The sequence below is a fragment of the Peribacillus simplex NBRC 15720 = DSM 1321 genome, assembly GCF_002243645.1.
GTDB classification, from domain to species: Bacteria; Bacillota; Bacilli; order Bacillales; family DSM-1321; genus Peribacillus; species Peribacillus simplex.
In genome coordinates this window covers 3,771,103-3,828,773 of the sequence record NZ_CP017704.1, presented here as the reverse complement: position 1 = coordinate 3,828,773, position 57,671 = coordinate 3,771,103, and the positions used below count along the sequence as shown (strand labels likewise).

Below are 57,671 nucleotides of genomic sequence, written 5' to 3'. Positions count from 1 at the left end.
ATCCCACCAGTATGTATATGTTCGATCTCCTTCTCCTTCTGCAATCGCAAACTCTTCACTCACTTCATTCATGGGCAATACTTCGACTTTCACTGTTTGTATGATGGCTAATGGCTCATCCTCACTGCTTAAAATAATGCTGTAATCACCCAGGGATGGTAATGGTTCATTTTCTTCTTCATAAAAAACATACCCAGAGCACGTAGCCGTTTTTTCCCCATCCATCACTAATTGAGCCAAATGATCGGGATCGGCCCCGAATTGCCATGCACTGACTGCCTGGGGTTTTTCTTCGTCTTTCCCCTGCCAAAATTCATTCCAATATAATTCCGCTTTGACATTCATTCTATGATTCTCCCATTCTTATTCTTAAAATTTTCGCCCATTTGTCATTCGTATTTTTCACTTCTATATTCATGTTCCCATTCACTTAAATACATACGATTCGTGATTTTTTTTGGATTCTCCAGTTTACTAATAAACTCCAAACTGTTTCCGTCTGGATCATTAAAGTGAATTTTAGCGTGGGCATATTCCCCGTGCGGCATCACGAAAGGTTCAACTGGTAGAAATCCGAAAGCTTCTCTTGGCGCATAGCCTCTATCTTCAAGCCATGCGACTGAGCTCTTTAGATCTACCAATGATACTTGAAAAGCGATATGCCGTAGGGAGGGATGATACTCAACCTCCACTTTTTCCGTTTCCCAAAGCCCCAACCAACTTTTATCCTTCTCAATCCATAGAAAAGCCAGGCTGTCTTCAACCTTATGATCCAACTGCAAACCAAGCCCTTCATAGAATTCAATGGAACGATTCAAATTACTAACCGGTAAATGTGCTTCATATAAACCTCTTATCATTGAATAATCCCCTTTTAGTCAGATCTATCTCCCCAGAAGCTTCATAACCATCCTGATTCAATCCCTTTATCTTATTGAGCTACGGGGTAATTCTATTTCCCCAATTAACAACAAAGTGATGACGATAACCCAAAATATAAAGAAAGACGAGGAAAAAACCAAAGAAATGATAGAAATCACTTTTTTCTCCGTTTTCTTCAAAATTCCTATGACAGATAGGACGATGCCGGCAATCGTAAGGAAAAATGTTATATAATCACCATTCATGTTCCCGATATTTTCCATTCTAATAGGTGTAATAAAAACAGTAAAAAAGCAAATGATTCCAATGATGAATGAAGTAAAACTAATTACACCGTACCTCTTCTGAATACATGCTTCGGTTTCCATCGAGCTCACCCTTTCATCAGTTTTTAAATCCTATATACATCTATTAATATCTCACAAATAATTTTAACATATAATACCAGACAAGTTGTTGTGCACAAAAAAAAGGGACAAAAGACCGTGAATTAAAGCTTCATTTTCATGCCTTCATGAGTGGCTTTGAATCCTAAACGTTCATAAAAACGCAGTGTTTCTTCCCGCTTTTTATCGGTCGTCAGCTGAATGATATGGCAGCCCCGCTTCCTTGCACGGTCAATCGCATATTGAATCAACTTGCTTCCAATACCTTTCCCTCGTTCTGAAGATGCCGTCCGAACTCCTTCGATCGTAGCTCTCCAACCGCCTTGATGGGTAATATAAGGAGTGAACGTAATTTGCTGCACCCCAACGATTTCCTCACCAAGACATGCTACGATCAATTCATTATTTCCATCTGCATCAATGGATTCAAATGCTTTTAAATAGCTTTCGGGAAGGGGATTTTCATATCGCTCTCTTTCCCTCCCCAATACATCATCCGCAAGCATATGTACTATTTCACTTAAGTCTTTTACTGTCGCATTCCTGAATGTGACCATGCTATCCCTCCTGATATGTACTTAGTATCACCCTTTTTTCGTCATGATGAAAACCAATCGTTCATTAATAACTTCTGCTAATAGTCCGGCGCTCCTCTTTTCTGGAGGAAAAAAAAGGACCCCTATTAAAAGGAAGTCCGTCCAGTAAATCATTATTAGGTAATTGGCGCAGGATTGAACAATGCCAAATCATTATGTAGGCCCCAATGCTCTGCCCAGGTTTTCTTTTTACCGCTGGCCACTTCCAAAATAAGGTGAAATATTTCCCACCCAATATCCTCTATGGTTGCTTCACCAGTAGCGATAGTTCCAGCATTTATATCAATCAGATCTTTCCATTGCTCTGTCAATGTATTTCGTGTAGATACTTTGATGACGGAAGCCATTGCGAGATTATAAGGTGTGCCTCTTCCAGTTGTAAAAACTTGAAGGTGCATACCGGAAGCGAGCTGTAATGTTCCGCAAACAAAGTCACTAGCTGGTGTAGCTGCAAAAATCAGCCCTTTTTCCGTAGCTTTTTCACCTGGAGCCAGTACGCCTGAAATGGGGCTGCCTCCGGATTTTGCAATGGAGCCTAATGATTTTTCCACTACATTGGCCAATCCGCCTTTTTTGTTTCCTGGCGACGGATTGGCACTTCGATCAGCATCACCTAAAGCAAGGTAGTTATCATACCAATCCATTTCCTTTATCAAAGCTCTCCCTACTTCTTCATTCACCGCTCGAGGAGTTAATAGATGAATCGCATCCCGTACTTCTGTGACTTCAGAAAATAGAACGGTTGCCCCTGCTCTAACTAACAGATCTGTAGCATATCCTACTGCAGGGTTAGCTGTCACACCAGAAAATGCATCACTTCCTCCACACTGCGTACCGATGACTAATTCGGAAACCGGAAATGTCTCCCGCTGCCTGCGGTTCAACTTGATTAAACGTTCCTCGGCCATTTCCATAATCGATTGGACCATTCCCGCAAATCCCTGCTGATCCTGAAGTGAAATGATATCTGAATCGTTCCCGCTCGGATTTATTCTCATTGGAGACAGTTTTTCACAACCCAAACCAACTACCAAGGCTTCCCCGCCGAAATTTGGGTGTTTCGCAAGGTTCTGTATTGTGCGAATGGGAATAATTGCTTCCGGTGCATTGATTGCGACTCCGCACCCATAGTTGTGATTTATAGCGACAACATCATCAACATTGGGATACTTCGGGAGAAGCTCTTTTTTTATCCGGTTCACAACGAAATCCAGCACGCCTACTACACATTGAACGCTTGTTGTAATGCCTAATATATTCTTGGTTCCAACACTGCCATCTTCATTGCGGAATCCTTGAAATGTATATCCTTCAAGTGGGGGAAAAGTTTCGGGTATATCATTTGCCACCGGTAATTCCTTTAAATTTGGAGATGCCGGCAGCATCACCAATGACTCGTCAATCCAACTGCCCTTACCGATTGATTCAGCCGCAAAACCGATAACTTCTCCATAGCGTATGATAGCTTCATTCTCGACTATATCCATTAAAGCTACTTTGTGACCTTGTGGTACCCTTTCTTTCAATTCAAGCCCACAAGGGAAAACGGTTCCTTGATCCAAGCCCCCCGTATTAACAACGATGGCGACATTGTCCATCCCATTTACCTTTATATAAAGCGGTACCTCTGTCAGCTGCGTTTTCGTATCCACTTTACCAACCCTTTCAATATAATAAAGCTAGCATATTGCTGATATAGATATATTTTAAAATGGCTTCAATTATATTCCTCATGCTTTTAGGGAACTTTTTTCAAACTTACGTATTTTATTTTTCAAAAGTTTGTTTTATTTTCTTCTCTTAATTTTTATCTATTAATATGATTCTTTCAGGTTTATTTACTATGAAAATGTAAGATAGAGCTCCTACGAACAATACACTAGCAACAAAGATCAGGGCACCGCTAAAGGAATTTGTTTTGGCTAAAATAAAGCCAATGACAAGTGGTGTTACAATACCTGCTATATTCCCAATGGTATTAAAAATACCGCCAGTTAAACCAATAAGTTCTTTTGGTGCCATATCACCGACAAGAGACCATGTAAGACCTGCCAAACCTTTTGCGAAAAAGGCAATGGACATGATTAGGATAAGAAGAAAAATATTTGAAGTGAAGTTAGCTAATACGATCGTGCTGGATAAAAGAAACCCAGTGATGATCGGTGTTTTACGTGCAACAGCGAGCGATTTTCCTTTTTTCAATAATCTGTCGGAAATGATCCCGCCAACGATACCTCCAAAAAATGCTCCTATATAAGGTACCGATGCTGCAAAACCTGTTTGAATTAGAGATAAACCCTTCTCCGTTACGAGATATGTAGGGAACCACGTTAAGAAAAACCAAACAATTGTATTCAACGCATACTGACCAATATAAATTCCGACCATTTGTCTGTTTGACAACAAAAGACGGATATCAGACCAGTTCACTTTTCTTTTTTCTTCTTTATTTGCTAACCCTCCACCTGAATTAATATAATCGATTTCTGCTTGATTTACACGTGGATGGTTGTATGGTTCACGTACAAATGCAAACCATAAAATGGCTACAAAGATACCTAATCCTCCTGCAACAAAGAAAACATCGTGCCAGCCAAACTCTTGTAATATCCATGCCATAACTGGCGTGAAAAGTGCTAATCCAAAATATTGTGCAGAGTTATAAATCGATACCGCCCGTCCGCGTTCATGTTGTGGAAACCACATCGTCGTCAATCTGCTATTCCCTGGAAAAGATGGGGCTTCAGTAATACCAACCAAGAATCTTAAAATGAATAATCCAAGTAAGGTGCTGATAAATCCTTGAAAAAAGGTAAATGTGGACCATAATAATAAAGCAACACCATAAACTTTACGTGCTCCATATCTATCTAATAACCAACCTCCTGGAATGTTAAATGCAGTATATGCCCAGTTAAAGGCTGAAAAAGCAACACCTAATTTCACTGCATCGAAAGCAAGGTCTTCTTTCATTACTGGAGCAGCTATACCCAAAGCAGAACGGTCAATATAATTAATGACGGTCACGATAAATAACATTGCAAGTATGGTAAAACGCACATTGGTTTTTTTAGGATGTTCAGTCTCATTGCTGATGCGTTGAGCACCGCTACTGTTCATAAGCTTCCTCCTTTTTCTCTTGATTTTCAGAAAAATGGTTTCAGTTTAATAGCTTTTATTTTTTCTCAATGAATTGTAATAAAGTAAGGGCTTACAATTCATGTATTTTTAGCAACTACCATGAGTAGAATGTTAATATTTTCATCATTAATAGATTGAGATATTCATTCTTTTACTCATGGTAATTACCCAGTCATTTAAATCGAAAAGTTTATCTCACCATACATGGTTTTTTAGAGTTATATTTCCACTCTTTAATTAGATACTGCATAGAAGTTGAATCATCACGGTCATGATATGGCAGACTGCGATATAATTCATTTGCTTTCATCACTTTATCCATATTTATTTCTACACCTAAACCTGGTTTATCAGGCAGTTTAATCATTCCATCTATAATTTGTAATGGATCATCACATAATTCTTGACCATCTTGCCAAATATAGTGTGTATCGATTGGTGAAATATTTCCTGGCGCAGCAGCTGCTACTTGTGTAAATGCTGCTAATGTAATATCAAAGTGGTTATTGGAATGCGACCCCCATGTTAAGCCCCAATCGTTTAATACATGTGCCATACGAATACTGCCATTCAATGTCCAGAAATGAGGGTCAGCTAACACGATATCCACTGCTCTAAGTGCTGCTGCATGATGGAATTGACGCCAATTTGTTGCAATCATATTTGTAGCAACAGGTAGTCCAGTTGCAATCTTAAATTCAGCCATTATTTCACGGCTAGAGAATCCCGCTTCAGGACCACAAGGATCTTCAATATAAGCAAGTATATCTCCTTTATCTTTGCAAAGCTTAATGGCTTCTTCTAATGACCATGCTCCATTTGGATCAAGATTAATTCTTGAATCAGGGAATACTTCATGTAAAGCTTGAATCGCTTCCATTTCTTCTTCTCCACGAAGTACTCCACCTTTTAATTTGAAGCTCTTAAATCCATAACGATCTTCAGCTGCTTTTGCTTGAGCAACAATTCCTTCAGCTGTTAATGTTTCAATTCGTCTAACACGATCCCAATCATCCTTAAATTGTGTTTCACGTAAATAATGAAGATCGCATTTTTCCATATCTGCGATATAGAATAAATATCCTAAGAAAGGAACTTCTGTACGTTGAATACCTCCATCGCCAAGTAATGCTGCAATTGGTTTATTAACAAATTTACCAAGCAAGTCCATCATGGCGCATTCAACAGCTGCTTCTGCTTGAACAACAAATTTTAAATTGGCTAAGTTTAATCCTTGTAACCCTTCACCAGAGTCACCTTTTATACTCAAACCACCTTTACGTATTGAAGTAATACAACCTCTATAATTGGCAATCTCTTGTCCTACCACAAATGGACGATAACTTTCTATCATTCTAGTAATATCATCGCCGCCATGAATCTCACCGATACCTGTATTCCCCGTTTCATCTTCTAAAATAACAATATTGCGAGTAAAATAAGGAGCATGACAGCCACTTAGTGTGAGTAGGGCACTATCATAGCCTGCTACTGGAATAACCTTCATATCTGTAATAATTGGCGATCCCTGCGATTTCATTATTTAACTTCCTTCCAGATTTATTAACTTTATAAGCTCTTTAATCATTAATTCGAAAGCGTTATCTATTGATCGCATTCACATTATATTATTTTACAAACACCGTTTTAATGGATGTAAAAAACTCTTTTGCTGCTTCTCCTTGTTCCCTGGAGTGGGAGCTGGAATTTTTCATGCCGCCAAATGGCGCCTGTAATTCAACGCCTGCGCTCTCGGCGTTAACCCTAATCAATCCCGCTTCCATATCGTTAACAAATGAAAGCAAATGTTTGATATTGGCGGTGAAAATCGAAGCACTAAGGCCGTATTCCACGCTGTTCGCAAGTTGCAGGGCTTCTTCAACTGAATCAGCTTTCAATAAAGCGATCACCGGACCAAAAATTTCTTCCTGTACAATTGTCATATCTGACGTGCAGTTATCAAAGATCGTAGGCTCTACATAAAAACCATTTGCCTGAGGGCCTTCTTCAGCACGCTTTCCGCCAATTAGAAGTGTAGCGCCTTCCTCCACTCCTTTTTCGATATAGGAAAGAACCGTATTTAATTGATTTTCGCTAGCACATGGTCCCATCCATGTCCCGCTGTCCAATCCATCCCCGATGGAAATGCCTTTCGTTTCTTTCACCAGCAACCCCTTGAACTCTTCATAAACTTCAGCCGCAACGATGACACGGCTTGTCGCGGTACATTTTTGCCCCGTTGAACGAAACGCACCTGTAATGACTGCTTCTACAGCCAGATTAAGATCCGCATCCGCTGCAACGATTACCGGGTTTTTCCCGCCCATTTCAAGCTGGTATTTCGCTCCACGTGCTAACGCCGCTTGTCCAATCCTTTTTCCAACGCCGTTTGAGCCAGTGAAGGTAATGCCGTTTACATCTTCGTGATCGGCGATTCCCTGCCCTATGACACTGCCCGGCCCTGTGACCATATTGATTACCCCCGCCGGTAAACCAGCTTCTTCAAAACACTCCATGATCTTCGCACAGGTGATGGCCGTCTCGGTGGCTGGCTTGACCACAATCGTATTCCCATATACGAGAGCAGGAGCCATCTTCCAGATTGGGATGGCGATTGGGAAATTCCAAGGTGTTATGACGCCCACTACACCAAGCGGGACGCGCGTAGTAAACATAAGCGCTGAACTGTCGGTGGATGGAATGACATCCCCCACTTTACGCATTCCTTCTCCTGCATAGTATTTCAGGATCGCAATGCCGCGTGCCGTTTCCCCTTTTGTTTCAGCAAATGTCTTTCCCATTTCCCGTGTTGCACATTCTGCGATTTCATCAATCCGCTTTTCAAGAATATGCGCTACTTTATAAAGATACTCCCCACGCTCTGAACCAGCTAGTTTGCGCCATTTTTCTTTTGCCTTTTTCGCAGCTTCCACAGCCAGGTTCAAGTCATCCTTTGTAGATTTCTGTACATATCCGACAATTGCCTGTTTATCTGCCGGGTTTAAACTTTTTTCGACTTCATTTGAAATAGAAGCAACCCATTCACCGTTAATATAGTTAAGATACGTTTTTGTTTGAACTGTAGTTATCATATATAATCCCACCCTTATTAGATTGATTGAATTGATGTTTCTTTTGGAAAACGATCTAAAGCATGCTCTAATATCGTTTGCATTTCTGCATAATGTTCTTTTTCAACCGGAAGTATTGGTAATCTGACTGTTTGCCCAACCGGCATTCCCATAATCTCCATACCTGCTTTAATGAGAGAGACGGCATATCCTTTTCTCTGACGGCGAATGTTGTTGATTGGCATAATGACCTGTTGGTAAATTTCATTGACCGTTTCTTGATCCCCACTCAAAATGCCATTATAGAATTTCCGTGAGATGTGCGGGATGTAATTTGATATCGCAGATGAATATGAGTCAAAGCCAAGTGGAACGTAGGCCGACATGGTAACTTCAGCAAGCGGCATTCCGTTCAGCCAGCCGAAACGTTTTCCGAAGGTTTGTGTTAGGAGTCCATTCAACTCCATATTGCCTAGACCGTCTTTGACGCCGACCACCTGTGGGACCTCTGCGAGCGCTTCCAAAGTTGAAATTGAAAGTGACACATTATCACGCTGATATACTATTGAGTTTAAGTCTGTACTTTCTGCGATGGCTTTGAAATAAGCCGCCAGACCTGCCTGTTCTCCAGTAACGAGATATGGAGGTAATATTAAATAACCATCTGCCCCTCTATCCGCTGATATTCTTGCAAGTTCCAGGGAAGTTTGAATATTGCCTCCTACCCCTGTGTATACAGGGACTTTTCCAGCCGTAACGGATACGGCTACCTCTACCATCGCTTCATATTCCTCTTTACTTAATGATGGATATTCTGCTGCTGCACATGCAACGAAAATGGCCTCGAGTCCCTCATCTATTAAAAATTGGATATTTTGGGCGAGTGCTTGTTCATCAAGCTTATTACTCGTTGTGAATGGTGCCACGGGAAATCCGAGAATCCCTTTAGGTGCCTTGCGAATTTTATTCATTTTTTATTCCCCCTTGTGTATTATTGTTTTATTGTAAGACAAATACACCGAATGGTCAATTGTATTTTTTTTATTTTCTGAAAAATAAAGCATCACTTGATCCCTCAATAATTTAGCTTCTAATATATACAAAAAAACAAGATAATTAAGGAGCTAAAATGAAAAACGATTTATAAAAAAAAGCCATTGACAAACAATTTCATTTGTCTTACCATTGGACAAAACTAAATATTATGAATTTTCACGAAGGGGGAAGCAGCTAACATTGTAAGCGGTATCAAATGAAAAATATAATTAAATACGTTTAAGGAAGTGAGTATATGAACGCTGAAGAAAAGGTTTTTCAAGCAACTCCTAAACTGCCAAATGCCCAGAAAAAAACACGCACACGATGGTTCATTGTCTTCATGCTCTTTATGGTTACCGCCCTGAATTATGCGGATCGTGCGACACTATCAATTGCGGGGACGGATATGTCTGGTCAGCTTGGTCTCGATTCAGTCATGATGGGCTATGTTTTCTCCGCCTTCGCTTGGTCTTACGTAGCTGGACAAATTCCAGGTGGATGGCTTTTAGACCGTTTTGGCTCAAAAAGAGTTTACTTTTGGAGTATCACGTTATGGTCTACCTTTACGCTTTTACAAGGATTTCTCGGTCTTTTCGGTTCTGCCGGAACAGCTGTCATGGTATTGTTCGGACTGCGTTTTTTAGTTGGATTGGCAGAAGCCCCTTCCTTCCCGGCCAACAGCCGAATCGTTGCTACCTGGTTCCCGAGCCATGAACGCGGAACTGCGGCTGCCACTTTCAATTCAGCCCAGTATTTTGCAACTGTTCTCTTTGCACCGATCATGGGTTATATTACGTATAAATTGGGTTGGGAATACGTCTTCTTCTTTATGGGCGCTTTGGGAATCATCGTTGCTTTCATCTGGATGAAAACGATTTATGGACCAAAGGAACATCCACGTATCAACAAAGCTGAGCTTGAATATATCGAAGCAGGCGGCGCTTTGATTAATATGGATCAAACCACTACAAATAAGAAGGAAAAGAAAGGCGTTAACTGGAATCATATTAAGCAGCTATTATCAAATCGTATGCTGCTGGGTGTTTATCTCGGACAATATTGCATTACAACATTAACTTACTTTTTCCTTACATGGTTTCCTGTGTACCTTGTACAAGAAAGAGGCATGACCATTCTTGAAGTTGGATTAGTCGCTTCCCTTCCAGCCATTTGTGGATTCTTTGGCGGCATTCTCGGAGGGACATTCTCGGACTTCCTGTTACGGAAGGGATTCTCATTGACTGTCTCCCGAAAAGTGCCAATTGTTGTTGGGATGCTTCTATCAATGAGCTTGGTAGCTGCAAACTATGTAGATACGGAATGGATTGTTATATTCGTTATGGCCCTTGCGTTTTTCGGTAAAGGGTTTGGGGCACTCGGCTGGGCGGTAGTGGCCGATACCTCACCAAAAGAAATGTCCGGTGTCAGTGGCGGGCTTTTCAACACATTCGGTAACATTGCCGGCATTACAACACCGATTATCATCGGATACATCATTGCCACGACAGGGTCATTCAATGGGGCGCTAGTCTTCGTATGTGCTAATGCTCTTGTCGCGGTTTGCAGCTATTTATTCCTTGTTGGTGAAATTAAACGTGTAGAGTTAAAATCATAGTCAACTAAATATTCTAGTAGGGGGAAAATTATGAACAATCAATTGCTTAAGGATAATGTAAAGATCGGCACACCGGTAATATCAGAAATGAGCGTTATTCCAGTTGCGGGCCATGACGGCATGCTTTTGAACTTGAGCGGTGCCCATGCTCCTTATTTCACCCGGAACATTGTCATTCTAAAAGACAATGCGGGCAATACGGGTGTAGGTGAAGTTCCTGGAGGCGAAAAAATTCGCCAGACACTCGAAGATGCCAAACAATTGGTTGTCGGCCAGTCCATTGGAACTTACAACAACATTCTAAATACCATCCGTAAGCAGTTTGCGGACCGGGATGCAGGAGGGCGCGGCCTTCAAACGTTCGATCTCCGTATTGCCATACATGCCGTAACAGCATTGGAAGCGGCCCTTCTAGATTTAGTTGGCCAATATTTAGGTGTTCCAGTCGCAGCCCTTCTCGGCGAAGGACAACAGCGAAATAAGGTGGAAATGCTGGGCTACTTATTTTATGTAGGTGACCGCAATAAAACAGATCTTGGTTATATAAGCGAACCTGAAGCGGAAGATGACTGGATTCGCCTCCGTCATGAGGAAGCGCTCACACCCGAATCGATTGTCCGCTTGGCAGAAGCCGCCCACTCTCGCTATGGATTCAATGATTTTAAATTAAAAGGCGGGGTTTTGCGCGGGGAAGAAGAAATCGAAGCGGTGACGGCACTTGCGGAACGCTTCCCTGAAGCCAGGATCACCCTTGACCCAAATGGCGGCTGGCTCCTTGAGGATGCGATTAAACTTTGCCGGGATCAACATCATGTTTTAGCCTATGCGGAAGATCCATGCGGAGCGGAAAATGGTTTTTCCGCCCGGGAAATCATGACGGAATTCAGGCGCGCAACTGGCCTTCCTACCGCTACGAATATGATTGCAACGGACTGGAGGCAAATGGGGCACTCCATTCAACTTCAATCCGTGGACATTCCTCTTGCCGATCCGCATTTTTGGACGATGCAAGGCTCCGTCCGTGTTGCTCAAATGTGCAACGAATGGGGATTGACATGGGGATCACACTCCAATAATCACTTTGACATTTCACTTGCCATGTTTACACACGTTGCAGCAGCAGCACCAGGAAAAATCACCGCGATCGATACCCACTGGATTTGGCAGGATGGGCAGCGTTTGACAAAAGAACCTTTTAAAATTGTCGGCGGAATGGTCGATGTCCCTTCCAAACCCGGACTTGGAATTGAATTGGATATGGAACAAATCGAGAAGGCACATCAGCTTTATAAACGAAAAGGACTTGGTGCCCGTGATGATTCAATGGCTATGCAATACCTGATTTCCGGATGGAATTTCAATCCAAAATCACCTTGCCTTGTCAGATGATTTTTTTCCAACAATGCGTGCGCCTCTCTCTTTAGAGCGGCGCATTTTACTTTTTTTGGACATTGACCTTCTCATCCTCACATGCAAATAAGTGTATTATATTATATAATTAGTCTTACAGTAGGAATACATATAGGATTTCACAGAAAAGGGGTTACACAATGGAAGAATCGTCAAAGAAATTAGGCGTACAATCGGTACATCGCAACACTCTTTCACAACAAGTCGTGGATCAAATTGTCCATCTGCTCGTCAGTGGACAAATGAAAGCGGGCGACAAACTGCCTCCTGAAATGGAACTTATGAAAGAACTTGAAGTAAGCCGACCTGTTTTACGGGAGGCGCTAAGTGCACTTGATACACTAGGGGTCATTACACGGAAAACGCGTGAAGGAACCTTTTTTAATGATAAAATCGGTACCCATCCATTCTCTGTCATGCTGGCGCTGGCCACTGATAATTTACCAGCGATCATCGAAGCGCGAATGGCATTGGAGTTGGGATTAGTAACGATGGCTGCAGAGAAGATCACAGACGAACAACTGGAGAAACTGCAAGTTACGATTGACACGATTGCCAATAGTGAAGACAACGATTATGGAGAGGCCGATAAAGAATTCCACAAGATCATTGCTTTAAGTGCGAACAATCCGATTATTGAAGGCATGATCGATTCCTTATTGATTACCCATAATAAAATAAATAGCCTGATTCAATTCAGAGAACGGGAACTGACTGTAAAGTATCATAAAGCCATCTATGCGGCACTTGCAGCACATGATCCACATGAAGCATTTAGCCAAATGTACAAGCACCTTGATTACGTCCGTCAGAAAGTCCTTCAATATTCTCACGCAAATTAATATATCGTTTGAGAGGTATATCAGCAAACTAATGGATCACTCAATGATCCAATTTCATAGGGAAAGTGGATTTTTTCAGGGAACCAATTTTGCTTCCAAGATTTTAGAGTTAAACTCATCTTTTAAATCCAATTGATAGCATAATTCTTTTTGAGAAAAACTGGATAGTAGTTGAACTATCCAGCCCCCACTTATCCAGCTTGATTGAAATGAAAATGTCAGGACTCCCGAATGAGTCGACACCCTCCTCTTGCAAATTGTCTAGCTAACCAAAAGCCCCATCCAATGAACCTGCCAAGGATCCACTCAAAAAAAATGCATCCCTGCTTACTAGCAGGAATGCATATTGAAGTCACCAAGTTTTTGACCATCCTCTTTTTAATCTACGACTTAATATGCACTCCAACCTGCATCTGCCGTGATGACAGTACCATTAACAAAACTGGAATCGTCTGAAGCAAGGAACAATGCCACTTTAGCGATTTCTTCAGGTTTGCCATTGCGTGGATTGATAGCCATACCCAATTGTTGGCGAGAGATGCCGAACTCATTGATATTCGTCATGCTGGAACCAATATTGGTTTCAACTCCGCCTGGTGCTATTGCATTGCAGCGAATCCCTTTATTGGCATACATGAAGCCCGTGTTTTTTGTGAAACCAACCACTGCGTGTTTTGAGGCAGTATAAGCTGCGCCTGCTCGAGCACCATATAAACCGCCAGCAGAAGCAATATTGATGATGACTCCTTTTTGTTTTTCTAAAAAGATTGGCAATACCTTTCTAGTCGAACGCATGACGCTTGTCGTGTTAATTGCAAAAATCCGATCCCATCTAGAATCCTCAACGTCTCCAGCAGGTTCCATGCCATCCATGATGCCCGCGTTATTCACCAAAATATCAACCGTACCATACGTACTGACCGTGGTATCGATCAAATGTTGAATATCTTCTTCCACCGCTACGTTGGTTTTAATGGCAAATGCCATTCCGCCATTCGCTTTTATTTCTTCTACCGTCTCGTTCGCACCATCAAGATTTAAATCCGATACGACGACTTTAGCCCCTTCTCTAGCATAATCTATAGCAATTTGTTTCCCCATGCCTGATGCTGCGCCTGTAACTACTGCAACTTTGTCTTGTAATTTCATTTGAACTCCCCCATTCAATCTAGTGAAGTGATATTTATTGTACAGATGTTCATTAACTTACTTCCTTTATAGTATAATTAGTTTCAGTAGGCTTATACAATCAGCAAATGATGACCTCAATGTTGAACAATGAACACGAACGGTTAATTATGTTTATTAAAAGTACAATAACGAACAAAGGGTGAAAAAAATGTCCAATAATAACACTGGGATTGATAGAAGGATCAGGAAATCGAAAATGGCTCTGAAAGAATCCCTCATATCATTAATGCAAAATAAGGATTTCAGGGAGATATCGATTACTGACATTGTAGAACTCGCCGACCTTAATCGGGGTACATTTTATAAACACTATCAGTACAAAGAGGAACTGCTCGAAGAGGTCATGGAGGATGTGATTGCCGATTTGATCATATCTTACCGGGAACCTTATAAAAACGTTGAAACTTTCACCATCAATGAACTAACGGCTTCAGTAATCAAAATATTTGAACATGTAGCAAACTATGAAAACATTTATACCCTCATCCTAAAGTCGAATGCATGGCCTACATTACTAGAAAGGATTTGTAATGAATTAAAGAAACTTCCATTAAAGGACCTAGAAGATTACCGGCCTAACCCTAAGATCAATACAGAACTTGCCTCCAGTTACCAAGCATATGCGATATTAGGCATGATCATCGAATGGGTCAACACAGGCTTTAAATACAGCGCAGACTATATGGCTGAACAGTTACTGGAAATCATTAATAATAAATCGGTAAATGCCGTCTATAAAATAAACCATACATTTAAAGATGCCCAGCAGTAATAAGAGGGCTGCTTTGGCAACCCTCCTCCATTTCTATGTTCCCTTTAGAAGCTCATGAAATAAGAAACCTTTTTACGGCAGACAAGAAAGCTGGTAAATTATCTTCATGCACAAAGTGTCCGGCATCCTCTATCGTCACCAATTCGCAATTCGGAATAAGCTCGGAAACCTCCAGCAATTTGTTTTGGGGAATATGGCTCGACCCGCCCCCTATAACAAGCGTCGGCATCATAATATCGGTAAGACGCGCCCGGTTCATTTAGCTGCTGTAGAATCGAAGGCACAACCTGCCAATCAAACGGCAGAGGTTCAGACGGTCTGGAAGGAACCTCCATTGGTTTATCCGAAAAAGGAGGAGGCGTATCTTCGACAATCAACCTATCTATCATCGAAGGAAAAGTTTGCGAGAAAAGATAGGAAACTGTTCCCCCCATGGAATGCCCTATTAGCGAAAACCTTCCCAAATTAAGCGCATCCGCAAAATGAAACAAATCATCGCACATCAATTCAAAAGTGTATGTATTAGTTCTCGCACTCCCACCGTGGCCCCGTTGATCTAAAGCTAAAACACGATAATTTTCTCCTAATGCGGCAGCCACTTGATCCCATGATTCTGCACTTTTCCCCAGCGCGTGAAGAACAACAAGCGGTGGTGCAGAAACATCCCCGCTCTCCCGATATTGAAACGTGAGGCCATTCAACTCAATTTGATTAACCCGTATTTCCATCTCCATTCATCTCCTAGGATCGGATTCGTCATTTTGAACCCGATATATTTAATAAAAACCTCCTAGAATACTATGTTCTCTATAATTAAATTATACTTTTTATGCCTTCACCCATTTATTCGCCCTTTACCACATTTATTCATCCTTTAGCCTAGCGGAGTTGGCGGCAGCGAAGTAGTCCATGACAAATAAACGAAATTGCTTGGCTACTGGGGTGAAGTAGCGTTTTTCTGACCAGCCGAGCCCTATTGTTCTTTGACAAGCGGGTTCAGTTATCCGGATTTTATGGGATAATGACCCGGTTTGATGGAGCCATGTCAATTCGGATACGAAGGCGACCCCCAACCCTTTCCTGACAAGGTCCGAGATGACAGCTGGTTCATCTCCTTCGAATGCTATGTGCTGGACGAATCCCGCTTCGAGGCAAAATTGGTCGGTTAGGCTGCGAAACCCGAAACCTGTATTCATACTGATGAATGGTTCATCTTTCACTTCTTGGAGTTGAATGCTTTCCCTGCCTGCCAGCCGGTGATTGGGAGGAACGATCAAGTATATTTCTTCGGTGATCAGCGGTTCCCACTTTAAGTCTGGTCCTTCAATCGGAACGGAAGAAATGCAATAATCGATTTCTCCTTCAATTAGAAGCTGTTTCATGGATGATATGGATTTTAGGAATTGTTGAAAACGGACGTCCGGGTATTGAGATAAAAATGTACCCAATAAATCAGGCAGGACCCTGGGAATGGTAACGGCCAAGGTGATGTTCTTTTGGTCTTGATCTGTTAATTCCACTATTTCGCGCCTTCCTTCATTCAGTTCTGCAAAAGCGCGTTCGACCCGGTTCAAGAATATTCGTCCGGCTTCATTGAGCTTGATTTTCCGGTGTTCCCTATCGAACAGTGAGACTCCCAAATCCTCTTCAAGCCGAGATATGGTTTTACTGAGGGATGGCTGAGCAATCTGAAGTTGTTCCGCAGCCTTCGTCATATGTTCCAGTCGTGCTACGGTTTGAAAGTACTGCAGCTGTAATATTTCCATTTTCCCACTCTTTTCACATAGATTTAAATCTATTATTACATAATCAATTATGTATTATACAGTATCTAAAAAAGCCATTATGATGAAATAATCTCTTAGTTAGAAAGGGCAGGCTCAAATAATGAAAGGTTTACAACTTGTATTTCAAGATATAAAAGCAATGTGGAAACATAAACACGGGAGAATCGCCTTGATTTTCCTTTTGGTAGTTCCATTGATTTACTCAGGTTTCTTCTTGGCAGGCTATTGGAACCCTTATGGAAAGTTGGATCAGCTCCCTGTAGCTGTGGTCAATCTCGATAATGGTTCGGAAATGGATGATAAGCCAGTCGAGGCTGGAGATGATTTCGTTGAACAATTGAAGAAGCAGAAAGAATTGGACTTTCACTTTGTAACGGCAAAGGAGGCTAATACTGGTCTTGAAGAAGGTACCTATTATATGGTTGTCACGATTCCGGATGATTTTTCGGAAAATGTCACGACTTTAATGGATGAAAAACCGGAAAGAGCTAAACTTTTGTATTCTGTCAATCCAGGTAAGAACTTCGTTGCCTCACAGATCAGCTCAACTGCTGTCGAAAAGATGACTGCAAAAATCAACGCAAGCATTACGAAAGTCTATTCTGAAGGCATCCTTTCGAAATTCCAGGACGTTTCTAAAGGCTTGGCGGATGCCGGGGATGGAGCGGGAGAGCTTCATCAAGGAACGGCGGATGCGAAAAGCGGCAGTGAGAAATTGAATGATGGCCTTCAGGATTTGAATGATGGCGTCCACAAGCTGCAAACAGGAAGCACCAAGCTCTTGGATGGACAAGAAGCCTTAACGGATGGTGCGAAAGGATTAACATCAGGTTCCCAGAACTTGTATTCCGGCATGAAGCAGCTATCGGATGGACATGACTCATTGGAAAATGGGATGAATGAAGTAAGTAAGGGTGTTGAGAACTGGTCAGCCGGAAATGCAAAATTGATGCAAGGGCAAGAACAGGCTGCCGATACAGCGAATACTCTTAAGAAACAATTGGATGCCTATATGAAAAGTCATCCTGAAGCAATAAAGGATCAAGATTTCAAGCAAATCGTTGCCCTGTCAGAAGGTTTATCCAAAGCAGCCACCACTTTACATGCCGGTCAAAAGCAATTGGGCGAAGGTGCTGCCAAAGTGGCTGATGGACAAGAAACCGTTCAAACCGGGATGAATACCTTTGGTGATAAAATGGCACAAGCTACCTCGGGTGCTAAGCAATTAAACGAGGGTTCTGAAGAATTAGCGAATGGATTATTTAAATGGAAAAATGGTTTCTCCACTTTACATGCCGGAATCGATTCGCTAGCCGGCGGAAGCAGCCAGCTAGCCAGTGGATCGTCAGAACTTCAAGAAGGACTGGCTTCACTGGAAACGGGTTCAAGCAAGTTATCCACCAAGCTTAATGAAGCTGCCGATAAAACGGCCAGTCTTCAGTACGACGATTCGACAACTTCGATGTTCTCTGAACCCGTACAATTGGTCCCATCCAATTTATCTGAAGTACCTAACTACGGAACCGGGATTGCTCCTTATTTTCTGTCATTGGCCTTTTATGTAGGCGGCATCATGGCTTCCAATATCTTGCCGCTTGGACGCAGGCAGAATCTTAAGGTTACCGGAACCGTTCATTTCACGAATAAATTAATGCTGGTATATGTAATCGGCTTGGTTCAGGCACTTCTAGTGGATGCAGTCGTCCTTCTTGGATTCCATTTACATGTAGCCAGTGTCCCTGTATTCATTCTATCAAGCATCATCGTTTCATTTACCTTCATGACGTTCATCCTTATGTTGGTGACCGTATTCGGTGTGGTGGGCAAATTCGCAGCCGTGACCCTTCTCGTATTCCAATTGGCTACCTGCGGCGGAACATTCCCAGGCGAACTGGGCATGTCATTATTGACGAAAATCGGTCAATTTTTACCTATGGCCCACTCACTAAAGGAACTTCAAGAGGTCATCTCATTAGGCGGCTGGGAAAACTTGCAGACGCAGATTTGGATCTTACTAGCCTATCTCGTTTCTGCAGCGATCATTGGCTGGATAGCAAGTCATATTCAGCATGCAAAAATAACTTCAGAGGAAGTGACATCTTGATGTAAAAAAGCGCAGTGCAAATGGCACTGCGCTTTTTTGTATACAAGTGAAAATCACCGGGTAAAACATACTGATGGATCGTGGGTCGAATTATTCCGCTGTTACATGAATTAAATTCCGTTCCGGGCCTTAAATCGGTGGTAGACCAAACAAAATCGGCTGAAGTTAAAAGAAAAAGCCCTATGCTGCCTGAACTATTCAGGTGGCATAGGGCTTTTTTATTGTTTCATCTAAGCGGTTTGATCTTTTTTCATAGCTGGTTTTTCTTCAGCCGGCCATGCGCGCTTAATGAATAATGTCAGAATCAATGCCACAGCAGCAATGAAGGTGGATACAAAGAAGGAGAAGTTAATTCCATCGAGCATCGCCTGCATTCCGATTTGGGCTTGCATTTGTTCCATCATTTCAGCAGTGGGCTGGCTTGTTAGTTTGCTCATTGCTTTGGTCATTAAATCCTCACCGGAAGAAGCGGCATGGTTTGACATGACTGTAACAAGCAATGCTGTACCGATTGCACCGGAGATTTGGTTCAGCGTGTTATTCATGGCTGTGCCATGCGGGTTCATACGGGCTGGCAGCGAGTTCAATCCATTTGTCATGATCGGCATCATGGCCATGGACAAACCGAATAAACGGACGGAATACAGAATCACAATATGTGTATAAGATGTATCCATTGTTAATTTACTGAAGAAATACGTCGTCACCACAGTAATAAGCAAACCGGTTGAAGCAAGTATGCGGGCACCGAATTTATCGAAGAGCTTACCGGTAATCGGTGACATGAAGGCCATCAATAGTGCACCGGGCAGCATCAGCAACCCTGAATCGAATGGTGAAATGCCACGGACCGTTTGTGTATACATCGGCATTAAGATCATCGCCGAGAACATGGCCATATTAAGCACGATTGAAATCGTTGCAGATAAAGCGAACATCGGATGTTTGAAGATCTTGAATTCAAGCATTGGCGTTTCCATTTTCAGCTGGCGTGTAATGAAAAGGATCAGGGAAATGGCACCGACAATCAATGTTCCATATACCCAAGGGCTATCCCAGCCTTTGCTGCCTGCAGAGCTGAATCCGTAAAGCAGGCCGCCAAAGCCCAAGCTAGATAGGATGACCGATAATTTATCGATTTTAATATCGACTTTTTCCTTTTTGTCTTTAAGTTTAAAGAAGCCGAGAAGAAGCACTAGTAAAGCAAGCGGAGTAATGAAGTGGAATAGCATTCTCCAATCATAATGTTCGATGATCCAGCCTGAAAGCGTCGGCCCGATTGCAGGGGCAAACATCATGACTAAACCGAATAATCCCATTGCCGAGCCCCGTTTTTCAACAGGGAAAGCAGTTAAAAGCACGTTCATTAATAACGGCATCATAATGGCAGAACCTGCAGCCTGAACCATACGTGCGCTCAATAATAGCGGGAAAGTATGCGCTACACCTGCAACGATCGTCCCGATCGAGAATAGGAGCATCGCTGTCAGGAACAGATTACGTACCGAATATTTTCTTATTAAGAAGGCTGTTGTCGGAATCATGATTCCGTTCACAAGCATATAGCCCGTTGTCAGCCATTGAACTGTGGAAGTCTCGATTCCCAGGTCTGTTTTGATTGATGGCAGTGCAATATTTAAAAGGGTTGAATTCAGTATAGCTATAAACGCCCCGACCATCAGTATGGCCAAAATGCCATACGAACCCTTTTTTTCATTTGTTTGTGCAGTACTCACTTTTTATCTATTCCTCCATTCAAACTATTGGTTCATTTAATTAGACGAGTGGTATATTCCAAACTCACAAAATCAATAATATACCCCCAGTTCATTTTTTGCAATAAAAATTTACTGGTTTAAATAAGGGTTTGTGCTGTGATGAAAAATAGAGTACGATTACATTTATACAAGCAGTATAATGAAAATAAGGTGATATGATGAATAATCGAAGGCAGAATGTTATCGATACGGCTCATAAGCTGTTTATTGACAAGGGCTACCAAGCTACGTCCATACAGGACATTTTAGATGGCAGCGGTATATCAAAAGGTACATTTTATAATTATTTCCCTTCGAAGGGTGAATTATTTATAGCCATTTTCCGTTCCTTCTATACAAAGATTCGCCATGACCGGGAAAAACTGTTGATTGGTCAAGATTCCGCCGATATTGATATTTTCATCCAGCAGCTCGAACTGCAGATGATGGTGAACAAGCAAAGCAAATTGCTTATCCTGATCGAAGAAGTCCGTGTTTCCAACGATGAAGAATTAAAACAATTCATCAATAACACGCTATTGTTGAGCTTACGCTGGATGTATAATCGTTTTATCGATATATTCGGTGAAAGCAAAAAACCCTATCTTTTAGATAGCGTCATTATCTTTCATTCGATGATGACCCACATGAATCATTTTAGCTATCGTGCCAATCCCACCGGTACACCGGACATACAAATTATCCGCTATTGCATGAACCGCATTGTCCGCTTAGTCAATGAAGTGGCTGAAAGCGGGGAACAGATCATTGATCCGGAATTAATGGATACGTGGTTCCCAAACTTTACAAACCACCTTGATCCTTGCCATAATGATTTGCTTCAATCCACCACTGAATTGAAAAAAGCGATAAACAAAGCTTTGCCTTGCGATGAAAATCGAACAAGAGCCATTGAATTAATCGACTTTATCCAAGATGAGCTGATGCAGTCCGACAAGCCGCGAAAATTCTTGATAGAAAGTTTGCTGCTCACTTTGAAGACTGGATATGCATCACAGGTCCAAGCTTACATTGAGACTTTTGAAGAAAGCATCAATTCTTGCTTGAGCCGATGAATAGTGAAGATACACGCACCTACCAAAAACGGTAGGTGTTTTTTTATGGCTTTTTGGAAATGCCCTGATTTTAAAAAAGAGTTGGTTTTATAAAAGGGACCTAGGAAACACTATCCTTATCATCATAAAGGGAGGTCTATCTACTTGAGTGTGAAAGAGAATGCTTTGTCCATACTGGCTCTGGGCGGAGTGAATGAAATCGGTAAAAACATGTATGTAGTTCAATATTCTAAAGATATCGTCATTATTGATTGTGGTGCAAAGTTTCCTGATGAAAGTTTATTAGGAGTCGATTTGATCATTCCTGATATTTCCTTTCTTCAGGAGAATAAGGAGAAGATCCGCGCTTTGATTGTGACTCATGGGCATGAAGATCATATTGGCGGTATCCCTTATTTCTTAAAAAAATTGAATGTGCCCATTTATGCCACACGTTTAACACTTGGTTTGATTGAATTGAAGTTAAAAGAGCATAACCTTTTAGGTGATACGGAATTAATCCAAATCGATTCGGATTCAAGGTTGGAATTTGGGGAGATAGTTCTGGACTTTTTCAAAACGAACCATAGTATACCCGATTGCCTTGGAGTCACCATGCATACGCCAGAAGGCACGGTCGTTCATACAGGGGACTTTAAGTTTGACTTGACTCCCATGAATGATCAATTTCCCGACATTCATAAAATGGCCAAAATCGGGAGTGAAGGTGTCTTGGTACTATTATCTGAAAGCACGAACGCAGAACGTCCCGGCTCAAGTCCCTCGGAGCATCTGGTTGGCAGCCATATTGAAGAGGCCTTCATGCAGGCAAAACAGAAAGTCATTCTTTCGACCTTCGCTTCAAATGTCAATCGCGTTCAACAAGTTGTGAACGCTGCACAGAAGACAAACCGGAAACTCGCCCTGATTGGACGAAGCATGGTGAACGTCGTAACCGTTGCCATTGAACGCGGCTACCTCGACGTTCCTGATGGGATGCTTATCCAACCACAAGAAGTGGATAATTATGCTCCTGAAAGGGTCGCGGTTTTATGTACAGGCAGTCAAGGAGAGCCGTTTGCTGCCCTTTCACGCCTCTCCAGTTCGAATTATCGGGATATGAGCATATTGCCTGATGATACAGTGATTCTTGCCTCCACTCCTATACCCGGAAATGAACGGGATGTTTCACGTATCATCGACAACCTGTTTCAACTGGGTGCCAAAGTCATTTACGGTTCTGGGACAGTGACAGGCATGCATGTTTCCGGACATGCCTATCAGGAAGAGTTAAAACTCATGCTTACCCTGATGAAACCTAAGTATTTCATACCCATTCACGGTGAGTATCGGATGTTGCACCAGCATCGATTACTAGCTGAGTCTGTCGGGGTGGAGAAGGACCATACTTTCATCATCAATAATGGCGATGTGGTGGATATTGAAAACTCCGTTGCCCGTCAAACGAGAAAGGTCGCTGCCGGCAATACCTTTGTTGACGGTGTGGGCGTTGGTGATGTTGGAGAAATCGTACTGCGGGACCGGAAGCAGCTTTCCGAAGATGGAATGCTCGTAATCGTCATAACAATAAGCAAGACGGAAAGAAAAATAGTATCAGGACCCGATACCATTTCCCGTGGATTTGTATATGTTCAAAATTCAGAGGACCTCCTTAGACATGTTAATCGTCTTGTCACGAAAACGGTCAACGACTTACAAAGTGAAAAAATATACCGCTGGAACATCATCAAACAAACCATAAAGAAGGAACTAGGGCAATATCTCTTTAATCAAACAAAGAAAAAGCCAATGATCCTTCCGATAATCATTGAAATTTAGCGCCAATCGAAAGGAACTCGACTTCGTATAGTCGAGTTCTTTTTTTCAATCAAGTTCTGATTTACTGGCTTTTGCGGCCATCGCCTTGTTCTTATTCCAAACCTTGAACTTCATGAAAACGGCGGCAAGACAGATGATCACGATAAATAAAAGGCTGATGAAGAACCCTGGTCGCATTTCTTTTTCAAGCAGGGTGCCACTTACGGCGGCTAAAATTAAAAGAAGTCCGAAAACGGCCGTAATCTTACTCCAAATCTTATTTTCCAAGATTTTGAATGAAGAAAGAATGATGAATGCCCAGTTATACAAAAGTAATATACCAGCAGATGTTGTAATGTATTCATAAATCTTGCCTGGCAGGAGCAAGGCAGTGATGATCGATCCTAAAAGTCCTAAGGCTCCAAGACCCAGTGAGGGCAGTGGAAGGTCCTTGAATTTCTTGATCTTTTGCATGAATAATGCCGGTGCATTCCCATCATTGGAGAGCGTCACCAATAGATTGGTTACACCAAATAGTGAAGCGGTCATCGTCGAGAAACCGGCAATGATGATCGCACCATTAAAAACGTGCGGGAAAAATGTCAGATGATAACTGTCCAATGCCGAAACGAATGGGCTTTCTTTTTCACTGAATGCCCCTAACGAAATCATGGTTACGGCTAACCCCAATGAAACGACATATATGATGGTAAGAACCAAGAGCATAATTGTCCCTGCTTTTGGCGCATCTTCTTTCTTTTTAAGCTGCATCGCCATCAGTCCAATGACCTCAATGCCGCCAAACGCATAAAAAGCATAGATAAGGGATGTCCAAAACCCTTTTAGCCCTTTTGGGAATAATTCATAGTACGTATTCGGAAATGAGGGCGGTTTCCCTCCATCAAGACCAAACCAGCCGAAAACGGCACATATTGCAATAATGATAAACATTACGATCGCTGCTGTCTTAATTACCGCAAGGATGTTTTCCACTCTGTCGAACCCTTTTGTTCCCAGCAATACCACCACGATTGAAACAATTGCAAAACCGGATGCAAATAGCCACAGCGGTACTTTTGGGAACCAAAATTGCGATAACAGTGAAAGCGCAGTTAACTGACTTCCCATGATCAATATATTGGAGGACCAATAATTCCAGCCACAGCTAAAGCCAGCCCATCGTCCAAATGCTTTATTGGCATAATAACAAAAAGACCCCTCTTGAGGATCGGCAGCCGTCATCTTAGCAAGCAGATTATAAACGATGTAAGTACCTAGTGCAGCCAATACAAATGAAAATACAATAGATGGCCCCGTCGTTTTAATCCCTATGGTTGATCCAAGGAAATACCCTGTACCGATCGTACAGCCTACACCGACCAATGATAGCTGCCACCAATTCATATCGCCTTGTTGTTCACCTGTTGCATTGGAATCTTGAACGGCCTTTCCCTTCGCTGAACTGCAATTGGCTTTTGTTGTCATAACGTTCCCCCCTTCCATCATTCATAGTGTTGATAAGGCCACAATGAATTATTCAAGGAAGAAGTTTTCCAAATGATCAATCAAATATCAAATTAGAATTGAAGTGATATGTAATGTACGTAAGCATTATGATACGATGGCAGAAATGCCTTGATAAGCAAAATCAACCCCAAAGCCGATCAGTGTAAACCCAGATAATTGAAATGGCCATCTGCGATCATCGACCCTGCTCCAACGATCCAGACATGCTAAAAAATTTGCGAGTTACAAACAAAAAAGCCGTGGAAAGCCCGGCCTTTTCGGAGAATTTCTATTGAAGCCTACGTTAGGCAGCAGCTTCTTTTTTGTCTGAACTTATGAATTTCAAAACGATCAAAACGATGCCTATGCCAATGATTCCTGAAATGATATAGCTCATATTGATATGATTTTTCATGACCAGGGACATGACCGGGGGGCCTGCTGCAACTCCGATGAACCTTGATGACATGTAGAAGGAGGTAATCGTCCCCCGCTGTTCCTTTTTTATATTTTGAGTGATGATTGCGTCGAGTGTCGGCAATAACGCACCAATTGCTATGCCCACCAAACTCGTTACGAGTAATAAAAGGAAAACTTTGTTTTTTGTAAAACCGACAAATACAAGGCTGATTGAAAGGACAGCTATACTGATCATGATGATCTTTTTCATGATTGGTAATTCACCCTTGATTTTTTTCCCTGCAACATAAGAAGACACACAAAGAAAAAATAGCGGAATCGCTATCACTAAACCTTTTTTGACTCCATGCAAATCATGGATTTTTTCAAGATTGTCAGACAAAAAGAAAAGAACACCGAACAAAACCAGCATGACAAATACACCAATCAGGAAAACTGTATATAACCATTTTCCTTCCTGCTTGAATATTTTTTTCGTATCATGCCAGAATTCTTTGAATTTCTTCGGATCATCTTTCTCCTTTGGTACCTTTATAAAGAAAAAGACCAAGACAATAGATATTAAACTGAAGAATGAAATTGAGAAGAATGGTAAAAACCAGATAAATGCAGCAAACAGGGAACCCAATATTGGACTTAGTACTTTCCCAAATGTATTCGAGGTTTCTATGATACCCAAACAAGAACTCGTTTTTTCATCATCATCCTTGTATAGATCCCCCACCAGAGGCAAAATGATCGGCGAGGCCCCAGACGCCCCAATCCCCTGCAATACCCTCCCAATGATGATCCATGTATAGGGATTTTCCATTTTCCATGATGCATAACCAGCGACCAAGCCACCAATAAGGGCTAGGATCAGGCTTGGCAGGATCACCATTTTCCTTCCAAATCGATCTGATAAATAGCCAGCTATAGGAATTAAAAAAATTGATGCAACGGAATAGCTTGTTATCACCATGCTGGATTGAAATGAAGATATCCCCACCTTTTCCTCAAAAATGGGCAAAACCGGAATAAGCATTGAATTTCCAAGTGTCATCACCAATGGAATCGATGCCATACTGATCAGGCACCACACGCTTACATTATTATTTTGCTTCTCATGACCTTCCATACTTACACTCCTCATCCATTATAAAAGCAAATAATTGCATAAAAGGTAACCATTTGTGAAACGAAAATGTTTTGCATCATTTTTTAGATGTCTTAAATTATTATGTTATAGCGCAGAAAGATTTATTCAGTAGCGCTTTACCCAAAATTACCCCTTATGTCCATTAAAACGAAAAAACCCATTCTATTTTAAGAATGGGTCAGACTGTAGACAAACTCGATAATAATTCATTTTGCCAACAATGTTTTTGAGGGTTTGTAAAATTCGAACCGTTGCCTCCAAGCACTCGCTTTCCGCGGATGGTCCGCCCTAGGCGCTCTTTGCGTCTGCAGGGTCTTCCTTGGATACGCTTTTCCCGCAAGAGTCTCGTACCTTTAAACTTTAGAAGGTAAAAATCCGCTCCACACCATTTAAATAACATTACCTTCATTTAAAACGATAGATGCTGATACTTAATAAGGTTTAACGCATTTGAAAGTATTTCTTCAAAATGATCCTTAATTTCATTGCAATATCAGTATGCATGATATCAATTGTATTGTATTTATTCTGTATCGATAATTCAGGCATAATTATCCTCCGATTCCCCTGGAGTTTTATAGCGCATTCATTAAAACTGACGTCTTTCCATTTGACTAAATTACATGATGAAGGACTTTTCTGTGTGGTTACAAAAACATCCAGGTTCCAGGTCACGGCCAAGTACATCCATAAAGCAAACCGGACCATGATTCACCATATCCACTCAAAAAAGGACTAAAAAGGTGGTACAAGTCCCATTGTTTGAATACATTCAAATAAGCGAAGATGTATCAAATGATGAGGTGATGATTTGGGTGTTTTTTTCAGCTATGTATTATTAGGCTTATCATTAGCGGCTCCTATCGGTCCCATAAACGCTGCTCAATTGGACAAAGGAATCAAAAAGGGTTTTTGGCATGCCTGGATTTTTGGCTGGGGTGCCATTTTAGCGGATTTCGTTTTTATAGCCCTCGTCTTTTTCGGTGTCGTCCACTTTTTGGACAACTCCTTCATGAAGACATTTTTATGGCTTTTTGGATTTTTCGTCCTGACCTATACCGGAATCGAAAGTCTGCTTAGTGCAGGTAAGATTGAAGTGAATGCACGAAATGCGAAAGATTCCCTTTTTTCTTCATTCCTGACTGGATTCATCATGTCCCTTTCGAATCCTTTATCCATTTTGTTTTGGCTGGGGATTTATGGATCCATTCTCGCAAACTCCGCTTCAAAATATGATATGGATCATTTACTTTTATACAGTTCAGGAATCCTTATCGGCCTCTTAATCTGGGATTTCGCAATGGCCATCATCGCCAGCACTTTCAGACGCTTATTATCCAAACCAATTCTAATGGGCATCTCGATCATTTCGGGTATATCCCTTATAGGGATTGGCATTTACTTTGCCATCCAAGCAGCCAAGGTTTTATTTACATAATAAGTTTAAGTAATGTATACGGTTATTACTCTTATAATGTTCCATATTATACGGATCCATATTATTACGATAATCCTTATGCTAATTTGCCTTATTATGATGACAGACTGCCAGTACAAACACTGGTTCCAGTAGCCACTATTCAGAGCCTTTTAAACGCAGGCCGACAAGGTCATTGTTTCAGAGGTTTTTGGGGTAACACCCAGCACACCTTTATTTTAATGGGGATAAATAATGCTACTGGTATGGTACAAATACTCGAAGGTTGCATTCCAAATGAGGTTCATCATACTGATATAGTTGGATTACAATACCTAGATTAACCTGCCCGGGGGGGTAACTGTTTCCAGCAGTTCATTCCTGGTGTTGGCTGGGTATGGATTTGTAGATAAAAAAGGACAGCCGATTTATTCGGCTGTCTCTTTTTATCCAAACCTAATTCAATGGGCATTTACTCGTGAGTTTGGATTAAGCTGCTATCTTATTAGATGCTGCGTTCTTTTATTTGCTGGACCATTTTCTTGATGAACGTTTCTATTGCGACATTTTCAAATTCTTGTTCCCCGTATTTCCGGACATTCACTTCATTTTCTATCTCTTCTTTATCTCCAAGGACCAGCATATATGGGATTTTCCCCATCTGTGCTTCCCTGACTTTATACCCCAGCTTTTCATTCCGATCATCAATTTTCACTCTTATCCCTTGATTCTTCAGTTCTTTTTGAACCTTTAAACAATAATTCAAATGAACTTGTGAGACAGGGATGATCTGTACTTGCACCGGGGCAAGCCATACCGGAAAAGCACCGGCAAAATGTTCTATCAGGATTCCAAAAAAACGATCGATCGATCCAAAAATGGCACGATGAATGACGACAGGACGAACTTTTTCATTATTTTCATCGATGTAAGTCAGATCAAATTTATCGGGCATTTGAAAATCAAGTTGAATTGTTGCACATTGATGGCTTCGTTTTAATGCATCTTTTATATGAAAATCAATTTTAGGTCCATAAAATGCCCCGTCCCCTTCATTTAATTGATAATGTATTCCGATGCTTTCCAGAACATTTTTCAAGGCTGTTTCAGAAGCCTGCCAAAGGGAATCATCGCCCATTGAATCCTCTGGACGAGTCGAGAGCTCAACGGAATACTCGAATCCAAAAGTGCGATACACCTTATCAATCAGATGAAACACTTGTTTAATTTCACTTTCGATTTGATCCTGCCGAACATAAATGTGTGCATCATCCTGACAAAATGTACGGACCCGCAGCATTCCGTTCAATGCACCGCTATATTCATGACGGTGGACTTGACCGAATTCGGCCATCCGGATGGGTAAATCCCTGTAAGAATAAAGACTGTTTTTGAAAATGAGCATATGACCCGGACAGTTCATTGGCTTCATCGCGAATTTTGTTTGATCCACCTCAGTGAAGTACATATTCTCATGGTAATGATCCCAGTGACCCGATTGTTCCCATAGCCGCTGGTTCATCATGAAAGGAGTCCGAACTTCGTCGTAATCAGCTTCAGTCTGAAGCTCCCGCGAGAACTTCTCCAATTCATTTCTAACAATTTGTCCTTTAGGTAAATAAAACGGCATTCCAGGGGCTTCCTCCGAAAACATGAATAACTCCAACTGCTTCCCTATTTTTCGGTGATCGCGTTTGGCCGCTTCTTCCAGGAATTTAAAATGATCCTGTAAATCCTTTTTCTTTCGGAAAGCCACGCCATACACCCTTTGAAGAACTTCATTTTGATTGTCTCCCCGCCAATAGGCACCAGATACACGAGTCAATTTGAACGATTTTACAAATGATGTGGATGGAAGGTGCGGCCCTTTGCATAGATCGACGAATTCCCCCTGTTGATAGAGCGTTAATTTTTCACCCTTAGGGATATTCTTTGCTATATCCAACTTGAATGACTCCCCTCTACCCTCGAATAACTTCACAGCTTCGTCATAAGACACTTCGATCCTTTTAATTTCCAGATTTTCACTTATGATATGTTCCATCTCTTTTTCAATAGCTTGTAGATCTTCTGAACTCAAAGGATGGTCTAACTTAAAATCATAGTAAAAACCATCTTCCACTACTGGCCCCATCCCTAATTCCACGTTTTGGTATAATCTTTTCACAGCCTGCGCCAAAACATGCGCCGATGTATGTCGTAAAACTTGTAATCCTTCATCCGAATCCAGAGTCAAGATCGACAGTTCGGCATCCTTATTCAACTTGAAACTTAGGTCAACCAGTTGCTTATCCAGTATTCCTGCTACTGCCTTTTTCCTTAAACTTGAGCTGATGGACCCTGCCACACTTTCCACTGTCATCCCTTGCGGATATTCCTTTTGCTGCCCATCCGGGAATTGAACTTTAATCATTTTTTCACCCATCACATAAACACCCCTTTTTTAGTAATAAAAAAACGCACTCATCCCTATGCAAGGGACGAGTGCGTTTACCCGTGGTTCCACCCAATTTCCCATAAGCAAGAAACACTCATGGCTCTGGAGCTTGTAACGCAGCTTAGACGATATCAGTTACTCTCGTTCACCGATATAGCTCAAAGGCGGTAAATCAGTTTCCTAAGCCAGGAAGTTCGCAGCTGCCCTTCCCTCTCTGCAGACCGTAAAAATGATTCATGTCCTTGTCATGGCAATAATTATTATAATAAAAAACGCACCCATCCCTAAGTAAGGGACGAGTGCGTTACCCGTGATTCCACCCAATTTCCCATAAGCAAGAAACACTCATGGCTCTGGAGCTTGTAACGCAGCTTAGACGATATCAGTTACTCTTGTTCACCGATATAGCTCAAAGGCGGTAAATCAGTTTCCTAAGCCAGGAAGTTCGCAGCTGCCCTTCCCTCTCTGCAGACCGTAAAAATGATTCATGTCCTTATCAATGCTTCTAAAATGTAAATGGATTTTTATATTGTTATATATATTACAATATATTTCCATAAGTGACAACCTCAAATTTTTTAATTTCATTACAAACACTAAATTGGTATAATTAGTAAAAAAGGAGTCTCTATGAAAAGTTTAAGCAATTGGTCTATCGTATTAGCAGTGATTGGTACACTATCATTTTGCTGTTCCCTCGCTTTACCTAAAGCCTCCAAGCTGCTTATGATCTCAGGATTCGGAGCGTTACTTATTGGTATGTTTTGCAGTTTCGGGGCCATGTATAAAAATGAAAAAGGAAAGTCGAAATTTTTGGCTGTGGCTGCATTCTTTCTTTTAAGTTTCATTCTCGTTTGGAATGAACCATTTCAAATTGTCAGGCTCTTGACCTGGATGAAAAATTAATCAAAATGAAAAACCCGTTCACCATGACGGGTTTTTTGATTGATTCAATCTTCATTGGCTAGCGTTCGACTTGAATTCTTTATTCTAAGCCATAGCGTAAGTCCAGTGGTCCAGAGAATTAGCGCGCATCCAAAGCCGAGCAAGGATAACGGTGCAAGGATTTGATGCTCTCCAAACATGACAGTATCTGGCACAATAAGCAATGTGATAAGCGCTAATAAACAGAGAAGTGCTCCTGTTGCATAGTAGATCTTGATTTGGAAAAGTGAGGCCAAAGGTAAAAAATGAATCCCGACAATAATGGCGATGACTCCCGGTATAAGATCGGTCTGATTGATCAAGTTACAGATGGCAATGGCAATCCCGATCAGCAAACCTTCGGCAATGAAGACCATATTAAACAAAAATCCGATACGCTTAAGACGCCTAGCCCCATTTTCCGAAACTTGATTGGACATTTTTTGTGATGCATGAATTAATGAAATGCCGCCGATAACCATTATGATTCCTACGAGTATGGCTGCGAGTTCCACATAGGGAAACCCCCACCCCTGCAATCCCATTACACCAATACCAGCCCAAAGTGTACCGAAGAATGCCATGAAAATGACTCCAATTCCAGAACCGCGAAACGCCTCTTTCATCATCAGTTTCCTTTCATCCACAGTAATATCGTACATAGAATAATAGTATTGCACACCCTCTCCATTTATTCAGCTATAAAAAATGATTTATTGAAAAAATTACCATACTGCAAATTTTAATAGATAATTGCCGTTTTCTTCGATATATTTCTACTTTCGTCGATATAACTGGATTTTCGTCGATATATTCATATTTTCGATGATATAGCTGGATCTTCGTCGATATATTCCTATTTTCGACGATATAACTGGAATTTCATACAAAAAAACCTGAGTCCCCAAAGGGATCTCAGGTTTTTTCCATTGGTATCAGGCCACATCTGATTTATCGAATTGACAATCTTTTAATGATATTAATTTGGTCTTGTGATAAATCTTGTATCCTAACCAGATAGCCAGGAATATCGGTAATCCGATATAGGAGACGGCGACCCCATACCAGTCGATGCTGCCGCTTAGGAATGCTTGATAGTTCTGCCCTGCAATGACACCCATGCAAAGGACGAATGATAGGATCGGACCGAGTGGAAACCATTTTGCTTTATATTTCAGTTCGTTTAGGTCACCGCCCTGTGCAACATAGGCACGTCTAAAGCGATAATGGCTTATGGCAATTCCAATCCAGGCGATGAAGCCGGTCAGCCCGGATGCATTCAATAGCCATGTAAATACATGGTCCCCTAAAATGGAGGTCAAGAAGGCGAGTCCTCCAATTAAGGATGTCATGATCAAAGCATTCATCGGGATCCCCCTGCGGTTGACTTTGGCCAGGAATTTGGGAGCTTGATGATCTTTTGCCATCGACCATAGCATCCGTGTTGATGCATATAACCCCGAGTTCCCTGCGGATAGTAAGGAGGTTAACACGACTGCATTCATGACGGATGCCGCGAATGCCAGTCCTGCCCGTTCAAAGACAAGCGTGAAAGGGCTTACAGAAATATTATCGACATCTCCGTTCAACAAACTTGGACTTGTATACGGTATTAAGAGGCCGAGTATCAGGATGGCCCCGATGTAAAATAATAGGATGCGCCAAAATACTTGACGGATCGCATTCGGAACATTTTTTCGGGTTCTTCGCTTTCTCCGGCAGCAATACCAACCAGTTCCGTGCCTTGAAAAGAAAATCCCGCGATTAGAAAGATGCTGATGATCGATAAAAATCCTCCCTTGAATGGTGCCTCATCCATGGTGAAGTTTTCAAATCCGATCACCTTTCCGCCAAAAACCCCCAATATGGTCAATAGACCAATAATGATGAAGCAAATGATGGCAATGACTTTTATTAAGGCAAACCAATATTCAGATTCACCATAGCTTTTAATGGATAGGGCATTGAGGGTGAAGACGATTCCAAGAAATAATGCACTCCATATAAGGCTGGGTACATCAGGGAGCCAGAATTTCATGATGATGGCTGCAGCAGCTATTTCCACGGCAAGGGTCACTGCCCAGTTAAACCAATAATTCCAGCCAAGTGCAAAGCCGAATGCAGGATCAACAAAGCGTGTGGCGTAGGTGGAAAATGATCCCGACACAGGCATATATGTCGCCATTTCCCCTAAGCTCGTCATTAGGAAATAAACCATGATTCCAATGCAGGCATATGCAGCCAGGGCACCACCAGGCCCTGCGCTCTGGATGGTTGCCCCGCTTGCCAGGAATAATCCGGTTCCTATTGAACCGCCAATGGCAATCATGGTCATATGCCTTGCTTTCAGTTGCCTTTTAACTGTCGGTTCTTGATTATCGGGATGCCTTTTAACTGTCGGTTCTTGATTATCAATGAGATTCATATCCATATGGTTCCTACCTCATTTTCTTTTATAGTTAAAAGTTCAAGAAATATAAGAGTTTTTAACAACCGCTTTGTGAAAGACTGAAATATTTCGCTTTACCTGCTGGGATGCTATCCAGTTTAATTGCCATTGCCTGGTATCGTCTCCCTATTCCCGGCCTGGGTGACCCCATCCTGCTCAGTCTCCATTCCGCACCATTGAATTAAAGTAAGGGCAATGATCTCCGCTGTGGAGAATACGTTGTCGAGCAGGATGTATTCATTTGGATAGTGGGCAACCTCGGTTACTCCTGGCCCGAAAACGATTGCAGGCGTTTCACCGACATGTGTCAGCAATCCCCCATCCGTTCCCCAAGGGGATGCTTCTATGACAGGGTCCTGTCCGGCCACTTGCCGATATTGATGAACAAGCGCATTCATCAGTTCATGCTCTACATCAATTGCTCCTGGAACCCAGCGTGCCCCGAACCATTCCAATACGGGCGGGTTTTCCTTGAACCATTGGTCCACTTCCCCCAGTTGCAATAACCAGGCAGCCATTTCGTCTTTCGCCTGCTCCATCGTTTCCTCCGGTGCAACGCCCATCCTTCCTTCGATTTTCACAAGGTCGGGAACGGATGACGGCCAATTACCGCCTTCAATGACACCTAGATTGATTGGAATCGGAATAGGCGTGTTCTGATAAAGCGGATCACTGATACGTGCATTTCGCTTGTCTTCCAAGGCACGAATATGATTGATGACGGTCATGCTTTTTTCAATCGCACTAACGCCTTCATACCTTGTTCCGCCATGGGCTGACCGTCCTTTAACATGGATCCGGAACCACATCGAACCCTGCTGTTTCGGGAAGATCCTCATATTCGTCGGTTCAGGGATCAGGGCGGCATCGGCTTTATATCCCCTCAGGACGGCCGCTAATGTTCCGGCTCCGCCGCTTTCTTCTTCAATCACACTTTGAAAAATGACATCTCCCTTTAATTGGATGCCATTTTCCTTCAATGCCTGCATCGCAAGGATCAGCGATACATTTCCACCCTTCATATCGGTTACTCCGCGTCCAAACATTCTTCCATTCTTAATCGCTCCGCTATATGGGTCGTCGTCCCACTGATCCCGGTCTCCATCTGGAACCACATCGATGTGTCCGTTCAAAATGATGGAACGTCCGCCTCCAGTCCCTTTCATGATACCTACCACATTGGGGCTGTTGGAAAATTCACTGCGTGGAGAATAGAAATAAGAATGCTTTTTCAGCTCTCCGCCGTCAGGTTCCCAACTATCGATCTGCAAACCCATTTCCTGCAGCTTTTGTGCGACGATGGCCTGTGCCCCTGCTTCATTTCCTTGCGTACTCGGCGCTTGTACCATTTTTTGCAATAGGTTTGTTCCTTCTTCCCGATGATCCTCTATCCATTGGTTAATCCGTTTTTTTATATCCGGCACATTTATCCTCCTTAAATACACATATTCTCATAGATTACTGAAAGTCCCATTCCACCTGCCATACACAACGTTACCATTCCGTACTTAACTTGTGAACGCAACATTTCATGCATCAGTGTGACTGTCAATTTTGCACCTGTTGCTCCTACAGGGTGACCAAGTGCAATTGCCCCTCCATTGACATTGACAATATCCTGATTCAAATCTAACTCCTTGATCACTGCAAGTGCTTGGGCAGCAAAGGCTTCATTAAGTTCAATCAGTCCGATATCCTCTAACGATAGACCTGCTTTTGCCAATGCCTTTCGAGTCGCTGGTACGGGTCCAATCCCCATAACTCCAGGTTCAACTCCTGCACTGGCGAAAGCCTTTATTTTCAAGAGCGGTTTTAATCCCTTTTCTTCTGCTTGCTGCTTGGACATTAATAGTACAGCTGCAGCTCCATCATTCATAGGACAGGCATTTCCTGCCGTAATGGTTCCTTCATTTTTGAATACTGCTGGAAGACTGGCTAGTTGATCTAGATGAATGTCCTCGCGTACCCCTTCGTCATGGTTGAAGATTTGAAGTCCTTTTCGATCCTTGATTTTAAGCGAAATAATTTCTCTATCAAAGCGACCCTCTACCATAGCTTTCCATGCCTTCTTGTGGCTTTGATAAGCAAATTGATCCTGTTCTTCACGACGGATACCGTATTTTTCAGCCAAGCGCTCGGCAGTTATTGCCATATGCTCATTTCCCAAGGAACATATTAATCCATCTGCCAGCAGAGCATCCTCCATCGTTACGTTTCCAAATTTACCGCCCCATCTATTTTTCACGATATAAGGCACATTGCTCATGCTCTCCACTCCGCCGGCAATGATTACGTCTTCTTGACCAGCAGCGATAGTTACAGCGGCGTTGGTAATGGCCTTTAAACCTGATCCACATGCTTTGATTACAACGTGGCCTGGGACACTGTGTGGGAAACATGCCATCTGCGACGAAATTCGGGCCGAGTTTAGTCCGCCTCCGTGGACATAGCCATGTCCGAAAATCACTTCATTTACCTTTTCTTTATCTAACCCAGAATTATCCATTAAACCTTCCAATACTTGACGGCCCAATTCGGTAGCTTTAACATTCCGTAGTGATTTGCCAAAGGATCCAACTGCAGTTCGCGCTCCAGCAACGATGACAACCTCATTCATGCCTTTTTCCTCCTCTTACCTATTCAATGGTGTTGACAGCAGCATGGATTTTCAACGTTGCCTCCGTATTCCTTATCACATCATCCACTGTATATGGCGCCATGACTTCCTTCAGCACCAATCCCTCTTCTGTAACTTCCATGACTGCCATATCCGTGATGATTAAATCCACACTCTGCCTTGCCGTCAATGGAAGCGTACATGTCTTCAATATCTTCGATTCACCCTGCTTATTCACGTGATTCATCAGTACGATCACCTTTTTGGCTTTCTGGGCAAGTTCCATTGCACCGCCCATCCCCGGCACCCGCTTTCCTGGGACAATCCAATTCGCCAAATCCCCTTTTTCACTGACTTCCAAGGCTCCAAGGATGGTGATGTCGATGTATCCTTTCCTGATCATTCCAAATGCTGTTGCACTGTCAAAGTATGAAGCGCCCATTACAGTGGTGATCGGAAACCCTCCCGCGTTACAGAGGGCAGGATCTTCTTTCCCGGGATCAGGACTTGGACCTGTACCGAGAACTCCGTTTTCCGCATGGAACAGCACATGGATATCTTGAGGTATATGGTCGGCCACCAAGGTAGGGATGCCGATGCCTAAGTTGACGATCAATCCGTCATGAATTTCCTTGGCGGCGCGTTTCGCGATGCGATTTCGTACATCTACTGCCATGCCCATTTCCAATTCACCCCTTTAGTCGGAATCACCATATCTACATAAATGCCTGGTGTGACAATACATTCAGGATCCAATTCGCCTGCAGGAACAATTTCATCCACTTCCGCAATCGTGAAGGCTCCAGCCATAGCTACGAGCGGATTGAAGTTACATGCAGTCTTGTCGTACACTAAATTCCCAAGCGAATCTGCCTTTTTGGCATGGACAATGCTGACTTCAGCCGTCAAAGCGGTTTCCACCAAATATTCTTTTCCTTCTATCATGATCTTGTCCTTGCCTTCTTCGGCTATCGTACCAATCCCGACATCGACAAAAATCCCGCCTAAGCCTACACCGCCAGCACGAATCCGTTCGGCTAATGTCCCTTGCGGTGAAAATTCGACTTGCAGCTTTCCTTCAGTCATGAGCCTGCCGGCATTAGGATTGGATCCGATATGCGAGGCGATCACTTTCTTTGCCCTTTCAGCAGTCACAAGCCGGCCAATGCCGATGTCAGGGAATCCAGTATCATTGCCAATCAAGGTCAATTCCTTGACGCCCTTGGCAAGAATACCCTGTACGAGCGTCGGAGGGGTCCCCACCCCGCCAAATCCGCCATACATGAGTGTGCATCCATCGGAAATATGCTCCAATGCTTCTTCCATGGTCACAATTTTGTTTTTCTTCGTAATGACCTGCTTCATACCGTTCCTCCTAAATAGCCTGCATGTCCTCAATCAAACCTTCCGCGTGCAATTCTTGCTGCAACTCTTCGAGGGAAGCTTCGAGTATCCTGACGAGGCGATCGATTTCTTCATTCGTAATGATTAATGGCGGAGATAAGATAACCGCATCGCCAGCGATTCCTTCAATCGCACCTGCAGCAGGATAGATTAACAACCCCTTCGCAAAAGCCTTATTGACAAGCCTTGTAGTCAGGGCGATTTGCAAGTCAAATGGCGTTTTTGAAATCCGATCTGAGACAAACTCAAGCCCAAGGAGCAGCCCTTTCCCTCTTACATCACCAATGATATCGAATTTCTCAGCCAATCCTTGCAGCTTCTTAAACAGATATTGACCTTTCACTTCCGCTGCCTGAACCAGGTCATTTCCCTCAATGTAGGAAAGCACTTCCAATGAAACGGCCGCAGATAGAGGGTTTGCACTATATGTGTGTCCAGCCATGATGGATTTCGAGCCTTTTAAAATGGGCTCCATGACACGGTCAGTAACCATTGTGGCTGCCATTGGAGTATAGCCCGCGCTCATTCCTTTACCCAATGCGATGATATCCGGAGTGACTCCCCAGTGTTCCATCGCGAACATTTTTCCTGTCCGTCCGATTCCCGTCATTACCTCATCGGCAATAAAAAGAATGTCATAGTTTTCGCAGATTTCCTTAATCCTTTGATAGTAGCCATCCGGCGGTGTTACAGCACCAGCGGATGCCCCGATTATAGGTTCTGCGATGAAGGCAGCTATATTCTCGGAGCCGACCCTTTGAATGGCTGTCTCCAGTTCATTTGCACACTGAAGCTTGCATCCGGAAGTTTCATTATTAAAAGGACAGCGATAACAGTAGGGAGCCGAAATGCTAGGAAAATCCTCCAATAGCGGAACAAAACGCTTTCTTCTTGGTACATGGCCGGACATCGATAAAGCACCCATCGTGATCCCGTGATAACTCGTCCACCTGGAGACGATACGGTTTTTTCGCTCAAACCCTTTTTCTTGCCAATGTTGAATCGCTATCTTCATCGCCGTTTCGGTCGCTTCCGACCCACTATTCACGAAAAATGACCAATTCAAATCCCCAGGAGCCAACTCACTTAGCTTTTTGGCCAATGCCTCTGCGGCTTCATTCGTAAAATGAGACCTATATGCAAAAGAAACTTTGCGGGCTTGCTCCGTCATTGCCTCGACAACATCTACTACACCATGGCCAATACTTGCTGTGACCGCTCCTGATGATCCATCTATATACTGATTTCCATCTATATCATAAAGATAAATTCCATTCCCATGAGAGATAGTGGGATAGTCATGATCTAAAGTAGGCTTAATCAAATAATTGCGTGTCATGTCATCTCTCCTTTTAACGTTCGTACCCACTGTGCATTATTCTATTAATCAATTAATTTCCAGAACCAGTTTACCAACTAAAAGGCTCATCCTGAATCAGGATGGATTCTGTAGGGCAGCCTTCCATAGCATCTTGCATGTCATCATGCAAGACCTCAGGAACTTCGGCATTCCCCTGATTATCGTCCAAGATGACGAAAGCGATCCCTTGATCGTCATAGTCATAAATTTCAGGACCAGTTGAACCGCATGCACCGCACGCAATACAGGTTTCTTTATCAACCCATGTGTATTTAGCCATAGAAACGATCCTCCTACTTGAAAGATAAATCTTTACTCCAAATATTCATGTCCTCATACTTATCCCAAATATTGCAATTCTTCGTTAATCTGCCTCCGTATTCATATCCCAGCTGATGAAAGACGGCGTTCATACCCATTGACAATGAACGCGCTAATGAATAAGAGCAATAAATGTTTTTCCTGAACAATTCTTGTTCCAATGCGGAGATGAGCACCTTCATGAAACCATGCTTTCGATGTTGGGGAATTGTTGCACAGTCCGTTAATTCAGCATTGTGATACATCTCATTCACTTCCGCGGATGCAGCACTGACGATGGTTCCTTCATATTCGATAACACTAAAGATCGTACCTTCCTCCATCACTTTCTTGATATATCGCTCATCATTCATCGGTGTGGGATAGGTTTCAAAGATGGCACCATATAAATTCGCCAGCTCTTGTGCATCTTTCTCCGTAGCAAACCGAAGGATATAATTCTCAGGCATTTTCTGAGATTCAATCAATCTAGGAATCTGACTGACATCTTGGATGACTTTATCTTCCTTGACCCAAAAGTCGCTTGTTCGCCTTTCATCCGTTAAATAGAAGGCCATGCAATAGGCATCATTCCCTTTGAAATACTTGCTCAATATTCCTTCCAGCATGAATCCCTGACTCAATGCAGCGGATAAATCTTCATTCCTGGCTTTAAGTATCACTTTAGTAAAGCCCTGCTCCTTTGCGATGGCAAGGGCCCGATCGATCGCTTTTATGATATTTCCCCGATAATCATCCATGCGTAAGCGCTGATTGGCATGATCATGATAGAGTTCCATCGTATAACAATCCCCAGTCTCCATTTGGGTGAAAAAAGGCAGCTTTTGAACAGGCATTATGTAACCCCCCTTATTTAAAGAATTCGGGAGAAGAGATGCATATCATCCGCTTCTCCCGGCATTCTATTTCCAATTAAATAATTTTTTGACAGGTGCCTGAAGAAGCTGATCATACGTAAACTCATCAGGATATTCACTCACATCATAAATGGATAAAGCTTCATCCACCTTTTGATTCATCGAATCAGACACATAGATTCCACATTCAGGACAGTTCAAGGCTGGAACTTGAAGGACTTTTATTGAGCGTTTCCCGTCAGGCATGATCCAGTAACAATCCTTCTTTTCGCTTTCTTCTACGTTTGGGGCATTGCACCACAAGCAGTCCATCTTCATTCCTCCTTGCCGTCAGATTTCACCGAGCCACTAGCGGCCATGGCGTTCTTTTTTTCTTGGGCTAACCTTAATTTTTCCTTCATTTCATCCCGTTTATCACGGCGATCCTTCAAGGAAGCATGTTCGTCAGTGCTTTCATACGATTTTCTCTTGTCAAGACGACGAAGGCCCTCTGGTACCAAGTTGAATTTCTCATCCGTCATGAGTGCGGAAATCCCGACGGCTTCTTTCCTATCCGCAGTACCATACACTTCATCAAAGTAAGCATCCGCACTGCCGGCAACATAATTCTTCGGCTCCGGATAACTTGTGATCACTCCTTCAAAGTTCCGTAAAACGACTTTATCCGGACTTTGCGAAAGAAGGTAATTCGGAGTCAAGGCAATCTTTCCGCCTCCGCCAGGAGCATCCACCACAAAAGTTGGCACCGCATATCCTGATGTATGGCCGCGCAGCGCTTCAATGATTTCCAGTCCTTTTGAAACCGGCGCCCGGAAATGGCCAATCCCTTCAGATAGATCACATTGATAAATGTAATAAGGTCTAACCCTTGCTTTAACACAGTCATGCATAAGCTTTTTCATGATATGTACACTATCGTTGATACCAGCCAGAATGACTGCCTGATTACCAAGCGGCACCCCTGCCATCGACAGCATATCACATGCTTTTTTCGCTTCATCCGTCAGTTCAAGTGAATGATTGAAATGCGTATTCAACCAAATTGGATGGTATTTTTTCAGAATATTACATAAATTTTCCGTGATCCTCTGCGGGAAAACGACCGGTGCACGTGTGCCGATCCGAATGATTTCCACATGCGGTATGGCACGTAAGTTACTCAATACGTATTCAAGGATCTTATCATTGATCAACAGGCCGTCTCCTCCAGAGATCAGCACGTCCCTCACTTCCGGAGTGTTCCGGATATATTCAATCGCCCCGTCAAGCTGCTTCTTGGGAACACCCATGCCTACCTGACCTGAAAAACGGCGTCGCGTACAATATCTGCAGTACATGGAGCATTGGTTCGTTACAAGGAATAGAACCCGATCCGGATAACGATGCGTCAATCCAGGAACAGGGGAATCCTCATCCTCATGCAGCGGATCCTCCAAATCATATCTAGTCTTGTTCATTTCTGCCGAAAGCGGTACCGACTGTAAACGAATCGGACAGCGAGGATCATCGGGATTCATCAATGAAGCATAATAAGGCGTAATGTTCAACGGAATCGTTTGAGTCGAAATCCGGACTCCTTCCTCTTCATCCGGTGTCAAGTTGACGACCTTTTTCAGATCATCCAGTGTTTTAATCGTATTGGTCAATTGCCAGATCCAATCATTCCACTGCTCTTCCGTTACATCCTTCCACAATTCGATATCATTATAATGCCTGCGTCCACCTAGGTATTCTTTATTTTTTACATCCAATCCCATCAAATTCATTTAATATGCCCCCTTATTCTAAGAACTTATATATATACTCTCGCAAGAATGATGCCAACATTAATAACAAGGAAAACATAAGCAAAAGGGGGCAAACCGAGCTTAAAATCGCAAGATATTTTTCATAACGCATAATTTTTTGCAGCCAGATTCTTTGCGCCTAGCAAAAAAAAGAGGGTCTCTTTAAACAAGAGCCCTCTTCAAGTTACAAAGTGTGACAGCGTTTCCAAAAAAAACTGATTTTACTTGGATTCCTTCGATCCTGCCGTATAAACTTTTTCAATGCCGTACTTGTTTAACTTATATTGCAGTCCCTGTCTTTTAATATTGAGGGCTTCTGCCGTTTTGCTGATATTCCCGTTATATTTCTCGAACATATTGATGATCATTTCCCTTTCCATTTCTTCAAGAACGACAGGTAAATCAATCTTGTTTTTCAATGGGGAAGGATGGCTCTGCGCATTTGCTGCAGCATAATTTCCTGAAGGGAAAAGATAAGCAGGAAGATGATGTTCATCAATCAAATCTTCCCCTGCGTCCATGACGTTAAAGGTTAACTCGATGGCATGTCCCAGTTCACGAATGTTCCCGGGCCATGGATATTGTAGAAGCCGCTGCATCGCCTTTTGGCTGATCCCGCGCACTTCCGAAAAAAATGATTTGTTGAATTTTTGAATAAAGTGATTGACTATTTCCGGAATATCCGTTTTACGCTCCACAAGTGAAGGCATTTGGATTGTCACGACATTCAGGCGAAAGAATAAATCTGAGCGAATGATTCCCCGGTCCAACGCCTCTTCTGGAGAAATGTTCATCGCAGCAATGATTTTCACATTTACCTTTTGCTCCTTCGAACCTCCAACACGGCGCACCTCACCTTCCTGAAGCACTCGCAGCAATTTTGCCTGCAGACCGAGGTCGAGGCTATTCAGCTCATCAAGGAAAAGGGTACCGCCATTTGCTTGCTCAAAAATGCCCATGCGATCCATCGCTCCGGTAAAAGCCCCTTTCGTCGTGCCGAACAGCAGCCCCTCCATCAATTCCTTTGGAACAGCCGCACAGTTTTGCGCGATGAAAGGCTGATTTCGCTGAGCACTTACATTATGTATACTTTGCACGACCAGTTCCTTCCCTGTCCCTGTTGGTCCATAAATCATGACTGGGGAATGTGTACGGGCCGCTTTTTTCGCCAATGAAATGGCTTGCTGAAAAGCAGGGCTATTACCGATCAAATCACTAAAATGATAGGTCGCCGTCCCTTCAGAAAACTTATTTTTCTTATGTGTCTCGGCCAGCTGGGAACGCAAATCGACAATTTGGTCGTACATATTCATGACCTTCGTAATATCCTTTGCGATTTCCACTGCCCCAATAATTTCACCATCCTCATACAAAGGATACGTACTATTGATGGATGTTATCTTTTTCTCCTTTAAGTTGACATATGTTTGAATGGATTCAATCGTTTCATTGCCTTTTTCCAATGCTACATGCAGCGTACTGGATTCATCAGTCAATGAAGGATAAAGCTGAAAAATATTTTCCCCCAGCACCTGTTCACGATCAAGCCCGTCGATATGTGCCATCATTTCATTGTAAAATACCGTATCCCCATCTTTATTCACAATATGGACACCCACATTGATCACATTCAATATCCATTCAAATTGAGTGGAAAACTGATTTACTGAAGATTTCATTTCTTCATCTCCGTTCTCTGTCATTTGATAGAATCACCTGTAAATTATAGCATTTAATGGGAAACATTCATCTCTTTATTCTTATTAAAATCAAACTTCAATACAAAGGTAATAGAATAATAAGTTCAAAAAAAGGAATCTCGCATTATGCCAAGAAGATTATATTAGAAAATATAACATTTAGGGGTGAGTCGGATTTCAGAACGAGGCAAAGAAACTAAAATAGAAATTAAACCGTGGGAAGATAAAGACCTTGAATTGCTTTTTCAACTAAATGCCCCAGAAATGATGGAACATCTTGGCGGACCAGAAAGTAATGAACAAATCCTGAAACGCCATCAACGATACCTACAGATTGGAGATAAGGGGTGTATGTTTAGCATCAACTCGTTTCCAGAGACAGAGGCAGCCGGTTCCGTTGGCTACTGGCAAACGGTCTGGAACGATGAAAATGTGTACGAAATCGGTTGGAGCGTCCTCCCTTCATTTCAAGGTAAAGGAATCGCATCTCATGCCGTGAAGGCACTGATAGAGAAAATCAAAGCAGAACGAAAATACAAATACATTCACGCATTCCCTTCGATCAATAATCCTGCATCAAACGCAATTTGCCGCAAGCTTAAATTCAACCTCATCTCCGAATGTGAATTCGAATACCCGCCAGGGAGCTTTATGCAATGCAATGATTGGTGCTTGGAACTGGAATGAATACTTTAGATAAATAGCGGATTTGTGTGTAGGAAGGAGTATTCCGGGGTAAGTCGAATTATGCCGGGTTTAGGTGAATTATTTCCCGGGAAAGTCGAATTATTTTGGGGCTAGGTCGGATTATTTCCGGAGTAGGTCGAATTAAGTCGAATTATTCCCGTGGTAGGACGGATTGCATTATTCCGCCGTCATTTATCATTCACATTAGTTGTTTAGTGATCTCATTCTCTATCAAGCAAACAATTCATTCCATGTTTCTTGACCTGCAAACTTATCGGCGGAAATTCTGCTTGCCTTTTGATATTTGAATAATACCGCCTCGGTTTTTTCCCCAAATTCTCCGTCAAGGTACCCGGGGTTAAATCCTTCCATATAGAGCGCTGCTTGCAGGATCCATATGATATTGCCTGCAGCTCCTTTTTTTTTGGTGACGATTGCAGTCTTGGTTCTAGGTCCCCATTTTCCATCGACAACTAGTCTTTTATTGAATTGCTTATTCAACTCCGTTTGTAAACCTTTTATAAGGGCCGATCGAGTTTTGGGACCATAAAATCCATCACCCTCAATAGCCGTTTTATATCGGCTATTTAACGTATTTTGTATCGAAATTATTTGACTATCTCCTTTGCTGGTCTTTGGCATTTCCATTTTTTCTAATTTGAAGGTTAGGTGAGGTTCTTTTCCTGCTTGTAACTGTGTAAAAGATAACCCGCCTGTCATCTCCAAGTGGGGATAATCCTTGAATGAACTCCAATCCCCGCCCCATTTAAATCCTAAATCCTTACCTATGGCAGCCACACGCTGCCACTTTGAATCCACTGTCCATATCGCTCTCTTACCATCATCACTCACAATGAAGTAATCAATGGCCAGTCCAAAATTATGATAGGATTGCCCTGGCTTAGCGTTCGTCACAATAGGTTTAGCTAGATTACTGTAGTTTTTTCCATTATAGCTATAAACTCGTCCTTGACCATAAAGCGCGGCTTGTTCTTCCAAAGAGCGATGGCCGGCACTTATCTGTACAGTGATCCCTTCAGTATAAGCACGTTCCACCATTTCCAATGCTGATGCCTTCACCACAGGATTCATCCCTTTGCCCATCTTTTTCACTGATCGATCCAATAATCTTCGTAATGCTACCGTCAATGTAATCCCTCCTTTTAAGTTCCCATCAGACTTTATATAAGCCTATTTAACGGAAAAGTAGCATGGTTGGAAAATTTTCATATTGTTGATTTTTAAACAAAATAAAAGAGACCACATTTTGTAGTCTTATTTCGTTCGCTATGGCATAGCCGCACCATTAAAATTTCCCCCAACTTATGACTGACTGCTTTAACATAATATAAACAAACATACGACAAAAAAATAGACTGCTTCCGTTCGCCCGTTTGCGAATAAAAGTAGTCTAATAATGAATTATTTTATTAATCTCTTTAACTTACGCTCTAATTTCAATAGAGGGGCTTATTGTAAAGTCAGCCTCTGTTTTACTTTTCACTTCATCAAGTGTTATGCCATTTTGCAATTCTATCAATTCCATGCCAGCTTCTGTAAATTGAAAAACAGCCAGTTCGGTAATCAGGCAATGGACGACTTTTTCCCCCGTCAATGGCAAAGTACAGTTCTTTTTCACTTTGGATTCCCCATGCTTGTTCACATGGTCCATAATGACAACAATTCGTTTTGCGCCTTGGACGAGGTCCATCGCTCCTCCCATTCCTTTTACCATCTTCCCTGGAATCATCCAGTTTGCCAAGTCCCCATTTTCGGAAACTTCCATCCCGCCTAAAATGGCTAGATCGATGTGGCCGCCGCGAATCATCGCGAATGATTCAGCGCTATCAAAAAATGATGCCCCCGATTTTGCCGTTACTGTTTCTTTTCCTGCATTAATCAAATCCGGATCGACTTCATCCTTTTTTGGATAAGGCCCGATTCCGAGTAAGCCATTTTCCGATTGAAGCATGACATTAAAGTCATTTGGAATCATGTTGGCAATCAAGGTCGGCATTCCAATCCCTAAATTTACACACATACCATCTTTGATTTCTTTTACAGCCCGTTCTAAAATTAGTTGTCTAGTCATTCGAATACTCCTCCTTTTTATGCGTTAGCAGTTGTAAGTCTTTCAATTCGTTTTTCATAGTCATTTCCTACAAGCACTTTTTGTACATAAACCCCTGAAGTATGAATTTCATCTGGATCGAGCTCTCCTGTGCCCACTAGCTCCTCCACTTCGACAATCGTAACTTTCCCTGCGGTGGCAACGACAGGATTAAAATTCCTTGCGGTTTTCCGATATACAAGATTACCGAAATGATCTGCTTTCCAGGCTTTTACAAAGGCAAAATCTCCGACTATTCCTTTTTCCATAATGTATGTGCGGCCATCAAACTCTTTATGTTCTTTACCATTTGCGACTTCCGTTCCTACTCCTGTGGCTGTATAAAAGGCAGGAATTCCCGCTCCGCCCGCTCTTAAACGCTCGGCCAACGTTCCTTGGGGAACTAGCTCGACCTCCAGCTCGCCACTTAAAAATTGCTGTTCAAATAACTTATTTTCCCCTACATAAGAAGCGATCATTTTTTTGATTTGTTTGTTTTCAAGCAAAAGACCAAGACCCCAATCATCGACACCACAATTGTTGCTGACAATCGTCAAATCCTTTACACCTTTGTTACGCAATGCAATGATTAGTTTTTCTGGAATTCCACTTAATCCGAACCCGCCAACGATAATGGTTGCTCCATCCTCGATTTGTTGAATAGCGCTATCAAAAGATGTTAATAATTTACTCATTTTCCATCATCTCCATTCTTAATACTATTCTATTAAATAAACAGTGAAGTTGCAAAAGCAATGATGAACACGGTCACTGTTTTCAAAACCGTAATCGCAAAGATATCCTTGTAAGATTGACGATGTGTCAGTCCAGTAATGGCAAGTAAGGTAATGACCGCACCATTATGCGGCAGCGTATCCATTCCGCCAGATGCCATGGATGCAATTCGATGAAGCATTTCCGGAGTGATTCCGACACTTTGGGCCAACTGCAAATAGTGACCTCCCATTACTTCTAACGCAATCGAAAGTCCACCAGAAGCAGATCCGGTAATCCCTGCCAGCACATTGACGGCAATAGCTTCGGATACGAGTGGATTTCCGCTTGCATTGAACACCCAGTTTTGAATGACCGAGAATCCAGGAAGCGTTTTCACCACATTCCCAAAACCAACTTCAGATGCGGTATTGAATATAGCAAGCAAAGATCCCATAGCAGCAGCTGTTAATCCACTTGCCAATTTGACCTTGATACGTCCAACATTCAGTAGCATCGCTGCAATAATACCGATAGTCAGTGCAACAATCAAAGACCAGGATGAAGTGACTGTGCTTACATCGGCAATGTTGAAAGTTTCCTTCAACATCGATGCATCATACCAGTGCTTAACCGAAATGGCACTGCGGCTGAAAGCAAAATTAAATGCTACGACAAGGATTAGCGGTACAATAGACAGCCAAAAGTTAGGCAGGTTTTGCTGTTCTGCACTTTCTGGTTCATTAATATGTCCTTCCCCGTAGCCTTCACCATTTGCCAACGCTTGTTTACGACGACGTTCTAACCAGAGCATTCCTCCAGTGAATACCATGATCGCACCAATAATACCCATTATTGGAGCAGCATAGGTATCTGTTCCGAAATAATTCGTTGGAATGATATTTTGAATCTGAGGTGTTCCAGGAAGGGCATCCATCGTATAAGTGAAAGCACCCAATGCTATCGTTCCCGGCAATAATCTCTTTGGGATGTCTGCTTCTTTAAAAATTGCCGCTGCGAATGGATAAACGGCGAATGCCACTACAAAGAGTGAAACCCCGCCATATGTCAGCGCCGAACAGGCCAGCACTACAGCAAGAATAGCCTGCTTTGAGCCTAGTGATTTTACGATGGTCTTGGCAATGGATGCAGCTGCACCGCTCATCTCCATGACTTTTCCAAATACGGCCCCTAATAAAAATATCGGAAAAAACGCTTTTATATAGTTAGCCGCAAACGTCATATATGTCTCTGTATAGCTCGGCAGCAAATGTCCACCGGATAAAATGACCGCCAATAAAGTAACAATCGGCGCTATGATAATGACCGGATAGCCCCGGTAGGCTAAAAAGATTAAAAGTCCCAGCGCCACAACAATGGCTAAAATTTGGATCACCAACTCATTTCCCCCTTTTCTCCCCTTGCCCCAAAATTATTTCGGAAGCCTTTAAATAGAACTATTAATCTCCTAAATTCCACATTTTTAATCTTCCTGATTTTACCATCCAAGCCTGCCTTCCCCAAGTCAAGCTGAATGATCCTCCTAAGCGCTTCCCAATTATTGAGAACGCTTTCAACAATTGCTGAATTACGAAATCCCTTTTCATTTTACGTGGAAACACAATCTAAAATGACAGATAGGCCATTCACTAAATTAATTATGCAATTATTGTGCCAACTTAAATAGAATGAAAAATCTCATCTTTTAAAGCCTTTTCAAACATTTTATTTCCCTTATAAAAGCTAAAACTCCTTAAAACTGTTAAGGTTTCAGTACACATAGGTATAAACTTCAAAAAAGTGTAAGCCTTTTCTTACAACATTTAAATTCCCTCTCGTTTTATGTACGGATTTCCTAACACACTCAAATATTTGCTAGTGAAAAACATGCACTAATGTACCTACAGTTTTTTGGAGGGGGTGTTTAAATTAAACAATGCGTTCACTTCAGGTACTCGCTTTCCGCGGGCGGTCCCGGGAGCCTCCTCGGCTTGCGCCTGCAGGGTCTCCCCTAGACGCGCTTTTCCCGCAGGAGTCTCGCACCTTTCGTTCCAATCTACTGGACTGTTTTTTTATAGAAAAAACTGTAGGCTGGTCTCATCCTGAACCATGATTAAGACTAGGTTTTACATCATTGTTTTTTTATAAAACCCTCACTGGATTGAAGAAATTTGCGACACTCCTGCCGAATAACTGGCTAGCCGAGACCCCGGAGACGTTTGAGGCGAGGAGGCTTGGCAGACAGTCGGCGGAAAAGGAGCTGATTTCTGAAACCACCTGGAACTTTTTTAAAATAAAAAAACTGCAGGCAAACTCGATTTTCTTCGAATTTGTCTACAGTCTGAACCCTTTGGCAAAAGGGTACTTTCTACATTTATAAACCATATTTATTCATTTTTTCATACAGTGTTGTTCGACTCACTCCGAGTCTCTTTGCCGTTTCTGATTTATTACCAGAAGTCATTTCCAAACATGAAACGATTGCAGCCCGTTCAGTTTCATCCATTACTTCTGCTAAAGTGCGGATCGATACTGATTCTTTATGACCCGTTATTTCTTTAGGGAGATGCTTGGAACGTATCATTTCCCCTTCTTCAACTATATTCATTGCGCGTTCAATGATATTCTCCAACTCACGAATATTACCCGGCCATTTATAAAGACGCAACAGCCGTAAAGCTTGATCACTCATCCCCGTTACACGTTTTTTCATGAGGTTCTGGTACTTTTCAACAAAATGATTTACCAGTATTTCAATGTCCTCCGGTCGCTCCCTTAAGGAAGGAACCTGGATTTGCATGACCTTCAACCGGTAATACATATCAAGTCGAAATTCCCCTTTCGAGACCATTTCCTCCAGATTACGGTTTGTTGCAGCGATTACCCGTACATCAATCGGAATACTTCCCGTCGAGCCGACCCTTTCAATCTCTTTTTCTTGTAAAACACGGAGCAGCTTCACCTGCATATGCAGTGGAAGTTCACCGATTTCATCCAGAAAAATCGTTCCGCCTTCAGCCGCTTCGAACTTCCCTGCTTTTCCGCCTTTTTTTGCACCAGTGAAAGAACCCTCTTCATAGCCAAATAGCTCTGACTCCAGCAGCTCTGCCGGGATGGCGGCACAGTTCACTTTGACAAACACACCCATGGCCCGTCTGCTATCATTATGAATGGAATGGGCAAATAGCTCCTTACCTGTTCCGCTTTCGCCCAAAATCAACACATTCGAGTCGCTTTTAGCTGCAATTTTGGCTTGACCTTTTACTTCCATGAAAGCAGGACTTCTTCCCATCAAATGATCAAACGTATATGAGGCCTTGTTTCTCTCGCGAAAATCGCCTTTGTACTTTTTCAGCTCTACTTCAAGTGAATTTATCCGCTTGGAAAGAGCGGTAAATTGCCCGACATTCTTAAAAAGAATCTTCCCGACCGCTCCTATTAACTTACCTTGTTTCCTTATCGGGGAGCGGGTCGCAATTATATAATTATCTTTAATTTTTTGTAATTCAGCGACCTCTTGCTTGCCAGTTTTGGCGACCACATGCATACGGGTGTTTTCAATGACCTCCGTTACATGTTTCCCTATTGAGCTTTCCTGTTCGACCCCAAGAAAATCCGCATAAGCGTGGCTCAGCATTTGGACATACCCTTCCGTATCGACCATTACCAAGCCGTCATAGGCAAATTCGATAATATCCTTAAACAGAAGTTCTTCATGATTATCAATATTAAGAAAATCACTTTTATTATTTGTAAATAACAGGAGATAAATCTGAAACTCCTCATCACCCATTTGAATGATGGCTTTTCTGACAATCCCATTATTATCATTCAAACGGATCGGAGTATTTACAGCTGGTACAAGGTTTTTTTCTAAAATCAAATTTATTTGCAGATCAAATTGATTCTCAGCAAAAGCCTCAGATAATACGCGATTGCATAGAACGATTTCTTTTTCGTTTTTCGTTACCAAAACACCAAAAGGCAATTCTTCCAATATCGCTTTCACTAATTCCAAATGAATAGTTTTATTATCGCTGGCCATTCCTATTCTCCTTAACCCGTCTGAAGTTTTCTCCATTATATCATAGGAAAATGAGGCCAAGTCATTACCGTTCCACAATCAGCGCAGTTCCCTGTCCTCCGCCAATACATAAGGTTGCAAGGCCGGTCTTTGCATCCCTGCGCTTCATTTCATACAATAAAGTCACTAAGATCCGGGCACCGGAAGCACCTACAGGATGACCCAGGGCAATCGCCCCGCCATTTACATTCACTTTCTCCGGCTTCAATTCAAGGTCCTTAAGCACGGCGAGTGACTGTGCCGCAAAGGCTTCATTCACTTCCATCAAATCAATATCATCTATTGTCATTCCCGCTTTTGCCAAAGCTTTCCTTGTCGCAGGAACTGGACCGTATCCCATGATTTTCGGATCAAGCGCGGCGTTTGCATATGACTTAATTGTTGCTAATGCTTCCAGTCCTAGCTCGTCTGCTTTTTCTCTAGACATCAGGACCAACATCGCACCCCCATCATTGATCCCGGATGCATTTCCGGCCGTAACCGTTCCATTTTCCTTAAAAGCAGGACGCAGCTTCGTTAGCTGGTCCATCGTCAGCCCATGACGTGGGTGTTCATCTTGGTCTACCGAGATCGTCTTCCCTCTTCGTTTATATTCAACAGGTACGATTTCATCTGCAAATCGTCCTTCAAGCTGCGCCTTTTCAGCCTTCAGTTGGCTATCTAAAGCAAATTCATCCTGCTTTTCACGGCTGATTTCCCACTGTTCGGCAATATTCTCCGCAGTCACGCCCATATGATATTGATTAAAAACATCCGTTAAGGCATCATAAGTCATTGAATCCACTGCTTCGGCATTACCCATTTTCTGTCCAAAACGATAATTTGGAAGTAAATACGGGGCATTGCTCATGCTTTCGATACCCCCGGCAAGAATCACATCAGCATCACCAAGGGCAATGAATTGCGCCCCCATTATTACCGTACGGAGTCCAGATCCGCAAAGTTTATTAATGGCCATGGCAGGCGTTGTTTCCGGAATCCCTGCATGAATCGCAACCTGACGTGCCACATTTTGCCCTAATCCAGCAGATAGAATATTCCCAACCAATACCTCATCGATCATGTCAGCCGAGATATTTGCCCGCTTAATCGCTTCCTTAGCTGCCACAACTCCCAAGTCAACCGCTGAAACATTGGCAAGACTGCCTCCAAACGCACCAACTGGTGTTCTTGCTGCCCCTACAATCACTACTTCTCTCATAATACTTCCTCCTTCTCCATTTTTAATTTTCCCAGTTTAATAAAATTACGGTCCCTCTCGTTGATTTTCTGAGAAACGGTAGATTCTTCATACGTAAAAATCCCTTCTCCCGACTTCGTCCCAAGCATTCCCTTAGCCACCAAATCACGAATCAAATCAGGCGCTTCCTTACTCTGATCCAATACCGGTGAAACATTATCAAGTACGCGCTGCCATGTATCCAGTCCGCCAAAATCAGCAATCTCGATCGGCCCAGTAAATGCCCATCGAAAACCTGGTCCAGCCGTTATCGCTGTATCGATATCCACAGCATTGGCAACGCCCTCTTTTAATAGATAAAAGGCTTCCCGCATCAAGGCAGTCTGGAGACGATTGGCAATGAATCCTGCTATTTCTTTTTTCAAGAGAATCGGTGACTTGCCGATTTTACGCATTAAATCCATTGTTGTCTTGACGATTTCGGGCTTTGTTTCGTCATGCTGAACAATTTCAACCAATGGAACCAAATGGCCAGGATTAAAGAAATGCGTGATGACCATTCTGTCCGCAAACGAGGCCTTCTCCATCAATTGAGAAATCGGAAAGGTCGATGTATTGGAAGCAACAATTGCATCCGGTTTGATTATTTTCTCCATTTGCTCATATAGATTTAACTTCAACTCAATGACTTCCGGAATGGCCTCAATGATAAAATCAGCATCCCTTACAGCCCCTTTTAAATCTACGCTATATGTAATATTCGCTAAAGCGCCTTGCTTTTCCTGATCAGTCAAAACCCCTTCCTCAATGAGCAGTGATAGATTCTCTGAAATTCGATTTTGGGCATGGTATAGCAACTCTTCCTTTATATCGTTAATGGTGACAAAATACCCGCTAACTGCAAAAGACTGAGCGATCCCACTCCCCATTACACCTGAACCGATAATGGCTATTTTTTTAATCATCCAGCTTCCCCTTTCCGTTTTACTTACCTGTATTTACTCATATTTTATTCATGCAATATCTATGCCAACGACAAGGGGAAATAAAATTCTTTTTTTATCTTGAAAATCATGATAGACTCTTACTCATTAACCTAAACCATATTTTTATAACCTTCCCTTTATATTTCCAATGGAGCTTACCTTGTGAAATATTCCCTGTTTACGACATAAAATGACAGACCTGGACCATTACATTTTTAATTGGAGGAATGTAATATGGTTAAAGATAAAGTGGCGATAATTACCGGCTCTGCTAGAGGAATAGGCTTTGAGATTGGAAAGATATTTGCTGAAAATGGCGCAAAGGTCGTTTTGTCCGACCTTGATCAAAACACAGTTGAAAAAGCTGCTTTAGACCTAAGGAACAAAGGCTTGGAAGTTATCGGCTTAAAAGCAGACGTGACCAGTGAAGAGGATATTATCCAACTAATCAAACAAGCTAAAGACAAATACGGACGAATAGATATTTTCATCAATAACGCAGGCCTTCAGCATGTTGCACCAATTGAAGAGTTTCCAACTGAAAAATTCGAACTGATGATCAAAATCATGCTGACCGCCCCATTCATTTCAATTAAGAACGTTTTGCCCATCATGAAAGAACAAGGCTTCGGCAGAATCATCAACATCTCTTCCATTAACGGTCTAATTGGATTTGCCAACAAAGCAGCGTACAATAGTGCCAAACACGGTGTAATCGGATTAACGAAAGTCGCCGCCTTGGAAAGCGCCTCTTTTGGCATAACCGTCAATGCCCTTTGCCCAGGATACGTAGACACACCTCTCGTCCGCGGTCAACTGGAGGATCTGGCTAAAACAAGACAAGTACCACTGGAAAGTGTTTTGGAAGAGGTCATCTATCCGCTTGTCCCGCAAAACCGCTTACTTGATGTAAGTGAAATTGCCGACTACGCCATTTTCCTCGCGAGCGACAAAGCACGGGGCATCACAGGCCAGGCAGTTGTGTTAGATGGCGGATATACAGCTCAATAAAAGGAAAATGCATCTGCAAAAACCCCGAATGAATGACACCAAAAATGGTGTTCTTTATTCGGGGTTTTCTGTTTGTAAGGAATAACATGACAGACGTTTTTCTAAGGTAAGAACGTGGAAAATTTTGGTGGCACAAAGAATTCCCCCATGTTACAGTAGTATAGGGATACCTCCCATTTTACAAATAAAAGGAGGCCTCGTCATGATTATTAAGTGGGTTAGACTGCGATAATTAACAGGCCAATCATGCTCCGGAAAGAATTTATTGATCTGCGCAATTAGATAATATTTAATACGGAGGTAAAAAACATGAATGAACGGATACTGAAAATAAATAAAGTGGATATATGTACAGAAAGTTTTGGAAACCCTAAGGACCCTGCTGTACTTTTGATCATGGGAGCGATGTCTTCATTAGACTGGTGGGATGAGGACTTCTGTCTCCGCCTGGCTGATCAAGGGAGGTTTATCATTCGGTACGATCATCGGGATTTGGGACGATCGACCGTTTATGAACCCGGTACCTCCAACTATACAATAACGGATATGGCTGACGATGCGGCGGGTGTCCTGGACGCTTATTCCATAGAACAGGCTTCTATCGTTGGAATGTCCCTAGGAGGTATGATCGGCCAGATTCTTGCCTTGAGATATCCGGAACGCGTAACTACGCTTACGCTAATTGCATCCAGTGTGTTCGGGACTGTAATGGAAACACTGCCTCCAATGGACCAAAGCATATTGGATCACCACGCAAAGAGTGCTTCCATGGATTGGTCAAATCGGGAGGCGGTCATCACTTTTCTTGCGGATGGATGGAAAACTTTAGCCGGTTCCAAACCTTATGAGCAGGAAAGAATGTATAAACTGGCAAAAAGAGAGGCGGACCGCGCCAAACAGCTACCGAGCAGATTTAATCATGCTATGCTGCAAGGCGGAGACGATTATTACGATAGAATGGGTGAGATCAGCGTACCTGTCCTCATTATTCATGGCACAGAAGATCCAGCCTTGCCATACGAGCACGGGCTTGCTCTTGCAAAAGCCATCCCTCATTCAGAATTAGTGACTCTTGATGGATCAGGGCATGAGATTCATAGTGAAGACTGGGATGAAATTATCGATTCAGTTATAAAGCTTACTTCGCGATAAATTAGTCATAAAAGAAGCCGACCAATAAAGGGTCGGCTTTTTTTATACATTTTTTAGCAGAAACCGCCATAACCTTGAACGGGGCTATAACCACCTTGACCTCCATCACCACCGAAACAAGCTGCTCCAACAATGATTAAGAGTATAAACAAAACGACTATAAAAGCGAAACCTCCACCAAATCCACCGATATCGTTACCACAACTTGATTCATGACCACAATTTGACAATAGAAACATCTCCTTATTTGTTTTAGGAGGAAATAATTAAATGGGTTAATTTAACTTATGTTCTATTTAGGATAATGACACAAAAATCACCGGAAACTTTTTCCAAACCACCCTCACGACCTGAAATTAACAGTTTAACAGCACAATTTTGCTGGTTGGAGATTTCATGTAGCTTCGCCTGACACAGCGTCGAACTGCCGGACACCTTATTCCTTATAATACGAACGCCCGTTAGATTAACAAGAATTTACTCATTGAAAATAATTATGTTTTAAAACATCTAATTCCTACTAACTTCAGCTTATTGTACAATGATGTTAAAAAGGTCCGAGGTATTTATGATAAAAGGGAATTCTTATATTCTTGTTTTCTCCGTGCTTGTTCTGTTGACAATAGTACTTGTTTCAACTACACCATTAATAATTAAAACTTTACTTGCTTTTATAACGATTGCGTTTGGATTTCCTGTCATTAGGAAACTTCTGTTTAAAGACAAATTCAGAAAAATTAAAGTGGCATTTTATTCATCATTGACCTTTACAATTGGATTATTTCTAGTCTCGATTTTTGAAGAACCATCCTTTAATTTAGATGGAGATTTCTTTCAGATTATTATTATTGTGCTTTTTTATAGTTTGATTGGAAATTTCTTATATGGCTTACCAGTCTCACTAATTGCTGAATTTATCTCAATGAAGTTTTTCATAATTCGTTTCTGGTTATCTGGATTAATACATATTGGTTTTGGATTGGCTACATACTTTATTGACCCAGGAGGTTTCTTTATCTTTGCGATTATTTGCTCCATAATCTTTTTTGCACTAGATGAAATCACTAAAGTATATTCGACTTCTTATTGACCTGACCTGCGCCGCTAGTTTCATAAGAAGCTCTGATCTTTAGCTAACCTGCCCAGTTTAGTTATATAAGCCTTATTGTAGAGTGACATAAACTATGTAGGCACAAAAAAATGAAAAGGATAAAAGAAATTAATCTCTTCTATCCTTTTCAAGTAGCTCAATCACTCTATCAATTTTTTGTTCTATGCTATTGGATTTGTTTGACCTTGTAAGGAGAGAACGAACAAAAAAGTAAACAGCAAAAATGATGCCAAACAACAAAACAAACATAATAAGTTGATATACTATATCACCGGTATTGAAACCCAAAGAACCCTACTCCCTTCCTTTTTTCGGATTAACTATAACTTATGTCTGCTGCACAGGACATAGAGTTGACAAAAACTATTCATATAGTTTTTTTGATATCACTTTTATTTCTTTATATATTTGTGTAAGTAATATTAGAATATGTATAGGGATCCCAACTGCAAGTCCCACCAATGGAGAATAAGGCCCAGCGAAAGTAAAGAGTGATACAAGTGTAATAGTTATATATACTGAGATAATCAATGTGGTCAATATAAATTTCTCCTTTTTTGGCTAATTATAACATATGTTTCTTACCTAGTTCGAAACACTTGCTTGAAAAGCTAACCTGCCCCGAAGACAAAAAAAGGCATACTTTCCCCCTTTACCAAGCCCAGCCGAATTAGAAAAAAAGTAAAATACACCTTGGGACATTATTAAAAGTTAACGGTTGAATTTCCCTCTATAAACCTCATAGATCTAAACTTTGGTATTGGAAACGAAACCTCGTATAGACGCCTAAAAAAAAGCCTAGGATTTCTTTGTTCACTTTCCGAAAAATCGAGC

The 57,671-nt window shown here is 42.1% G+C and carries 50 protein-coding genes, 1 pseudogene and 2 other annotated features (1 of these 53 running past the window's edge); of the genes and pseudogenes, 14 read left to right on the top strand and 37 right to left on the bottom strand.

Features of this window, described 5'->3' with window-relative positions:
• The 9 genes from BS1321_RS18475 to kdgD all read right to left on the bottom strand — a co-directional run.
• A protein-coding gene (locus BS1321_RS18475) for an ASCH domain-containing protein (RefSeq protein WP_063232468.1) crosses the window boundary here: on the bottom strand, positions 1 to 345 show its 5' portion. It extends 105 nt beyond the left edge of the window; only the first 345 of its 450 coding nucleotides appear in the window; it begins with the start codon at positions 343 to 345; its stop codon lies beyond the left edge, outside the window.
• A gap of 44 nt (positions 346 to 389) precedes the next feature.
• Positions 390 to 860 carry a VOC family protein gene (locus BS1321_RS18470; RefSeq protein ID WP_063232467.1) on the bottom strand — a complete coding sequence of 157 codons (471 nt, stop codon included), beginning with the start codon at positions 858 to 860 and terminating at the stop codon, positions 390 to 392.
• Positions 861 to 926: 66 nt separating this feature from the next.
• Positions 927 to 1,250 carry a hypothetical protein gene (locus BS1321_RS18465; protein ID WP_063232466.1) on the bottom strand — a complete coding sequence of 108 codons (324 nt, stop codon included), beginning with the start codon at positions 1,248 to 1,250 and terminating at the stop codon, positions 927 to 929.
• A 122-nt stretch (positions 1,251 to 1,372) separates the two neighbouring features.
• Positions 1,373 to 1,825, bottom strand: coding sequence for a GNAT family N-acetyltransferase (locus BS1321_RS18460; protein ID WP_063232465.1), 453 nt, complete (start codon positions 1,823 to 1,825; stop codon positions 1,373 to 1,375).
• Positions 1,826 to 1,980: 155 nt separating this feature from the next.
• Positions 1,981 to 3,462, bottom strand: coding sequence for a galactarate dehydratase (gene garD, locus BS1321_RS18455; RefSeq protein ID WP_063232858.1), 1,482 nt, complete (start codon positions 3,460 to 3,462; stop codon positions 1,981 to 1,983).
• A gap of 202 nt (positions 3,463 to 3,664) precedes the next feature.
• Positions 3,665 to 4,984 carry an MFS transporter gene (locus BS1321_RS18450; RefSeq protein ID WP_169803972.1) on the bottom strand — a complete coding sequence of 440 codons (1,320 nt, stop codon included), beginning with the start codon at positions 4,982 to 4,984 and terminating at the stop codon, positions 3,665 to 3,667.
• Positions 4,985 to 5,195: 211 nt separating this feature from the next.
• Positions 5,196 to 6,545 carry a glucarate dehydratase family protein gene (locus BS1321_RS18445; protein ID WP_063232464.1) on the bottom strand — a complete coding sequence of 450 codons (1,350 nt, stop codon included), beginning with the start codon at positions 6,543 to 6,545 and terminating at the stop codon, positions 5,196 to 5,198.
• Between the two features lie 88 nt (positions 6,546 to 6,633).
• Positions 6,634 to 8,097: an alpha-ketoglutaric semialdehyde dehydrogenase GucD gene (gene gucD, locus BS1321_RS18440; RefSeq protein ID WP_063232463.1), complete on the bottom strand. Its 1,464-nt coding sequence runs from the start codon at positions 8,095 to 8,097 to the stop codon at positions 6,634 to 6,636.
• A gap of 17 nt (positions 8,098 to 8,114) precedes the next feature.
• Positions 8,115 to 9,047 (bottom strand): 5-dehydro-4-deoxyglucarate dehydratase, encoded by a 933-nt coding sequence (kdgD, locus tag BS1321_RS18435; protein ID WP_063232462.1) that lies wholly within the window; start codon positions 9,045 to 9,047, stop codon positions 8,115 to 8,117.
• A gap of 320 nt (positions 9,048 to 9,367) precedes the next feature.
• On the opposite strand from kdgD, the gene BS1321_RS18430 reads away from it, so the two are divergent.
• From BS1321_RS18430 to BS1321_RS18420, 3 genes are all read left to right on the top strand, one after another.
• A complete protein-coding gene (locus BS1321_RS18430) occupies positions 9,368 to 10,729 on the top strand; it encodes an MFS transporter (RefSeq protein WP_063232461.1) in 1,362 nt (453 codons plus the stop codon).
• Positions 10,730 to 10,759: 30 nt separating this feature from the next.
• A complete protein-coding gene (gene gudD, locus BS1321_RS18425; protein ID WP_063232460.1) occupies positions 10,760 to 12,118 on the top strand; it encodes a glucarate dehydratase in 1,359 nt (452 codons plus the stop codon).
• 161 nt (positions 12,119 to 12,279) lie between these two features.
• Positions 12,280 to 12,981 (top strand): FadR/GntR family transcriptional regulator, encoded by a 702-nt coding sequence (locus BS1321_RS18420; RefSeq protein ID WP_063232459.1) that lies wholly within the window; start codon positions 12,280 to 12,282, stop codon positions 12,979 to 12,981.
• A gap of 390 nt (positions 12,982 to 13,371) precedes the next feature.
• On the opposite strand, the gene BS1321_RS18415 is transcribed toward BS1321_RS18420, so the two are convergent.
• Positions 13,372 to 14,130 carry an SDR family oxidoreductase gene (locus tag BS1321_RS18415; protein ID WP_063232458.1) on the bottom strand — a complete coding sequence of 253 codons (759 nt, stop codon included), beginning with the start codon at positions 14,128 to 14,130 and terminating at the stop codon, positions 13,372 to 13,374.
• Positions 14,131 to 14,320: 190 nt separating this feature from the next.
• Between BS1321_RS18415 and BS1321_RS18410 the strand changes: the two genes are divergently transcribed.
• On the top strand, positions 14,321 to 14,944 hold the full coding sequence (locus BS1321_RS18410; protein ID WP_063232457.1) for a TetR/AcrR family transcriptional regulator: 624 nt from the start codon (positions 14,321 to 14,323) through the stop codon (positions 14,942 to 14,944).
• A 104-nt stretch (positions 14,945 to 15,048) separates the two neighbouring features.
• On the opposite strand, the gene BS1321_RS18405 is transcribed toward BS1321_RS18410, so the two are convergent.
• Both BS1321_RS18405 and BS1321_RS18400 read right to left on the bottom strand, forming a co-directional pair.
• Positions 15,049 to 15,672 carry an alpha/beta fold hydrolase gene (locus BS1321_RS18405; protein WP_232522710.1) on the bottom strand — a complete coding sequence of 208 codons (624 nt, stop codon included), beginning with the start codon at positions 15,670 to 15,672 and terminating at the stop codon, positions 15,049 to 15,051.
• A 135-nt stretch (positions 15,673 to 15,807) separates the two neighbouring features.
• Positions 15,808 to 16,710 carry a LysR family transcriptional regulator gene (locus BS1321_RS18400; protein ID WP_063232456.1) on the bottom strand — a complete coding sequence of 301 codons (903 nt, stop codon included), beginning with the start codon at positions 16,708 to 16,710 and terminating at the stop codon, positions 15,808 to 15,810.
• Positions 16,711 to 16,831: 121 nt separating this feature from the next.
• Between BS1321_RS18400 and BS1321_RS18395 the strand changes: the two genes are divergently transcribed.
• Positions 16,832 to 18,835 carry a YhgE/Pip domain-containing protein gene (locus BS1321_RS18395; RefSeq protein WP_063232455.1) on the top strand — a complete coding sequence of 668 codons (2,004 nt, stop codon included), beginning with the start codon at positions 16,832 to 16,834 and terminating at the stop codon, positions 18,833 to 18,835.
• A 230-nt stretch (positions 18,836 to 19,065) separates the two neighbouring features.
• On the opposite strand, the gene BS1321_RS18390 is transcribed toward BS1321_RS18395, so the two are convergent.
• The gene (locus BS1321_RS18390) at positions 19,066 to 20,514 is read right to left on the bottom strand and encodes a DHA2 family efflux MFS transporter permease subunit (protein ID WP_063232856.1); all 1,449 of its coding nucleotides are present in this window, start codon (positions 20,512 to 20,514) and stop codon (positions 19,066 to 19,068) included.
• A 257-nt stretch (positions 20,515 to 20,771) separates the two neighbouring features.
• Between BS1321_RS18390 and BS1321_RS18385 the strand changes: the two genes are divergently transcribed.
• Together BS1321_RS18385 and BS1321_RS18380 are read left to right on the top strand one after the other, a co-directional pair.
• On the top strand, positions 20,772 to 21,668 hold the full coding sequence (locus tag BS1321_RS18385; RefSeq protein WP_063232454.1) for a TetR/AcrR family transcriptional regulator: 897 nt from the start codon (positions 20,772 to 20,774) through the stop codon (positions 21,666 to 21,668).
• Between the two features lie 144 nt (positions 21,669 to 21,812).
• Complete coding sequence (locus BS1321_RS18380) at positions 21,813 to 23,486, top strand: ribonuclease J (protein WP_063232453.1); 1,674 nt, start codon at positions 21,813 to 21,815, stop codon at positions 23,484 to 23,486.
• Between the two features lie 45 nt (positions 23,487 to 23,531).
• Here BS1321_RS18380 and BS1321_RS18375 read toward each other — a convergent pair whose 3' ends face one another.
• Complete coding sequence (locus tag BS1321_RS18375) at positions 23,532 to 24,869, bottom strand: amino acid permease (protein ID WP_232522815.1); 1,338 nt, start codon at positions 24,867 to 24,869, stop codon at positions 23,532 to 23,534.
• Positions 24,870 to 25,275: 406 nt separating this feature from the next.
• On the bottom strand, positions 25,276 to 26,508 hold the full coding sequence (locus tag BS1321_RS18370; protein WP_063232451.1) for an MFS transporter: 1,233 nt from the start codon (positions 26,506 to 26,508) through the stop codon (positions 25,276 to 25,278).
• Positions 26,509 to 27,340: 832 nt separating this feature from the next.
• Here BS1321_RS18370 and BS1321_RS18365 point away from each other — a divergent pair.
• Entirely contained in the window at positions 27,341 to 27,967 is a 627-nt protein-coding gene (locus tag BS1321_RS18365; RefSeq protein ID WP_063232450.1) for a LysE family transporter, read from the top strand.
• Positions 27,968 to 28,451: 484 nt separating this feature from the next.
• Here the strand turns inward: BS1321_RS18365 and thrS are convergent, their stop codons facing one another.
• On the bottom strand, positions 28,452 to 30,359 hold the full coding sequence (gene thrS, locus BS1321_RS18360; protein WP_411836495.1) for a threonine--tRNA ligase: 1,908 nt from the start codon (positions 30,357 to 30,359) through the stop codon (positions 28,452 to 28,454).
• 60 nt (positions 30,360 to 30,419) lie between these two features.
• Positions 30,420 to 30,641, bottom strand: a binding site (T-box leader).
• A gap of 30 nt (positions 30,642 to 30,671) precedes the next feature.
• Positions 30,672 to 30,892, bottom strand: a binding site (T-box leader).
• Between the two features lie 121 nt (positions 30,893 to 31,013).
• On the opposite strand from thrS, the gene BS1321_RS18355 reads away from it, so the two are divergent.
• Positions 31,014 to 31,289 carry a hypothetical protein gene (locus BS1321_RS18355; protein WP_081112859.1) on the top strand — a complete coding sequence of 92 codons (276 nt, stop codon included), beginning with the start codon at positions 31,014 to 31,016 and terminating at the stop codon, positions 31,287 to 31,289.
• Positions 31,290 to 31,333: 44 nt separating this feature from the next.
• Here the strand turns inward: BS1321_RS18355 and BS1321_RS18350 are convergent, their stop codons facing one another.
• The 12 genes and pseudogenes from BS1321_RS18350 to BS1321_RS18295 form a co-directional block, all read right to left on the bottom strand.
• Positions 31,334 to 31,987: a DUF7010 family protein gene (locus tag BS1321_RS18350; protein WP_232522709.1), complete on the bottom strand. Its 654-nt coding sequence runs from the start codon at positions 31,985 to 31,987 to the stop codon at positions 31,334 to 31,336.
• Positions 31,988 to 32,242: 255 nt separating this feature from the next.
• Positions 32,243 to 33,732, bottom strand: a pseudogene (locus BS1321_RS18345) (amino acid permease).
• Positions 33,733 to 33,854: 122 nt separating this feature from the next.
• A complete protein-coding gene (locus BS1321_RS18340) occupies positions 33,855 to 35,180 on the bottom strand; it encodes a peptidase (protein WP_063232448.1) in 1,326 nt (441 codons plus the stop codon).
• A gap of 11 nt (positions 35,181 to 35,191) precedes the next feature.
• Positions 35,192 to 36,373, bottom strand: coding sequence for a thiolase family protein (locus BS1321_RS18335; protein WP_063232447.1), 1,182 nt, complete (start codon positions 36,371 to 36,373; stop codon positions 35,192 to 35,194).
• A gap of 19 nt (positions 36,374 to 36,392) precedes the next feature.
• Positions 36,393 to 37,055: a 3-oxoacid CoA-transferase subunit B gene (locus tag BS1321_RS18330; protein WP_063232446.1), complete on the bottom strand. Its 663-nt coding sequence runs from the start codon at positions 37,053 to 37,055 to the stop codon at positions 36,393 to 36,395.
• The gene (locus tag BS1321_RS18325) at positions 37,040 to 37,738 is read right to left on the bottom strand and encodes a CoA transferase subunit A (protein ID WP_063232445.1); all 699 of its coding nucleotides are present in this window, start codon (positions 37,736 to 37,738) and stop codon (positions 37,040 to 37,042) included. The genes BS1321_RS18330 and BS1321_RS18325 overlap by 16 nt, the downstream gene beginning before the upstream one ends.
• A 10-nt stretch (positions 37,739 to 37,748) precedes the next feature.
• Positions 37,749 to 39,116 (bottom strand): aspartate aminotransferase family protein, encoded by a 1,368-nt coding sequence (locus BS1321_RS18320; RefSeq protein ID WP_063232444.1) that lies wholly within the window; start codon positions 39,114 to 39,116, stop codon positions 37,749 to 37,751.
• Positions 39,117 to 39,186: 70 nt separating this feature from the next.
• Positions 39,187 to 39,417, bottom strand: coding sequence for a ferredoxin (locus BS1321_RS18315; RefSeq protein WP_063232443.1), 231 nt, complete (start codon positions 39,415 to 39,417; stop codon positions 39,187 to 39,189).
• 13 nt (positions 39,418 to 39,430) lie between these two features.
• Positions 39,431 to 40,294 carry a putative beta-lysine N-acetyltransferase gene (ablB, locus tag BS1321_RS18310; protein ID WP_081112858.1) on the bottom strand — a complete coding sequence of 288 codons (864 nt, stop codon included), beginning with the start codon at positions 40,292 to 40,294 and terminating at the stop codon, positions 39,431 to 39,433.
• Positions 40,295 to 40,360: 66 nt separating this feature from the next.
• Complete coding sequence (locus tag BS1321_RS18305; protein ID WP_063232442.1) at positions 40,361 to 40,627, bottom strand: YokU family protein; 267 nt, start codon at positions 40,625 to 40,627, stop codon at positions 40,361 to 40,363.
• Between the two features lie 2 nt (positions 40,628 to 40,629).
• A complete protein-coding gene (kamA, locus tag BS1321_RS18300; RefSeq protein ID WP_063232852.1) occupies positions 40,630 to 42,072 on the bottom strand; it encodes a lysine 2,3-aminomutase in 1,443 nt (480 codons plus the stop codon).
• 251 nt (positions 42,073 to 42,323) lie between these two features.
• Positions 42,324 to 43,805, bottom strand: coding sequence for a sigma-54 interaction domain-containing protein (locus tag BS1321_RS18295; protein ID WP_232522708.1), 1,482 nt, complete (start codon positions 43,803 to 43,805; stop codon positions 42,324 to 42,326).
• A gap of 171 nt (positions 43,806 to 43,976) precedes the next feature.
• Here BS1321_RS18295 and BS1321_RS18290 point away from each other — a divergent pair, with 171 nt between their 5' ends.
• Entirely contained in the window at positions 43,977 to 44,489 is a 513-nt protein-coding gene (locus BS1321_RS18290; protein WP_063232850.1) for a GNAT family N-acetyltransferase, read from the top strand.
• Between the two features lie 231 nt (positions 44,490 to 44,720).
• On the opposite strand, the gene BS1321_RS18285 is transcribed toward BS1321_RS18290, so the two are convergent.
• From BS1321_RS18285 to BS1321_RS18270, 4 genes are all read right to left on the bottom strand, one after another.
• Positions 44,721 to 45,638, bottom strand: coding sequence for a M15 family metallopeptidase (locus BS1321_RS18285; protein WP_063232441.1), 918 nt, complete (start codon positions 45,636 to 45,638; stop codon positions 44,721 to 44,723).
• A 295-nt stretch (positions 45,639 to 45,933) separates the two neighbouring features.
• On the bottom strand, positions 45,934 to 46,581 hold the full coding sequence (locus BS1321_RS18280) for a 3-oxoacid CoA-transferase subunit B (protein WP_063232440.1): 648 nt from the start codon (positions 46,579 to 46,581) through the stop codon (positions 45,934 to 45,936).
• A gap of 17 nt (positions 46,582 to 46,598) precedes the next feature.
• Complete coding sequence (locus BS1321_RS18275; protein WP_063232439.1) at positions 46,599 to 47,294, bottom strand: CoA transferase subunit A; 696 nt, start codon at positions 47,292 to 47,294, stop codon at positions 46,599 to 46,601.
• 32 nt (positions 47,295 to 47,326) lie between these two features.
• Positions 47,327 to 48,712 (bottom strand): GntP family permease, encoded by a 1,386-nt coding sequence (locus BS1321_RS18270; protein WP_063232438.1) that lies wholly within the window; start codon positions 48,710 to 48,712, stop codon positions 47,327 to 47,329.
• 735 nt (positions 48,713 to 49,447) lie between these two features.
• On the opposite strand from BS1321_RS18270, the gene BS1321_RS18265 reads away from it, so the two are divergent.
• On the top strand, positions 49,448 to 49,693 hold the full coding sequence (locus BS1321_RS18265) for a hypothetical protein (RefSeq protein ID WP_063232437.1): 246 nt from the start codon (positions 49,448 to 49,450) through the stop codon (positions 49,691 to 49,693).
• Here the strand turns inward: BS1321_RS18265 and BS1321_RS18260 are convergent.
• The 3 genes from BS1321_RS18260 to BS1321_RS18250 form a co-directional block, all read right to left on the bottom strand.
• Positions 49,688 to 51,358 carry a sigma-54 interaction domain-containing protein gene (locus BS1321_RS18260; protein ID WP_063232436.1) on the bottom strand — a complete coding sequence of 557 codons (1,671 nt, stop codon included), beginning with the start codon at positions 51,356 to 51,358 and terminating at the stop codon, positions 49,688 to 49,690. The genes BS1321_RS18265 and BS1321_RS18260 overlap by 6 nt on opposite strands.
• Positions 51,359 to 51,422: 64 nt before the next feature.
• A complete protein-coding gene (locus BS1321_RS18255) occupies positions 51,423 to 52,598 on the bottom strand; it encodes an acetyl-CoA C-acetyltransferase (RefSeq protein ID WP_063232435.1) in 1,176 nt (391 codons plus the stop codon).
• Positions 52,595 to 53,542 (bottom strand): 3-hydroxyacyl-CoA dehydrogenase family protein, encoded by a 948-nt coding sequence (locus BS1321_RS18250; protein ID WP_063232434.1) that lies wholly within the window; start codon positions 53,540 to 53,542, stop codon positions 52,595 to 52,597. Before BS1321_RS18250 ends, BS1321_RS18255 begins: the two co-directional genes overlap by 4 nt.
• A 255-nt stretch (positions 53,543 to 53,797) precedes the next feature.
• Here BS1321_RS18250 and BS1321_RS18245 point away from each other — a divergent pair, with 255 nt between their 5' ends.
• A complete protein-coding gene (locus BS1321_RS18245) occupies positions 53,798 to 54,574 on the top strand; it encodes a 3-hydroxybutyrate dehydrogenase (RefSeq protein ID WP_061464627.1) in 777 nt (258 codons plus the stop codon).
• A 309-nt stretch (positions 54,575 to 54,883) separates the two neighbouring features.
• Positions 54,884 to 55,726, top strand: coding sequence for a CBF family alpha/beta fold macrolide esterase (gene mle / locus BS1321_RS18240; RefSeq protein WP_063232433.1), 843 nt, complete (start codon positions 54,884 to 54,886; stop codon positions 55,724 to 55,726).
• Positions 55,727 to 55,779: 53 nt separating this feature from the next.
• Here the strand turns inward: mle and BS1321_RS28570 are convergent, their stop codons facing one another.
• The gene (locus BS1321_RS28570) at positions 55,780 to 55,956 is read right to left on the bottom strand and encodes a YjcZ family sporulation protein (RefSeq protein WP_269467085.1); all 177 of its coding nucleotides are present in this window, start codon (positions 55,954 to 55,956) and stop codon (positions 55,780 to 55,782) included.
• Between the two features lie 338 nt (positions 55,957 to 56,294).
• Between BS1321_RS28570 and BS1321_RS18230 the strand changes: the two genes are divergently transcribed.
• Positions 56,295 to 56,816, top strand: a complete 522-nt coding sequence (locus tag BS1321_RS18230; protein WP_063232431.1) for a hypothetical protein — start codon at positions 56,295 to 56,297, stop codon at positions 56,814 to 56,816.
• Positions 56,817 to 56,945: 129 nt separating this feature from the next.
• Here the strand turns inward: BS1321_RS18230 and BS1321_RS18225 are convergent, their stop codons facing one another.
• The gene (locus tag BS1321_RS18225; protein WP_081112878.1) at positions 56,946 to 57,086 is read right to left on the bottom strand and encodes a DUF4083 family protein; all 141 of its coding nucleotides are present in this window, start codon (positions 57,084 to 57,086) and stop codon (positions 56,946 to 56,948) included.
• Between the last annotated feature and the right edge of the window lie 585 nt (positions 57,087 to 57,671).

What these genes read in the sequence shown, in the direction of transcription:
- BS1321_RS18470 (WP_063232467.1), bottom strand. Translation starts at nt 860, where the DNA reads ATGATAAGAGGTTTATATGAAGCACATTTACCGGTTAGTAATTTGAAT.
- BS1321_RS18465 (WP_063232466.1), bottom strand. Translation starts at nt 1,250, where the DNA reads ATGGAAACCGAAGCATGTATTCAGAAGAGGTACGGTGTAATTAGTTTT.
- BS1321_RS18460 (WP_063232465.1), bottom strand. Translation starts at nt 1,825, where the DNA reads ATGGTCACATTCAGGAATGCGACAGTAAAAGACTTAAGTGAAATAGTA.
- garD (WP_063232858.1), bottom strand. Translation starts at nt 3,462, where the DNA reads ATGGACAATGTCGCCATCGTTGTTAATACGGGGGGCTTGGATCAAGGA.
- BS1321_RS18450 (WP_169803972.1), bottom strand. Translation starts at nt 4,984, where the DNA reads ATGAACAGTAGCGGTGCTCAACGCATCAGCAATGAGACTGAACATCCT.
- BS1321_RS18445 (WP_063232464.1), bottom strand. Translation starts at nt 6,545, where the DNA reads ATGAAATCGCAGGGATCGCCAATTATTACAGATATGAAGGTTATTCCA.
- gucD (WP_063232463.1), bottom strand. Translation starts at nt 8,097, where the DNA reads ATGATAACTACAGTTCAAACAAAAACGTATCTTAACTATATTAACGGT.
- kdgD (WP_063232462.1), bottom strand. Translation starts at nt 9,047, where the DNA reads ATGAATAAAATTCGCAAGGCACCTAAAGGGATTCTCGGATTTCCCGTG.
- BS1321_RS18430 (WP_063232461.1), top strand. Translation starts at nt 9,368, where the DNA reads ATGAACGCTGAAGAAAAGGTTTTTCAAGCAACTCCTAAACTGCCAAAT.
- gudD (WP_063232460.1), top strand. Translation starts at nt 10,760, where the DNA reads ATGAACAATCAATTGCTTAAGGATAATGTAAAGATCGGCACACCGGTA.
- BS1321_RS18420 (WP_063232459.1), top strand. Translation starts at nt 12,280, where the DNA reads ATGGAAGAATCGTCAAAGAAATTAGGCGTACAATCGGTACATCGCAAC.
- BS1321_RS18415 (WP_063232458.1), bottom strand. Translation starts at nt 14,130, where the DNA reads ATGAAATTACAAGACAAAGTTGCAGTAGTTACAGGCGCAGCATCAGGC.
- BS1321_RS18410 (WP_063232457.1), top strand. Translation starts at nt 14,321, where the DNA reads ATGTCCAATAATAACACTGGGATTGATAGAAGGATCAGGAAATCGAAA.
- BS1321_RS18405 (WP_232522710.1), bottom strand. Translation starts at nt 15,672, where the DNA reads ATGGAAATACGGGTTAATCAAATTGAGTTGAATGGCCTCACGTTTCAA.
- BS1321_RS18400 (WP_063232456.1), bottom strand. Translation starts at nt 16,710, where the DNA reads ATGGAAATATTACAGCTGCAGTACTTTCAAACCGTAGCACGACTGGAA.
- BS1321_RS18395 (WP_063232455.1), top strand. Translation starts at nt 16,832, where the DNA reads ATGAAAGGTTTACAACTTGTATTTCAAGATATAAAAGCAATGTGGAAA.
- BS1321_RS18390 (WP_063232856.1), bottom strand. Translation starts at nt 20,514, where the DNA reads ATGGTCGGGGCGTTTATAGCTATACTGAATTCAACCCTTTTAAATATT.
- BS1321_RS18385 (WP_063232454.1), top strand. Translation starts at nt 20,772, where the DNA reads ATGAATAATCGAAGGCAGAATGTTATCGATACGGCTCATAAGCTGTTT.
- BS1321_RS18375 (WP_232522815.1), bottom strand. Translation starts at nt 24,869, where the DNA reads ATGAATTGGTGGCAGCTATCATTGGTCGGTGTAGGCTGTACGATCGGT.
- BS1321_RS18370 (WP_063232451.1), bottom strand. Translation starts at nt 26,508, where the DNA reads ATGGAAGGTCATGAGAAGCAAAATAATAATGTAAGCGTGTGGTGCCTG.
- thrS (WP_411836495.1), bottom strand. Translation starts at nt 30,359, where the DNA reads ATGATTAAAGTTCAATTCCCGGATGGGCAGCAAAAGGAATATCCGCAA.
- BS1321_RS18355 (WP_081112859.1), top strand. Translation starts at nt 31,014, where the DNA reads ATGAAAAGTTTAAGCAATTGGTCTATCGTATTAGCAGTGATTGGTACA.
- BS1321_RS18335 (WP_063232447.1), bottom strand. Translation starts at nt 36,373, where the DNA reads ATGAATGAGGTTGTCATCGTTGCTGGAGCGCGAACTGCAGTTGGATCC.
- BS1321_RS18330 (WP_063232446.1), bottom strand. Translation starts at nt 37,055, where the DNA reads ATGGGCATGGCAGTAGATGTACGAAATCGCATCGCGAAACGCGCCGCC.
- BS1321_RS18325 (WP_063232445.1), bottom strand. Translation starts at nt 37,738, where the DNA reads ATGAAGCAGGTCATTACGAAGAAAAACAAAATTGTGACCATGGAAGAA.
- BS1321_RS18320 (WP_063232444.1), bottom strand. Translation starts at nt 39,116, where the DNA reads ATGACACGCAATTATTTGATTAAGCCTACTTTAGATCATGACTATCCC.
- BS1321_RS18315 (WP_063232443.1), bottom strand. Translation starts at nt 39,417, where the DNA reads ATGGCTAAATACACATGGGTTGATAAAGAAACCTGTATTGCGTGCGGT.
- ablB (WP_081112858.1), bottom strand. Translation starts at nt 40,294, where the DNA reads ATGCCTGTTCAAAAGCTGCCTTTTTTCACCCAAATGGAGACTGGGGAT.
- BS1321_RS18305 (WP_063232442.1), bottom strand. Translation starts at nt 40,627, where the DNA reads ATGGACTGCTTGTGGTGCAATGCCCCAAACGTAGAAGAAAGCGAAAAG.
- kamA (WP_063232852.1), bottom strand. Translation starts at nt 42,072, where the DNA reads ATGGGATTGGATGTAAAAAATAAAGAATACCTAGGTGGACGCAGGCAT.
- BS1321_RS18295 (WP_232522708.1), bottom strand. Translation starts at nt 43,805, where the DNA reads ATGACAGAGAACGGAGATGAAGAAATGAAATCTTCAGTAAATCAGTTT.
- BS1321_RS18280 (WP_063232440.1), bottom strand. Translation starts at nt 46,581, where the DNA reads ATGACTAGACAACTAATTTTAGAACGGGCTGTAAAAGAAATCAAAGAT.
- BS1321_RS18275 (WP_063232439.1), bottom strand. Translation starts at nt 47,294, where the DNA reads ATGAGTAAATTATTAACATCTTTTGATAGCGCTATTCAACAAATCGAG.
- BS1321_RS18260 (WP_063232436.1), bottom strand. Translation starts at nt 51,358, where the DNA reads ATGGCCAGCGATAATAAAACTATTCATTTGGAATTAGTGAAAGCGATA.
- BS1321_RS18255 (WP_063232435.1), bottom strand. Translation starts at nt 52,598, where the DNA reads ATGAGAGAAGTAGTGATTGTAGGGGCAGCAAGAACACCAGTTGGTGCG.
- BS1321_RS18250 (WP_063232434.1), bottom strand. Translation starts at nt 53,542, where the DNA reads ATGATTAAAAAAATAGCCATTATCGGTTCAGGTGTAATGGGGAGTGGG.
- BS1321_RS18245 (WP_061464627.1), top strand. Translation starts at nt 53,798, where the DNA reads ATGGTTAAAGATAAAGTGGCGATAATTACCGGCTCTGCTAGAGGAATA.
- mle (WP_063232433.1), top strand. Translation starts at nt 54,884, where the DNA reads ATGAATGAACGGATACTGAAAATAAATAAAGTGGATATATGTACAGAA.
- BS1321_RS18230 (WP_063232431.1), top strand. Translation starts at nt 56,295, where the DNA reads ATGATAAAAGGGAATTCTTATATTCTTGTTTTCTCCGTGCTTGTTCTG.
- BS1321_RS18225 (WP_081112878.1), bottom strand. Translation starts at nt 57,086, where the DNA reads ATGTTTGTTTTGTTGTTTGGCATCATTTTTGCTGTTTACTTTTTTGTT.